Source organism: Pseudomonas sp. UBA2684, from assembly GCA_002354655.1.
Classification (GTDB): Bacteria; Pseudomonadota; Gammaproteobacteria; order Pseudomonadales; family Pseudomonadaceae; genus Aquipseudomonas.
Map to the genome: position 1 here is coordinate 1 of DELY01000051.1, position 55,849 is coordinate 55,849.

Annotated in this window: 55 protein-coding genes, 1 pseudogene and 1 riboswitch (1 of these 57 cut by a window edge); of the genes and pseudogenes, 21 read left to right on the forward strand and 35 right to left on the reverse strand. The window is 61.3% G+C overall.

Translation table 11 applies throughout. The features are described from left to right. Positions 1–107: 107 nt before the first annotated feature. The 5 genes from trbL to B3M58_RS19740 are packed head-to-tail and all read right to left on the reverse strand — an operon-like array spanning position 108 to position 3,333. On the reverse strand, positions 108–1,529 hold the full coding sequence (gene trbL, locus B3M58_RS19720) for a P-type conjugative transfer protein TrbL (RefSeq protein WP_296221715.1): 1,422 nt from the start codon (positions 1,527–1,529) through the stop codon (positions 108–110). A 4-nt stretch (positions 1,530–1,533) separates the two neighbouring features. Continuing rightward, positions 1,534–1,713, reverse strand: coding sequence for a hypothetical protein (locus B3M58_RS19725; RefSeq protein WP_296221717.1), 180 nt, complete (start codon positions 1,711–1,713; stop codon positions 1,534–1,536). Positions 1,714–1,724: 11 nt separating this feature from the next. After that, entirely contained in the window at positions 1,725–2,516 is a 792-nt protein-coding gene (gene trbJ, locus B3M58_RS19730; protein ID WP_296221720.1) for a P-type conjugative transfer protein TrbJ, read from the reverse strand. Between the two features lies 1 nt (position 2,517). Further along, positions 2,518–3,009, reverse strand: a complete 492-nt coding sequence (locus B3M58_RS19735; protein WP_296221722.1) for a plasmid mobilization protein — start codon at positions 3,007–3,009, stop codon at positions 2,518–2,520. A gap of 27 nt (positions 3,010–3,036) precedes the next feature. Next, the gene (locus B3M58_RS19740; RefSeq protein WP_296221725.1) at positions 3,037–3,333 is read right to left on the reverse strand and encodes a DNA-binding protein; all 297 of its coding nucleotides are present in this window, start codon (positions 3,331–3,333) and stop codon (positions 3,037–3,039) included. A 151-nt stretch (positions 3,334–3,484) separates the two neighbouring features. Here B3M58_RS19740 and B3M58_RS19745 point away from each other — a divergent pair, with 151 nt between their 5' ends. Then, complete coding sequence (locus tag B3M58_RS19745) at positions 3,485–4,264, forward strand: hypothetical protein (protein WP_296221726.1); 780 nt, start codon at positions 3,485–3,487, stop codon at positions 4,262–4,264. 685 nt (positions 4,265–4,949) lie between these two features. Here the strand turns inward: B3M58_RS19745 and trfA are convergent. Continuing rightward, positions 4,950–5,825: a plasmid replication initiator TrfA gene (gene trfA / locus B3M58_RS19750; protein WP_296221729.1), complete on the reverse strand. Its 876-nt coding sequence runs from the start codon at positions 5,823–5,825 to the stop codon at positions 4,950–4,952. 930 nt (positions 5,826–6,755) lie between these two features. Further along, positions 6,756–7,775, reverse strand: a complete 1,020-nt coding sequence (locus B3M58_RS19755; protein WP_296221730.1) for an AraC family transcriptional regulator — start codon at positions 7,773–7,775, stop codon at positions 6,756–6,758. A gap of 174 nt (positions 7,776–7,949) precedes the next feature. Here B3M58_RS19755 and B3M58_RS19760 point away from each other — a divergent pair, with 174 nt between their 5' ends. Both B3M58_RS19760 and B3M58_RS19765 read left to right on the forward strand, forming a co-directional pair. Then, complete coding sequence (locus B3M58_RS19760; RefSeq protein ID WP_296221731.1) at positions 7,950–8,783, forward strand: metal-dependent hydrolase; 834 nt, start codon at positions 7,950–7,952, stop codon at positions 8,781–8,783. A 213-nt stretch (positions 8,784–8,996) separates the two neighbouring features. After that, positions 8,997–9,827 (forward strand): metal-dependent hydrolase, encoded by an 831-nt coding sequence (locus B3M58_RS19765; RefSeq protein ID WP_296221753.1) that lies wholly within the window; start codon positions 8,997–8,999, stop codon positions 9,825–9,827. Between the two features lie 174 nt (positions 9,828–10,001). On the opposite strand, the gene B3M58_RS19770 is transcribed toward B3M58_RS19765, so the two are convergent. Continuing rightward, positions 10,002–10,943, reverse strand: a complete 942-nt coding sequence (locus B3M58_RS19770; protein WP_296221755.1) for an alpha/beta fold hydrolase — start codon at positions 10,941–10,943, stop codon at positions 10,002–10,004. 93 nt (positions 10,944–11,036) lie between these two features. Next, complete coding sequence (locus tag B3M58_RS19775) at positions 11,037–11,705, reverse strand: TetR/AcrR family transcriptional regulator (protein ID WP_296221758.1); 669 nt, start codon at positions 11,703–11,705, stop codon at positions 11,037–11,039. Positions 11,706–11,789: 84 nt separating this feature from the next. On the opposite strand from B3M58_RS19775, the gene B3M58_RS19780 reads away from it, so the two are divergent. Further along, entirely contained in the window at positions 11,790–12,671 is an 882-nt protein-coding gene (locus B3M58_RS19780) for a hypothetical protein (protein WP_296221759.1), read from the forward strand. On the opposite strand, the gene B3M58_RS19785 is transcribed toward B3M58_RS19780, so the two are convergent. The 4 genes from B3M58_RS19785 to B3M58_RS19800 form a co-directional block, all read right to left on the reverse strand. Continuing rightward, entirely contained in the window at positions 12,660–15,401 is a 2,742-nt protein-coding gene (locus tag B3M58_RS19785) for a LuxR C-terminal-related transcriptional regulator (RefSeq protein ID WP_296221762.1), read from the reverse strand. The genes B3M58_RS19780 and B3M58_RS19785 overlap by 12 nt on opposite strands. A 246-nt stretch (positions 15,402–15,647) precedes the next feature. Continuing rightward, a complete protein-coding gene (locus B3M58_RS19790) occupies positions 15,648–17,015 on the reverse strand; it encodes a DUF1329 domain-containing protein (RefSeq protein WP_296221764.1) in 1,368 nt (455 codons plus the stop codon). 31 nt (positions 17,016–17,046) lie between these two features. After that, positions 17,047–18,813, reverse strand: coding sequence for a DUF1302 domain-containing protein (locus B3M58_RS19795; RefSeq protein ID WP_296221766.1), 1,767 nt, complete (start codon positions 18,811–18,813; stop codon positions 17,047–17,049). A 230-nt stretch (positions 18,814–19,043) separates the two neighbouring features. Continuing rightward, a complete protein-coding gene (locus B3M58_RS19800) occupies positions 19,044–20,726 on the reverse strand; it encodes a fatty acid--CoA ligase (RefSeq protein ID WP_296221768.1) in 1,683 nt (560 codons plus the stop codon). Positions 20,727–20,924: 198 nt separating this feature from the next. Here B3M58_RS19800 and B3M58_RS19805 point away from each other — a divergent pair, with 198 nt between their 5' ends. Further along, positions 20,925–22,100 carry a thiolase family protein gene (locus B3M58_RS19805; protein ID WP_296221770.1) on the forward strand — a complete coding sequence of 392 codons (1,176 nt, stop codon included), beginning with the start codon at positions 20,925–20,927 and terminating at the stop codon, positions 22,098–22,100. Positions 22,101–22,148: 48 nt separating this feature from the next. Here B3M58_RS19805 and B3M58_RS19810 read toward each other — a convergent pair whose 3' ends face one another. Then, on the reverse strand, positions 22,149–22,778 hold the full coding sequence (locus tag B3M58_RS19810; RefSeq protein WP_296221773.1) for a LysE family translocator: 630 nt from the start codon (positions 22,776–22,778) through the stop codon (positions 22,149–22,151). Between the two features lie 80 nt (positions 22,779–22,858). Between B3M58_RS19810 and B3M58_RS19815 the strand changes: the two genes are divergently transcribed. The 4 genes from B3M58_RS19815 (at position 22,859) to B3M58_RS19830 (ending at position 26,244) form a co-directional block, all read left to right on the forward strand. After that, positions 22,859–23,824, forward strand: a complete 966-nt coding sequence (locus tag B3M58_RS19815; protein WP_296221776.1) for a 2-hydroxyacid dehydrogenase — start codon at positions 22,859–22,861, stop codon at positions 23,822–23,824. A 27-nt stretch (positions 23,825–23,851) separates the two neighbouring features. Beyond that, on the forward strand, positions 23,852–24,850 hold the full coding sequence (locus tag B3M58_RS19820) for a class I SAM-dependent methyltransferase (RefSeq protein WP_296221777.1): 999 nt from the start codon (positions 23,852–23,854) through the stop codon (positions 24,848–24,850). Between the two features lie 37 nt (positions 24,851–24,887). Further along, positions 24,888–25,018: riboswitch (yybP-ykoY riboswitch) on the forward strand. Between the two features lie 86 nt (positions 25,019–25,104). Beyond that, positions 25,105–25,689, forward strand: a complete 585-nt coding sequence (locus tag B3M58_RS19825; protein WP_296221778.1) for a TMEM165/GDT1 family protein — start codon at positions 25,105–25,107, stop codon at positions 25,687–25,689. A gap of 111 nt (positions 25,690–25,800) precedes the next feature. Continuing rightward, the gene (locus tag B3M58_RS19830) at positions 25,801–26,244 is read left to right on the forward strand and encodes a ketosteroid isomerase-related protein (RefSeq protein WP_296221780.1); all 444 of its coding nucleotides are present in this window, start codon (positions 25,801–25,803) and stop codon (positions 26,242–26,244) included. A gap of 15 nt (positions 26,245–26,259) precedes the next feature. On the opposite strand, the gene B3M58_RS19835 is transcribed toward B3M58_RS19830, so the two are convergent. Both B3M58_RS19835 and B3M58_RS19840 read right to left on the reverse strand, forming a co-directional pair. Further along, positions 26,260–27,249, reverse strand: coding sequence for an NAD-dependent epimerase/dehydratase family protein (locus B3M58_RS19835; protein ID WP_296221782.1), 990 nt, complete (start codon positions 27,247–27,249; stop codon positions 26,260–26,262). An 84-nt stretch (positions 27,250–27,333) separates the two neighbouring features. Further along, on the reverse strand, positions 27,334–28,161 hold the full coding sequence (locus B3M58_RS19840; protein WP_414704111.1) for a M48 family metallopeptidase: 828 nt from the start codon (positions 28,159–28,161) through the stop codon (positions 27,334–27,336). 1,271 nt (positions 28,162–29,432) lie between these two features. Between B3M58_RS19840 and B3M58_RS22665 the strand changes: the two are divergent. Further along, positions 29,433–29,636 (forward strand): annotated as a pseudogene (locus B3M58_RS22665) (HAMP domain-containing protein); the annotation flags it as partial. Between the two features lie 12 nt (positions 29,637–29,648). Then, on the forward strand, positions 29,649–30,491 hold the full coding sequence (locus B3M58_RS22670) for a methyl-accepting chemotaxis protein (protein WP_414704113.1): 843 nt from the start codon (positions 29,649–29,651) through the stop codon (positions 30,489–30,491). A 219-nt stretch (positions 30,492–30,710) separates the two neighbouring features. Here B3M58_RS22670 and B3M58_RS19850 read toward each other — a convergent pair whose 3' ends face one another. From B3M58_RS19850 to B3M58_RS19860, 3 genes are all read right to left on the reverse strand, one after another. Continuing rightward, positions 30,711–31,328, reverse strand: a complete 618-nt coding sequence (locus B3M58_RS19850) for an SOS response-associated peptidase (RefSeq protein ID WP_296221787.1) — start codon at positions 31,326–31,328, stop codon at positions 30,711–30,713. Between the two features lie 113 nt (positions 31,329–31,441). Beyond that, a complete protein-coding gene (locus B3M58_RS19855; RefSeq protein ID WP_296221789.1) occupies positions 31,442–31,702 on the reverse strand; it encodes a putative signal transducing protein in 261 nt (86 codons plus the stop codon). Then, on the reverse strand, positions 31,702–31,884 hold the full coding sequence (locus tag B3M58_RS19860) for a CPXCG motif-containing cysteine-rich protein (protein WP_296221792.1): 183 nt from the start codon (positions 31,882–31,884) through the stop codon (positions 31,702–31,704). Before B3M58_RS19860 ends, B3M58_RS19855 begins: the two co-directional genes overlap by 1 nt. A gap of 105 nt (positions 31,885–31,989) precedes the next feature. Between B3M58_RS19860 and B3M58_RS19865 the strand changes: the two genes are divergently transcribed. Beyond that, positions 31,990–33,156 (forward strand): 1-acyl-sn-glycerol-3-phosphate acyltransferase, encoded by a 1,167-nt coding sequence (locus B3M58_RS19865; protein WP_296221793.1) that lies wholly within the window; start codon positions 31,990–31,992, stop codon positions 33,154–33,156. A gap of 51 nt (positions 33,157–33,207) precedes the next feature. Here B3M58_RS19865 and B3M58_RS19870 read toward each other — a convergent pair whose 3' ends face one another. Then, positions 33,208–33,495, reverse strand: coding sequence for a hypothetical protein (locus B3M58_RS19870; protein WP_296221867.1), 288 nt, complete (start codon positions 33,493–33,495; stop codon positions 33,208–33,210). Between the two features lie 386 nt (positions 33,496–33,881). Here B3M58_RS19870 and B3M58_RS19875 point away from each other — a divergent pair, with 386 nt between their 5' ends. Beyond that, positions 33,882–34,088, forward strand: a complete 207-nt coding sequence (locus B3M58_RS19875) for a hypothetical protein (protein WP_296221796.1) — start codon at positions 33,882–33,884, stop codon at positions 34,086–34,088. A gap of 63 nt (positions 34,089–34,151) precedes the next feature. Here the strand turns inward: B3M58_RS19875 and B3M58_RS19880 are convergent, their stop codons facing one another. Further along, the gene (locus B3M58_RS19880; RefSeq protein WP_296221798.1) at positions 34,152–34,736 is read right to left on the reverse strand and encodes a YajG family lipoprotein; all 585 of its coding nucleotides are present in this window, start codon (positions 34,734–34,736) and stop codon (positions 34,152–34,154) included. An 869-nt stretch (positions 34,737–35,605) separates the two neighbouring features. Here B3M58_RS19880 and mqo point away from each other — a divergent pair. Beyond that, the gene (mqo, locus tag B3M58_RS19890) at positions 35,606–37,108 is read left to right on the forward strand and encodes a malate dehydrogenase (quinone) (protein WP_296221803.1); all 1,503 of its coding nucleotides are present in this window, start codon (positions 35,606–35,608) and stop codon (positions 37,106–37,108) included. A 69-nt stretch (positions 37,109–37,177) separates the two neighbouring features. Here the strand turns inward: mqo and B3M58_RS19895 are convergent, their stop codons facing one another. From B3M58_RS19895 to B3M58_RS19905, 3 genes are all read right to left on the reverse strand, one after another. Then, entirely contained in the window at positions 37,178–37,534 is a 357-nt protein-coding gene (locus B3M58_RS19895) for a PilZ domain-containing protein (protein ID WP_296221804.1), read from the reverse strand. 60 nt (positions 37,535–37,594) lie between these two features. Then, positions 37,595–38,017, reverse strand: coding sequence for a DUF4124 domain-containing protein (locus B3M58_RS19900; protein ID WP_296221808.1), 423 nt, complete (start codon positions 38,015–38,017; stop codon positions 37,595–37,597). 72 nt (positions 38,018–38,089) lie between these two features. Next, positions 38,090–38,464, reverse strand: a complete 375-nt coding sequence (locus tag B3M58_RS19905; RefSeq protein WP_296221809.1) for a tetratricopeptide repeat protein — start codon at positions 38,462–38,464, stop codon at positions 38,090–38,092. A 148-nt stretch (positions 38,465–38,612) separates the two neighbouring features. Between B3M58_RS19905 and B3M58_RS19910 the strand changes: the two genes are divergently transcribed. Together B3M58_RS19910 and pyk are read left to right on the forward strand one after the other, a co-directional pair. Then, on the forward strand, positions 38,613–39,419 hold the full coding sequence (locus tag B3M58_RS19910) for a tetratricopeptide repeat protein (protein WP_296221811.1): 807 nt from the start codon (positions 38,613–38,615) through the stop codon (positions 39,417–39,419). A gap of 149 nt (positions 39,420–39,568) precedes the next feature. Beyond that, positions 39,569–41,020, forward strand: a complete 1,452-nt coding sequence (gene pyk, locus B3M58_RS19915; protein ID WP_296221813.1) for a pyruvate kinase — start codon at positions 39,569–39,571, stop codon at positions 41,018–41,020. A 187-nt stretch (positions 41,021–41,207) separates the two neighbouring features. On the opposite strand, the gene B3M58_RS19920 is transcribed toward pyk, so the two are convergent. The 3 genes from B3M58_RS19920 to B3M58_RS19930 are packed head-to-tail and all read right to left on the reverse strand — an operon-like array spanning position 41,208 to position 44,081. After that, entirely contained in the window at positions 41,208–41,981 is a 774-nt protein-coding gene (locus tag B3M58_RS19920; RefSeq protein ID WP_296221814.1) for an enoyl-CoA hydratase, read from the reverse strand. 38 nt (positions 41,982–42,019) lie between these two features. Beyond that, positions 42,020–42,961 carry an iron-sulfur-binding ferredoxin reductase gene (locus B3M58_RS19925; protein ID WP_296221815.1) on the reverse strand — a complete coding sequence of 314 codons (942 nt, stop codon included), beginning with the start codon at positions 42,959–42,961 and terminating at the stop codon, positions 42,020–42,022. Then, the gene (locus B3M58_RS19930) at positions 42,954–44,081 is read right to left on the reverse strand and encodes a GGDEF domain-containing protein (protein WP_296221817.1); all 1,128 of its coding nucleotides are present in this window, start codon (positions 44,079–44,081) and stop codon (positions 42,954–42,956) included. Before B3M58_RS19930 ends, B3M58_RS19925 begins: the two co-directional genes overlap by 8 nt. Positions 44,082–44,400: 319 nt before the next feature. On the opposite strand from B3M58_RS19930, the gene B3M58_RS19935 reads away from it, so the two are divergent. Then, positions 44,401–45,924 (forward strand): fumarate hydratase, encoded by a 1,524-nt coding sequence (locus B3M58_RS19935; RefSeq protein WP_296221820.1) that lies wholly within the window; start codon positions 44,401–44,403, stop codon positions 45,922–45,924. 268 nt (positions 45,925–46,192) lie between these two features. On the opposite strand, the gene B3M58_RS19940 is transcribed toward B3M58_RS19935, so the two are convergent. The 7 genes from B3M58_RS19940 to B3M58_RS19970 all read right to left on the reverse strand — a co-directional run bounded on the left by B3M58_RS19940 (position 46,193) and on the right by B3M58_RS19970 (position 51,840). Continuing rightward, positions 46,193–46,804, reverse strand: coding sequence for a DUF2846 domain-containing protein (locus B3M58_RS19940; RefSeq protein WP_296221823.1), 612 nt, complete (start codon positions 46,802–46,804; stop codon positions 46,193–46,195). 89 nt (positions 46,805–46,893) lie between these two features. Continuing rightward, positions 46,894–48,051, reverse strand: coding sequence for a phospholipase D-like domain-containing protein (locus B3M58_RS19945; RefSeq protein WP_296221824.1), 1,158 nt, complete (start codon positions 48,049–48,051; stop codon positions 46,894–46,896). Further along, complete coding sequence (locus B3M58_RS19950) at positions 48,051–48,284, reverse strand: hypothetical protein (RefSeq protein WP_296221827.1); 234 nt, start codon at positions 48,282–48,284, stop codon at positions 48,051–48,053. The genes B3M58_RS19945 and B3M58_RS19950 overlap by 1 nt, the downstream gene beginning before the upstream one ends. An 82-nt stretch (positions 48,285–48,366) precedes the next feature. Then, positions 48,367–48,705 (reverse strand): amidase, encoded by a 339-nt coding sequence (locus B3M58_RS19955; protein ID WP_296221829.1) that lies wholly within the window; start codon positions 48,703–48,705, stop codon positions 48,367–48,369. Next, positions 48,702–49,823 carry a serine hydrolase domain-containing protein gene (locus B3M58_RS19960; protein WP_296221831.1) on the reverse strand — a complete coding sequence of 374 codons (1,122 nt, stop codon included), beginning with the start codon at positions 49,821–49,823 and terminating at the stop codon, positions 48,702–48,704. Before B3M58_RS19960 ends, B3M58_RS19955 begins: the two co-directional genes overlap by 4 nt. A gap of 112 nt (positions 49,824–49,935) precedes the next feature. Then, the gene (locus B3M58_RS19965) at positions 49,936–50,721 is read right to left on the reverse strand and encodes an MBL fold metallo-hydrolase (protein ID WP_296221832.1); all 786 of its coding nucleotides are present in this window, start codon (positions 50,719–50,721) and stop codon (positions 49,936–49,938) included. Between the two features lie 228 nt (positions 50,722–50,949). Then, a complete protein-coding gene (locus B3M58_RS19970) occupies positions 50,950–51,840 on the reverse strand; it encodes an acyl-CoA dehydrogenase (RefSeq protein WP_296221834.1) in 891 nt (296 codons plus the stop codon). Between the two features lie 145 nt (positions 51,841–51,985). Between B3M58_RS19970 and olsB the strand changes: the two genes are divergently transcribed. After that, positions 51,986–52,744 (forward strand): L-ornithine N(alpha)-acyltransferase, encoded by a 759-nt coding sequence (gene olsB, locus B3M58_RS19975; RefSeq protein ID WP_296221836.1) that lies wholly within the window; start codon positions 51,986–51,988, stop codon positions 52,742–52,744. Positions 52,745–52,908: 164 nt separating this feature from the next. Continuing rightward, positions 52,909–53,703 carry a lysophospholipid acyltransferase family protein gene (locus B3M58_RS19980; RefSeq protein WP_296221839.1) on the forward strand — a complete coding sequence of 265 codons (795 nt, stop codon included), beginning with the start codon at positions 52,909–52,911 and terminating at the stop codon, positions 53,701–53,703. Between the two features lie 169 nt (positions 53,704–53,872). Here B3M58_RS19980 and B3M58_RS19985 read toward each other — a convergent pair whose 3' ends face one another. Next, positions 53,873–54,454 carry an ACP phosphodiesterase gene (locus tag B3M58_RS19985; protein WP_296221841.1) on the reverse strand — a complete coding sequence of 194 codons (582 nt, stop codon included), beginning with the start codon at positions 54,452–54,454 and terminating at the stop codon, positions 53,873–53,875. A gap of 127 nt (positions 54,455–54,581) precedes the next feature. Between B3M58_RS19985 and B3M58_RS19990 the strand changes: the two genes are divergently transcribed. Both B3M58_RS19990 and B3M58_RS19995 read left to right on the forward strand, forming a co-directional pair. Next, a complete protein-coding gene (locus B3M58_RS19990) occupies positions 54,582–54,884 on the forward strand; it encodes an ArsR/SmtB family transcription factor (RefSeq protein ID WP_296221842.1) in 303 nt (100 codons plus the stop codon). A gap of 46 nt (positions 54,885–54,930) precedes the next feature. Next, positions 54,931–55,849 carry the 5' portion of an MFS transporter gene (locus B3M58_RS19995; protein ID WP_296221844.1) on the forward strand. 263 nt of this gene lie beyond the right edge of the window, so the window shows 919 of its 1,182 coding nt (coding positions 1–919); its start codon is at positions 54,931–54,933; its stop codon lies beyond the right edge, outside the window.

Consider the following 55,849-nt stretch of genomic DNA (forward strand, 5'->3'; position numbering starts at 1 on the left):
GAGTCAGCGTGGAATCCGCATCGTGACCATGAACCATCCTTTCTAGTCGTGGCATTGAAGAATTTAGCGGCTAATTTCAGATAGCTCGATTTTAGCCGCTAAAATTTTCAGATGGCCGATCCGCGATCACGATTCACGAACTCGGCTATCTCGTCGTCCATGTCGCTATCGCCCTGCCCCGCTGCTGACAGGCTGTCCCCGTCGAAAGATGGCTCTCCCCGAATAATCGATGCGAGCTGACCGCCGAGAGTTTGGCCGGCTTTCTCTTGGAATTTGATGGCGGCCTCGCTGGCTTTTTCTTTGATCAAGCTACCTGCCCCTTTGGCCAACTCGGAGGTAGTCCCTACCGCCAGGCTGGCGGCTTTCTGCATCATGCCGCCTGATTGGCTGCTCGGGTTGAGCCCCATAGCCGCGTGGAGCGCGCCAGCCCCAGTTTCTGAGCCGTGGGATGACGAGGATGCGCCGAGTGACGACATACCAGCACCGCTCTCCATCGTGCCCTGAGCCCTCTGCATAGCGGCCTTAATCGCGGATGCGCCCCCTGCGATATTCTGCGCACCGCCCATAACGGCTGAGCCAGCCATGCTTGCTGCGGCGGAAGCAGTGCCAACAGCACCGAACGCCGCGCCTGCAATCGCACCAGCCCCGAAGCTACTAACGCCTGCGCTCCCGCCGCCCCCACTGACGATGCCGGCTACCATCTTGGGCACTTGATTGGTCAGGATCAGCAGCGCCAGGCAGAAGACCAGCATCACGCCGAGCTCTTCAAAGTTGAGCGTGGCCTTACTCATCTTGCCGTAGAAACTGGTGAGCAAGTCGTTGCCAATACCAACCAGCAAGATCATTACCAGTAGTTGAACGGCTAATCCGAGAACTGTCTTGAAGTAGTTGATGGCCATGTCGGATGTCCACCTGGAACCGCCAAAGCCCAGGAAGAAGATACCGGCGTACATCAAGATCCAGCCTGAGATCAGAAGCAGCAGCATGTTCACTGCGATGATGGCGAGTACCAGCAAAATGCCCGCACTGAGAACCACCCCGACAAAACTGTCTATTGGACTCCAAGCCGATAAATTGGACACGGCCTGCTTCCAGATCATGAAGCCGATATCGACAACACCCGAGGGAGACAGGCCAGTAGTTCCCGCAGCTCTGTCACCGATCTGGCGCAAGGAGCTGATGATGGTTTCCGCAAAGTAGGGGCCGTTCTGTAGCAGCCAGTAGAAAAAACCGAAGAACAAGGTGAAGCGAATAAATTCGCTGAAGAAATCGCCAATGTCGGCTTTGCGCAGTGCCAGCATGCCCATCGTCCAGGTAAAGCTGATGGTGCCGAGCGTCCAGAAGAGCCAGGTGGCTGCGGCCATAATCACGCCTTGCCAGGCAGCCGCCCGGGTGACGAACTCCTGCACAACTTGATCCAGGACGCCCACCTGAGTGGCTGGGTCATGGAACGCTAGCTCAGCCGATGCACCAACCGAGTAGAGCGACAAAATCAGGCTCAGCAGCAGAATGCTTTTAATGGTTCTCATGGGATCACCACTTCTTCGGGTTGGCTGGCAGGGTGTCGGGGCCGCGTGGCTCCGCAGAGGCACGATGCGCACAATCCTGCCTCTGCTGCTGGCTCTGTGGGTCAGTGCAGTCCAGGGGTGATGGCTCGCAACCAGCCAGGGTTCCGGCAAGCAGCGCAATCGCGAGGGGAATGGTCTTGGTCATGGCGGTGCTCCTCACCACTTCTTCGGGTTAGCTGGAAGCGATTCCGGCCCGCGAGCGGCAGTAGATACCTCATGCGCTGCCAGCTCCTTTGCAGCCTGGTCAGCATCTGCCTGACTGCGAACAACCAGGGCATTCTGCTGGGCGAGCATCAGGCCGCGAATCTGTAAAAGTTGGTTCGATTGGTGGCTGGCCAGCTGGTTGGCATATTGAATGGCTTTGACTTGGCCATCGGCGGTGGACGCAGCCGATTGCAGGCGCTCCAACTGACGGGCGTCCGCTGCCATATTTTCCTGCTGCTGAGCGATGGCCTTGAACAAAGCATCGTTGGCCTGCTTCTGCGACGCAGAGGCCAGACGGCGATTCTCTGATATCGCTTCGCGCTCACTTGGCGTACAACCTCCACCGCTAAAGCATGACGAGCTGCGGTAGTAGGCGGCGTCCTGGTACTTGGCCAAATAGGCATCCAGGCTGCCAGCCTGGCGTTGGTAATACGCCAGCATGTCCTGCGCTTCGATCAGCTTATTGATCGTGCGGCTGGCCTGATCCCAAATGTAGGCCGCAGGCGCGGCCGTGTTCTGGAGCTGATTTTCATACTGCTGCAGCTGGGTCGAATACTGCTCCACCTGCTTGGCATATTGCTCAACCTGCTTGAGCGTCTGCGCAACACTCTCAATAGCTGTCAGCACGTTCTGGGTCAGGTTGCCCCCATCGATCACGGGAATACCTGCGTAGGCCAGCTGACCGCTTAACGAACAGAGCGCCAACGCGATGAAGCCAATTTTTTTAGCCGCTAAAATTTTCACATCACTCTCCCTGTACCTTGATTACCAGATCCAGCATTGCTTGCTGCGTCTGCTGAATCCTCGACAGAACAACCTCAATGGTTCTGCGCATCTGCACCCCGTCGAAACCGGCAAAGCGCTCATCGTTGGTCAGCCACATCTTGAGCAAGCCACCCAACCGTCCCTGATCGCCGTTAATCTTCGCCAGTTCAAGAATCATCTTGCTGTCGAGAATGCTGGGGGGCTGATGCCCCATACCCAGGCAGCGCAATAGCGACGACATGCTGTGCCCTGTCTGCTGAGCAAGCGCATCAATCTGTGCCTTCTCCTCTGGCGTAACCCACACGTTTATGGGCGTGGTTTCTTTCCTGGTTATCGCTCTCTGCTCAGTCATCAACTGCTCCTGTAGCGGCGGCAGCCGCTTGCCCCGCAGGGCAAGACACCCGTTGAGCGCGTAGCGCGAATAAGGGTGCAGTGAAGAAACTGTGCCGGCTTGCCGGTACAGGTACTTCACCTATCTTGCCCTGCATACAAAGCCGATTTATTCAGTACAAGTACCCGATTCTTTGCCGATTAAAGGCCGATCGGATATCGATTCCATGCCGTTACTACACCGATCAAAATCGCCGTTTAGCAACGCAGCAACTGCGTCCGTGGGAAAGTAAATCCTTCGACCAATACGGCGCTTTACCCGATTAAGCTCAAACATCCAGGGCTCCGTTGGTTTCTGTAACACTCCGCGAAGCCCTGAACCTTTGCGGCTCAGAACCTGAGCCAACTGCTCGATAGTGATCAGCGGGCCATATTTTTCTAACAAATGATCAGATGTAGTTTTCATGAACTTCGATATATCCAAAAAATTTAGCTTCGGTATATCGAACACACCAAAGCCAGAAGCACGAGATGAAATTTAGACATGTACAGATTAGCGATAATTGGTATAGATTCGAGCCTAACAAAATCCAATTAATCACCATTGACAAAATAAAATGGCCAGAACAGCGCGCACAGAAATACAGCAGCTTGAGGAAGCTGGACGAACCAAAGCACTACTCAAACAGATGTTATTAACTACAGAGTCAGACAGCTGGGATTTTTTATACAAAGCACTTTTAGACCAGCTTCACTTTGAGCTATTCAGCCCAACGGAGTGGCGTCATTTAATAACAGGCCAAAAAGCACTGACACCGTACAAATTGAACTGGATTGAACAGGCCTTTTCTGGAGCGCGAGATTTCTATGACGACGGCCCCTGGGGAATATGGCGGGCTCTATTTTCGCCTGAACGTGAACTGTGGGCTCTACACCACGGGGGAAATAGCTCTGTAGAACAAGCGATACATGGGTTCGAAAAAAGACTGTTAACCTCAAAGAAACAAATAGAGCCAGAAGATTTCGTCGAAGCAATAGCTCTATATCGACTACACGCCACCCTCAGGGATTTGGCACCTTTAGATGTAGACGTGAAAGGCGTTTACAGGTGTGTCCGCGTCTGCCAGCAAGACTGTAGAGTGTCTGCACTGCTTGCGCATTATGGAATTGAGTACGAAGTTATATCTATTCTAAGCGAGCAAGAGATCAACAGACTAAATAGTGACAAGCAATACAACGATGCCATTGGCATCAAGGATATTGCACACTCAGTTTTCATGAGAAACCAAATCATCACTACTGAGCAACGAGTAGCCGCCCTTAGGCAAAATGAGCAGCGGGAGCTCAGCATGACGAAGATTCGAAAGAATCCCCCAAGTGTCAACGAAGATTGGTAGCTGAACATAGGCCGGGGGTCTACCAGTGTCCCGGAGCGGGAGCAGTCCACAGAGACACGGCATGCCACCCCAACAGCGCAGCCGACTGCGTGACTGCTGAAACGAAAAAGGCAGCCGCGCTGGACTGCCTTTTAGGGTTAGATACCTGATATTCGCCCCTTCACGAGGGCTGGAGAGGTCTCACCCTACGTGAACGTGCCAGCCGTTTACGGGGTTCCTACGCCGGTTATAGCTGCCGGAAGCAACCGGTTTCGCGCTCTCAGTATCTAAACTATCAATGGCTAGATCACTAAACAAGTCAAAATTGATTCAACCCCCGTAGTAGCGGGTTTTCGGATGGGCTACGGTAGCCATGGCCTCCCGCCAGAAGGCCAACCGCTAGCCGCCCAGAGATTTAACGTACGGCTTTCCCCGAACTCCGTGTGCTCCCCGATTTGGCACGCACATTGACACTTGAGGGATCGACCAACGCTCTATTTGATTAAATAAGGATTATAAGAAGATTAGCGCCATTTAACCGAATCTCGCTATCCCTTGCAGCACTAAGCCTCCGACCATAACGAGCCTGTGGATAGCGTGCACCGTATCCCATATGCCAGTGCACCGTATCCCATTATTCAGTGCACCGAATCCCACTTCGCATGCACCGTATCCCACGGAGTAGTGCATCGTATCCCACCCTGGCTCATGCGGGAGAACGCCTACGCTTTGCAAGATGCCGCTGCTGGCTTGTGCTAGGGGTTCGCTGAACCATGACACGCTGGCCGCTTAGCTCCCATGACGTCAAGGCGCTGACTGAAACCAGGTCGTCCAGCGCTTTTATCAACTGCCTTTTGAAACTTCCGGGGTGCGAATTTGTACTGCCGCTCAGCCTCTGAATAGTTTCAATAGTCATCGGAAACGGTTCGGCATGGCTGCAAAACCATCCGTGCAGCCACTGCGCAAGAGGCTTTCGACGTAACATCTGCCTCTGAGCCCAATCAATCTGCGTCCAGCCTGTCATATAAATGGCTTCCAGCAGCGGCTCCAACTCAAGAGAGTACGTTCGACTAATACCATTCCGCTTCCCCTTTAACATTGCTCCGAATGCTTCATCTGATCCAAATTTCAGCTCAACACAGGCTGCTGCAAGCCGAATAAATGACTCTTTTAACCAGCAACGGTCACTCGACCCAGTTGATCTGCGCAGCGATTTTAAAATCTGAATTTCACTAAGCACCACGCGGTTACCAGTCCGAAACTTTCTCGCCAAATGAATCAGTGTCTCCCAAACATCCAAATCGGACTGATCAAGCTGCCGGCCAGTGAATCGAATTTCCAAGCCGTCGATAGATGCCAAAATCGCCCTATCCAGTACCTGACGATCCTTGCCTTGAATTGCAGCAAATAAAGACCCACGAACTAGAGCATTTGGAATTCCACGAGTCGACTCTGGCCATAGAGGAAGCTGTACATATAGCGCCCCAGGAACACATGCGGCTGTATCAGCGCTGTCGCCAGATATTTTTGCAACCCGAAGTGCTAGCTTACTAAGCGACGTGGACGGGACGTGGCTTGTCACTATTAAGCCTCGATAGGCCCATTGCGTTTTGACGGGCGTAACTTCTGCCGTTTGACTTGTTCTGCCTTTGTCGGTCTACCCGGTTTGGTATTCGCAGCGATGAAAGCTCCCGCCGCATTACCAGCAGAACTGACCATCACATGATCTGCCAACCAGAAGTCGACATCCTCTCTACGCCAAAGAAGACGCTTGGTGCCCGGAAGGCGGCAGATCGGAGGTAATGACTGTGGGTTGCGTGTAACGTCACTGCGAATACTTGAAACGGACTTGTGAAGGTAACTGGATAGTTCCTCAACAGTTAGCAGAACACTCATCTGACCTCCTGATCGCACGCCCTTTACGACATGCCTGTGCACTTATTGGATGCACTCAGGTTCCAGGGATCAGTGGATGGTTAGAAGGTTGAAGATTACTGATTCTTTTACCTTGACAACTGCACAACATTGATTAGAAACGCAATATATTGGGTATACGGCGCAAAGCACTGCATCACAAATGGTATGTATTGATTACTCACGAACTGCGCTCAGCCAAGGCTTACGTTGAGTTCGCTAGCCTGGCTGCGACCCAGAAGACAGGACCAACCATCGAGCGCGTCCCTTGCGGCGCGACCTACACGGCATTACTGAATGGGTAGCAGGTATTGAATACTCGGGCGTGGCCGGGAATCCAATGGCATCTGAGCATATTGATGTCGCCACAGCCTCCATGGAGAGGAACCATCGGCACAAATTTGGCACAGTAAACATGCAAAATACTGCAAACACGCGCCTCATGATGCAAACCATTGCAACGCCACAACTATCTGAAATTTAAGGACTTATTAATAAAAATCTTTAAATTTCATAAACCTAGCTCACCACCATTTATTGCAGTTGCACTGCCAAGGCCCGACCGGGAAGGTTTCGCAGATCAGGCTGGCGGGTGCGGTCAGTCCTCGGTGCGATAATCGCTGGGTAGCTTACCCGTCCATTTTTTGAATGCACGGCGAAAGTTGGACGGGTCGCTGAAACCCAGTAGGTAGGCGATCTCGTACAGCGGTAAGTGAGTGGTGGTGAGGTATTGCAGGGCCAGTTTTTTACGCACTTCGTCGAGTACCTGTTGATAGCTGGTGCCCATGCACGACAGGTGGCGGCGCAGGCTGCGGCCACTGGTATGCAGGGCCTGCGCGGCGCTGTCCAGGTCGGGAAAATCGCCGGGGCGCGCCAACAACAAACGCCGCACGCGGGTCAGCAGGCCGTCCTGCACATCCAGGCTGGCCAGCAGGGCTTCGCACTGTTGCTCGCACATCTGCACGGTCGCCGGATTGGCCAGGGCCATCGGGCGCGCCAGGTAAGAGGTGGGCATGCTCAGGCGATGGTAGGGCTGATCGAACGCCACCGGCACGCCGAAGATGCCGGCATAACGCTCGGCATAGTTCGGCGCCGCGTGAGCAAAACCGACGTCGACCTCCTGCAGGCGCTCGCCCACGAGAAAGCGTGCGATGGTGTAGAGACTGGTCAGCAGCCCCTCGGCAGCGAAACGGCTGAGGGCGCCAAGCGGCAGGGTTTCGCTGGCACGCAACTCGACGCGCTCGTGCAACTCGACCATTTCCAGCTCATAGGTCAGCCCCAGCACCCGGTAGTACTTGAGGGCAAATTGGATGGCCTTACCGAGGTTGGCACTGGACAGCACGGCATAACCGAGAATGCCATGGGTCGAGACGTTCAGGCGCTGGCCAAGCAACAAGCCCAGAGCCGGCTCGTCGCAGCGCAACAACGCGCAACTGGTCAGCTGGTTGAAGTCGAGAAACGACAGGCGCCCCTGCGGGTTGCCCAGCACCTCGGGACGGACCCGGGCCTCGGCGAACAGCTCAGCGCGCGGCACGCCGAGCTCCTCGACCAGATCCAGCAAGGCTGCGGCGTAGGCGACGGGGATCAGCTCGGCAGTGAAGTTGAGCGATGGCTTCATGGGTTTCTTGTTGTGCGTGATGGCCATATATGACCCATTTTTTAACGAACGATAACCTTGTCCGACAAAACGCAGCAAGTCCATAGTTGCACTATGGTTCTAATCGCTTGGGCCAGTTCGCGGCGCGCACACGTCGCCTTGCCGACAAGCGTCATGCATGCTCAGGGAGGCTCTATGCCCAGTACCACCCCCAAAGGTTTGGCGATCCGCCCGCGGCAGCTGGACGCTGCGCTACCCGAACAGATGCCACGCCACTGGCATGCGGGGGATGCCTTCAAGACTCACCTGTTCAATGCCATGTCGGTGCTGTTCCCCGATGGCGAACGCTTTTTCATCGACTCGGTGCGCTTGTTCCGCGAGCAGATCGACGACCCGTTGCTGCAAGAGCAGATCCGCGGCTTTATCGGCCAGGAGGGGCACCACAGCCGTGAGCATCAGCAGTACAGCCAGCGCCTGCGCGCATTGGGCTACGACGTCGATTACCTGGAGCGCGGCCTGAAACGGCGGCTCGGTATCGTGCAGAAGCACCTGTCGCCGGAGCTGCAACTGGCGGCGACCTGCGCCGTCGAGCACCTCACCGCGATCATGGCCGACGCCGTGCTCAAAGACCCGCAGTGGCTGACTGGTGCCGATCCGCAAATGGCCCGATTGTGGCGCTGGCACGCGCTTGAGGAAACCGAGCACAAAGCCGTGGCCTTCGACGTGTTCATGCAGGTCAGTGGGAGTACCTGGCTGCGCCGTCGGGCGATGCTGCAAAGCACCTTCTTCTTTACCCTCGATACGATCAAAGGGCTGGTGCACATGCTTAAACACGACGGCCTGCTGTGGAACTGGCGGGTCTGGCGCGACGGCCTGACCTGGCTCTGGGGCAAGAACGGCATCTACCGCAAACTGATACCGGTGTATTGCGACTTTTACCGCAGCGCGTTTCACCCCTGGCAGCATGACAATCTGTACCTGGTCGACCAGTATCGCCAGGAGTTCGACGCGCCAGCAGCAAGCGTTTAAACGCCGCCAGGCTTTACAGCCAGGGGGCGCTGACTCGGCTATATGCCGCGACTCATGGCGGCACCGGGCCCATGCCTGCCGTCATTCAAGGCAAGGGCACAAACGTGCAAGTGGCCGTAAATGACCGACATATTGGCTGTTGTTAACCTTTGCCACCCCGCTCCGGGAACCCATAGTGCAGGCATGCTTAAGTCACGGACTCAGGGAGTCAGCATGGTCAGCACTACCCCGGCAGGTTTGCAGATTCGCCCGCGGCACATGGATTTCGATCTGCCCAAGCCACTGCCCCGCCACTGGCACAGTGGCGACGCGTTCAAGAGCCATTTGTTCGACGCCATGTCGGTGCTGTTTCCCGACGGCGAACGCTTTTTCATCGACTCGGTACGGCAATTCCGCGATCAGATCGACGACCCGGTGCTGAAAGAACAGATCCGCGGTTTTATCGGTCAGGAAGGCCATCACAGCCGCGAACACCTGGAATACAGCAACCGCTTGCGCGACCTGGGCTACGACATCACCACCATCGAGCGGCGCGCCAAGGCGCGCATCCGCTATACCCAGAAGAAGTTCTCGCCGCAGCGCCAATTGGCCGCTACCGCAGCCCTGGAGCACATCACCGCGATCATGGCCGACGGCCTGCTCAGAGAACCGCGCCACTTGGCCGGGGCGCACCCCACCATGATCCGCCTGTGGCGCTGGCATGCGCTGGAGGAAACCGAGCACAAGGCCGTGGCCTTCGATGTTTACAACCAGGTCTGCGGCAGCCGCAAACTGCTGCGCCGGGCCATGCTCATGGGCACCTTTTTCTTTGTGCTCGACACCACGCGCGGCCTGGCGCACATGCTCAAGCGCGATGGCCTGCTGTGGAACTGGCGGGTCTGGCGCGACGGCATTCAGTGGATGTGGGGCAAGCACGGGGTATTCCGCCCACTGATCGGCACCTACCGCGACTTCTTCAAAGCGGACTTTCACCCCTGGCAGCACAACAACCTGGAGCTGCTCTACCAAACCCGGGTCGAGTTTGATCCGCCGCTAGGAGCCTGAGCCGGCGCCAGCAAAAAAGCCCAGGGCGGCTCATCGCCTTGGGCTTTTTTGCAGGTTGTGTGAGACATCGCGCGGTTATGCCGCGATGTACCCACACGGTGCACGCCTGAAACGGGCTGCGCCCATCGCACTGAACTGCCGCTGCGGACCGCTGGCAAGCGGCCCGCGAGGTCTTCAGCCCTGCAAGAAGCGCAACGCATCGGCGGCGCTTTGCTGGGGAATCTCCTCCATGGGGATATGCCCAACGCCCGGATAGGTTTGCACCCGGATACCCGGCACATCGCGCTGCCACAACGGCACATGCTTGGGTGATATCCAGCGGTCGCGCTCACCCCACAGCAACAGCACAGGGGCTTTGATCTGTGCCACTTGCGCCGGCGTACCATGCAGCTCCTGCCGATTGACCTTGAGCAGCACCCGAAAGATTTCCATCATCGCCCGGCGATTACCGGGACGGCGGCTCAGGTCGTTATAACGGTCGACCACGCCAGGCTTGATCCGTGCTGGCTCGCCATACACTTCCTTGATGCCTTGGGCAATCAAGGCGCGTGGCATCCACAGCGGCATGGCCAACGTGGCGCCTGGCAATGCCGCGGCGGCGATCATCCACGGCACCTTGTGCATGTGGTAACCGGCCGGGTCGATCAGCACCAGCTTGTCGACGCGCTGCGGCTGAGCCAGGGCAAAATTCCAGGCGATATAGCCGCCCAACGAGTTACCGGCAATCGACGCCTTACTCACCCCGAGGTAATCGAGTAGCAGGCCGAACACCTTGATCATCCGCTCGGCCGAATACACCCCGTCGCGTGCCGGACCGGTCAAGCCAAAACCCGGAACATCGAAGCGAATGACTCGGTAATGCGCGGCAAAAGCCGGCACCCAGGCGTCCCAGGTGTGCAGGGACGCGACCACACCATGGATCAGGACCAGCACCGGCTTATCGCGGCTGCCTTCGTCACGGTAATGCAGGTTGAAGCCGTCCAACTCGATGTAGCGCGAGCCGCTTTCGGCATTGCCATAACGCGCTTTCAAACGTTCGAGCGGTAAGGCCCCGAAACCAAGACGGGCAACGCCAGCCGCCAGCGGCGGCGTCAGCGGGAGACTGGAAGCGGACATGCGGGCACCTCGCGGATTGTTGTTATAGAGGGGAGCAACGGGCTGTTGCAGCGGCGTCTATCAGAGCATGCAGACGCCGGGCTGACGCCTAACCTAGGTTGAGCGAGCGCCCAGCGCGGCCACTAGCAGCTCGCCTAGCACGGTCTTGGCATGCTCGATCTCTGCGCGGCTGGCAGCGCGGCCAAGCAAATCCAGAGAGGCGGCCTCCATGGCCCAAAGCAAAGCCCGGTAAGTCAGCGGATCGCGCGGCGGCGTGGCGCCTTGCAAACGCTCGGCGAGCAGCCGGGCCATTTCCAGATGGGCGCGTTGCCGGTGCGCGGCCAGTGGCGAGTCGGCGCGCAGTGCTTCTTCCTGCATCAGGCGAATGATTGGCCCGACCGCCAGGTGATAATCGAAAAATCGTCCCACCATTGCCCCCAGCCAGGCGTCGGGGCTGCCGGCGACACACTGCATCTCGCGAAACCGCGCAAGCAACAACAGCACCGCCGTCTGGTAAATGCCTTCAAGCACCTCCATCTTGTTCTGGAAGTACTTGTAGAAGGTCCGGCGCGAAACATTGGCGGCGGCCAGCAGATCATTGACCGTTGTCTCGGCCACGCCTTTGCGGGCAAAGACCGAAATCGCCGCCAGCTGGATATTGGTGCGCTGCAGATGGCCGATCAGCGGCCCCTCGCCGACCACCCCTTGCTGTCGAGCCACCGCCCCGTAACCGCCCAAGTCCTCGAATACCGCGCGCACCGCACCCTGCTCGGCCAATTCCATCGTTCACGTCCCAACCAAGGCGCGGGTGACGCGCAGGTCCGAGCTGGTTACTCTGAGCCACGCCTTAGCCGCAGGATTATTTTTGTGCCGATCACGCTAACACGCCGTTTGCTCTGGCCGCTGGCCATCCTTTTGCTGGTTCTGCTAAGCGCGCTGCGCCCCCTCGGAGCCGCCGAACTGTTCTACCTCGGGCAGAAAATCCCGGACATCCACAAGCCCTGGAACAGCAGCGATTACCAGCAACTGCTGGGCGCACTGGCCAAGGTCGACAGCACTCAAGCCAACGCCCTGCCACGGCGCAGCGGCGAATTCACCGGGCCGATTTACCAACGCATGGTCAGCGAGGACAACTTTCGCCCGCAGCTGAATATTTATGCGCCACTGGAATTGCGGCAGAACGAGGCCCGAGAATCGCTGTTTCGCCTCAAGGAATTGATGCGCCTGTATTTCGATTTTCGCGCCGTCCAGCAGCCCTATGCCGCCGAAGCCCTTGGCCTGATGACCTATTCGCTGCGCCAGCAAGCGGTGCTCTTCACCCTCACCACCGAGTTCTGGATGACCCTCTCGCAGCGCGAGCAAAGCAACCCGGTACGCCTGCAAGGCCTGCAGGAAACCAAGGCCGCCGCTGCGATGCTGACATCCAGCGCTTTGGACTATCTCGGCCTGACCAAACAGTTCGGGCGCGACGAGTTGGTGCTCTACAGCGCCGAGTTGAGCAAGCAGTTGCCGGGGCTATTCGTGCATTTGCGCGGGGAAGTCCGTGAACAGCTGCTGGCGCGTATCGCCCAGCTCGCGGAGCAACATGCAACTGCCGAGGTGCGCAGCAATATGGCCGAGCTACTGCCGGTGCTGGTGGCGATTCAGGACGATGTGCAGGCCAAGCTGGCGCCGTCTACGGACCCGGTACACAAGGCCGCCCGCGGCCTGGACCTGTCCTTGCCGGCACCGCCAGAGTCAGCGCAATAAACCCAAGCCTTTGGCCCTGGCCACGGCCTGGGTACGCCGCTCGACGCCCAGTTTGCTGTTGATATGCCGCGCATGGGTTTTCACCGTATGCAACGAGATGAACAGGCGCTCGCTGATCTCCTGGTTCGAACAGCCCTGAGCGATCAACTGCAACACGGCCAGCTCGCGAGCGCTCAAGGCCTCCACCGCCGCACCATTGCCGATGCTCGGCACCTCCTGCTCAAGTGTCGGCAGCTCGGCCAACAGTGCCGCGCGTAACGGGCACTCAGGGCCCGCCTGCAGCTGCTCGCGCAGCCAATCAGGCTGGTGCGCCAGGAGCTCGTTAAATGGCAGCAAACCACCGCCAGCGGCCGCCTGGATACTCATATTCAGCTGTTGTTGCGCGTCACGCTCGCGCCCAGTCAAACGCAGCAACACGGTTAACTGCACCTGGGCGATCCCCCCCAGCAGTTGCCCGCCCATGGTTTGCGCCCGCAGGCTCAACGCCCGCAAGCGCCGCTCGGCTTCCGGTAACTGCCCTTGCAAACGCTCCAGCGTTGCCTGCTGCAACTCGATATGCAACGGAAGCTGTGGGTGAAACTCCGGCGCGGCAGCCGCCTGTTCACCGCTGTAGGTCTCGGCCAGACGGGCCAGCCAGGCGCTCGCCAGCTCAACCTGTCCCTGCAGCAGCCACAGCTCGCACTTGGTCAAGGTAATCATCGCCAGGTAATAGATCGGCGGAACATCCCAAATATGCATCAACCGCTCAGCTTCGGCGAGTTGCGCAAAGGCTTCGGAGAGATTACCGCCGCGGCCCTCCAAGCTGGCCAACACACAATGCCCGATCAGCACACTGATATCGCGGCAGGCACGCGCCTCGGCAATGCCGCTGCGCAGACGCTGGCGGGCCAAGTGCGGCTGCAAGCGCAGGCTGAATAAATAACCTTGGTACAACGTCAGTCGAGCGCGTACCGCGTACAAGCGTTGCTGCGGCAACCCACGCAAACGCTCGAGTCCATGATTCACCTCGTCCAGAGCGCGCAGCACTTCGCCACGCGCCTGCAATACACGGGCACGGTCGTAATGCGCCAAGGCTTCGAATAACGGATTGCCCACCCGCTGCGCCAGCTCCAACGCCTCACGATTCAGCCCGCGCGCGCGCCACAAGTCGCCATGCACGATTGCCAGGTTGGCCAAGGTCGACAGGCACATCAAGCGCTGGCCATAGCGCTCCAGCGGTAAACCGGCCAACGCCTCGCCACAGTATTGCAGCGCGCGCTGACTTTCCCCGCGACCACGGGCGATTACTCCGCTCAACGCCAACCACTGCGCCAACAACCCTTGTTGCTGATCCACCGTGGGGGCGGGTAGAAAGCGACTCAACTGCCCCACCAACTCCTCGGCCGCATCCAACTGGCAGGCCAAAGCCAAAGCCCAGCTGTACAGCACGATCAAGCGCGGCGTGCTGGCCAGCAGGCTGTCCGGCAAGTCCATCTTCCAGCGCAACAACGTGGCGACATTCTGCTCGGCCAGCAGCTGCTCTTCAGACAGGTTCTGCACCAGATTGGCCGCGACATCCGGCTGGCCCGCGCGCAATGCCTGCTCGATCGCCTCGTCCAACAGCCCCTTGCCACTGAACCAGCGACATGCCCGCAAATGCAGGCTGGCCAGCGACTGCGGCAAACCTGCCGCTGGCCGCGCGCGGAGTAAGTCGGAAAACAAATGGTGGTAGCGAAACCATTGCCCCTGTTCATCGAGCGGCACCAGAAAGACCTGATGAGCCTGCAAATGGCGAAGGATCGCCGCGCTGTCGTGGGCATCGCGCAGCGCATCACAAAGCTCGGCACAGAAGCGCTCTTGGCAGGCGGTTTCGTAGAGAAACGCCTGCACTTCGGCAGGTTGGCGCTCAATCACCTCTTCCAGCAGGTAGTCACGGATCAAACCCTCGGCACCGTGGGGTGCTTGCAACAGACCTTGGGTATCTTCAGCTTCGCTAGCCGCCAGCAACCACAGCCGCAGACCGGCAACCCAGCCCTCGCTACGTTGCAATAGATGGGTCAGCGCCTCAGCCGGCAAACGCGCCCCCTGGCTGTCCAACAACTCACTGGTTTCTTCCGGTGTCAGGCGCAAGTCCTGCTCATGCAACTCCAACAGCTGCCGGGACAGACGCAGGCGCGCCAGGTGCCAATCCGGGCGCTGCCGACTGGTCACCAACAACAACAAACCGGGCGGCAAATGGTTGAGGAAAAACTGTAAACAGCGATCCAGGACCGCGCCCTGGGCCAGGTGATAATCGTCCAACACCAGCAGCACCGGCTTTTCAGGATCGAGACGCAGGGCCAACTCATCGAGCAGCCCATCCAGCCACTCTTCGAAGGCGAAAGGCTGATGCCGTTGACGCAACTTCAATAACCCCAGCGCATCCTCTCCCAGCCGTGGAAAGAACTGCTGCAAGCCACCCAGTAAACGTTCGAGAAAGCGCCCAGGGTCACTGTCGCGGCGGCTCAGGCCAAGCCATAGACTTTGCCACTCAGCGGGCAGGCGCTCACAAAACTCGATGGCCAGAGAACTCTTGCCAAAACCGGCAGGCGCACTGACTAACAACAAACGCCCCGACAAGCCTGCGGTCAAACGCTCGCATAACCGCGGGCGCAGGACATAGCCGGAAGGCAGTGGCGGCCGAAAGAAATGCCCATCGGCCACGGGCGCAGCCGAGTAAGCGAAGCTATGAGAACGAGATAGGTCAGTCATCACCCGGTTTCTTGGAAGAGTTGGCCAGCAGGGTGTACGAATGCTCAGCAGCCTAGCCCCTTGGCCCCGGCATTTGAAGCCCTAATAACGGCCATGGATGATTCAGAATGCGTCCAGGCATGGCGCTGACCGCACACGAGCCATACAGGGAAGCGCTGGCATGCTCGTGGTGCATCGCCACAGGCATAAACCCTAGGCAAGAAAAAGCCGGCCCTAAGGCCGGCTTTTCTACAACATCACACGCTATTAGCGAACGCCCGCCTGACGCAGAGCCGCCGGGGTGTAATCGCTTTCTTTTGCCGGGTAGTCGAACTCGTAAGCACTCTTCTCTTCGTTCTTCATACCCAGAGCCAAGTAACGACCGGACAGCAGGTCATACAGGGTCTCTACGCTGTACCACGGCACTTGCTTGTCGTAGTAGTACTGAGCATGGGCTTCAGCCACACGCCACAGAGTACCGCGACCGTCGTAGTGGTCGATGGCAGCAGCTTGCCAGGTATCTTCGTCAAGGAAGAAGTCACGCTTGGCATAGATATGACGCTCGCCCGATTTCAGGGTTGCGGTCACATGCCATACGCGGTGCAGCTCGTAACGGGTCAGGTCCTGGTTGATGTGGCCAGCCTTGATGATCTCGCTGTATTTCAGCTTCGGCGAGTCCAGACGGTAGCTGTTGTACGGGATGTAGATTTCCTTCTTGCCGTTCAACTTCCACTCGTAACGGTCAGGTGCGCCGTTATACATGTCGAAGTTGTCCGAGGTGCGCAGACCATCGGCTGCGGTACCCGGACCGTCATAGGACACCTGCGGGGCACGACGCACGCGACGCTGACCGGCGTTGTACAGCCACGCCAGACGTGGCTCCTTCACCTGGTTCAAGGTCTCGTGCACCAGCAGCACGTTGCCTGCCAGACGCGACGGAGCGGTTACGCGCTGCTTGAAGTAGAACAACACGTTGCTTGGTTTGCTGGCGTCGGCATCCTTCAGCGCACCACGGAAGGTGAACTCATCCTGGAAGTAAACCAGGCTGTAGGAGCCATTCGCCTGCGGAGTCGCCTGGGTCACCAGACGCTTCACACTGCCACCACGGTAGCGAGTGATGTGGTTCCAGATCGCTTCCAGACCGTCCTTGGGAATCGGGAACGGGTTGGCCTGATCGAAGTTCTCCAGACCGTTACCGCCTTCAACCAGCTTGGTGTTCACCGCGTTGGTCTTGGTAGCCGCCAGGATTTTATCCGGCAGGCTGGCCGTACGATGCGTGGTGAAAACCGGCATGCTGTAGCTGTCCGGATAACGCTTGAACATCGCCAACTGACCTGGGGTCAGCTTGTCTTTATACTGATCGACATTCTGTGCCGTGATAGTGAACAGCGGTTGCTCGCTCGGGAACGGGTCCGAGAGGAAACCGCCGGCATCGGCAGTACCGGCATTGGCTGGCAGACCGCCAGTCCACGCCGGAATCGAACCATCGGCATTACCGGCCATCTCAGCGCCGACAGGTGTCAGGGTGGTGCCCAACTTGGCCGCTTCTTCTGGCGATACTGCCGCCATAACGCTGCAGGCCAGCAGCGAGAGGGTCAGCACGCCGGTTTGCAACAGACTTTTTGTTGTTTTCATAGTCATAGTCTTCCTCAAAATTCCTGGCCGCTTAGAAGTTCACGCCGAAGCTGAGCGCAACGAAATCGCGGTCAATTGCAGTGTTGTATTCACCACCGAAGAAATCGGTGTAAGCCAAGCTGGCGGTGTAGGTGTTCTGATAATCAGCATCCAAACCCAAACTGATGGCTTTACTGCCTTCGTTGAAGTTGGGGCCATAGCCCTCAACATCATGCGACCACGACACGTTTGGCTTCAGGTTGACTCCAGCAATTGCACTTGGGTAATCCAAGATCGCACGAGCCCTATAGCCCCAGGACGTGGTAGTAAAGAAGCCTTTGTCATTGCACTCCTGCGGATTAACTGGGTTCGCCAGCCCCTGACAGATCGCATTGGTAGGTAGTTCGCCGTTGCCGTACTCAGCGGAACGACCAAAGCGCAGCTCATTGACGTTCAAATTACTGATGTGGTTGTAGCCTACTTCGCCCACCAGAGTCAGTCGCGAAGCCCCCATTACCTGATCAAAGAACTGGGTAGCGGTGACTTGCATTTGGGTAAACGGCTTACGCACATAACCGGAGATTTCGTCACCGGCACCGGCAGTCGCATGGCCGGAGCTGAAGATCGGGCTACCCAACGAAGGTACCGGAACAACGGCAGCTAGCGTTAGATCCGTGGAGTTCAAGCTGATTGGCATATTCGGGCGGTGGCTGATCTCGCCCGCCAATGCGGTTGGGCCAAGGTTGGTCGCGAAGCTGAGGCCATAAAGACGGATATCTTCCGGATATTCTAAAAAGTAGGAAGACGTGTCGCGGCCGGTCACAGGGTTAGCACTACTGCCTTGTACGCCGCTGGCATTGATAAAGCTCGCCGATGGGGTACGGCTGTGATAGTTCATGGCATACAGGCCGAACTCAGTATTGTTCAACGCTTCGGAGAACCAACGCAGAGCCACACCGAACTGCCCGCTATCACGTGCATCCCGGTCCCCCGCACGGCCTACGTAGCGATAACCGGCAGCACCCGTCGGATTGAAATCCGACCCGGCAAAAGCCAAACGGTCGGTACAGCCATCTGCTGCCACATCGGAGGCGAAGAAGGTGCCACAGTTGTCCAGAACCGTTTGATCCCACTCAAGCTGATAGAAGAACTCAGCCGAAACATCCTGGGTCAGGCTTTGCGACACATAGAGCATATTGACCGGAATCAAGCCTTCCTTGATTTCGGCGCCCGGGCGACGGAACGCTGCAACGTCAACCGGGTTGATCGAGTTGATCGAGTTCTGAATAAAGGTACTTTCACCCCAACTTACAACTTGCTTACCAGCCCGCACGCTGCCAGGCAGATCGCCGATGGTATAGTTGTGGTAAATGAATGCATCAAGCAGTTGCACGCCGGAAGACTGAGCGGCCGTTTTACGGTTGCTGTCGTCAATGTCGTACAGCAAGCGGCTTTCATCTTTCAGTTCAAAATCGTACCAATATTTACCGCGAACAAAGACGCCGGTATCACCGTACTTCAATTCAAGGTCGTGGATGCCTTTGAAGATCTTCGAGAAGGTTTCGCCTTTCTTGAAATTCAAACGCCCATCATCACCGGTTTGGGATGAAGCTTCGCCGCCATTGCGCGAACCTACCAGGCTTGGATCCGCCCCACGCACCGACCAGCTCGCACCGACAGACAGCGAAGAGTCGAACTGGCCTTCGATTTCACCGATGTTGAAGGTCACGCCGAATGCAGGTGCGGCGAGGGTGGATGCGAGGCTGACGGCCAATGGCAGTTTTGCCAGGCGCCAGAACGATTTTGTATTTGTTGTCATCGACGCTACTCCATGTACTTTTTTGTTATGGATGGTGCGGACTATAGCCAGCGGGTTGTACTGCTTGATCCCTCGAAAGTGTGATTTGCAGCCCCCAGGCACTCTGGCTCGCAGGTTTCAACGGATGAGTCCAATCCGCGACAAGCCAAGAATGGCCTGAAAACAGCAATTAGCAAGCCAAACGCTTGTTTGACTGAGCAGTCACATTGACAGGCTACGAGCACCGGGACTTACAGCGTAGAAAGGAACGCGCTGCCAGCGGCTTGCCACTGGGCAATGTCCACGCGAATACGTTTCTTATCCAGTTTTCCGACACTGGTCTTGGGAATTTCAGTAACAAGCGCGATCTGAGTGGGAATCGCCCACTTGTTGATATGCCCTTGCTCGACGTAAGGCTTGAGGTGCTCCTTGAGCCCCTTGGCATCCAGCACTTGGCCATTGCGCAGCACCAACAAGGCAAATGGCCGCTCGCCCCACTGTGGGTCCGCCACACCGACTACGGCTACTTCACGCACGGCCGGATGACGACTGATTAAATCCTCCAACTCCAACGAAGAAATCCACTCGCCGCCGGTTTTGATTACATCTTTGATGCGGTCGCGAATTTCGATAAACCCCATACCGTCGATGGTCGCCACATCGCCGGTGTGCAACCAACCATGCTCCCAAAGCTCTTGGCCCTTTTCCGGTTCACGGAAATAACCCTGAGTGAGCCACGGCGCCCGCAGAACCAGTTCACCTTGGGACTCACCGTCGGCCGGCAATCTCTTGCCCTGGGCATCCATGATGGCGGCCTCGACCAGCGGCACCGGCACACCGGCCTTGATCCGGTAAGTGATGCGTTCGTCCTCGCTCCCCTCGCGCAACTCCTCATTAAGGTAGCCACAGGAAATCAGCGGGCAGGTTTCCGACATGCCGTAGGCCGCCGTCAGCTGGATGCCGCGGGCTTTAGCGGTGTCATACAGCGCGCGATTCAGTGCACTGCCGCCGATGATCATTTTCATACCGCCAAAATCGTGCTGTTGCGCACTGGGGGTATTGATCAGCATTTGCAGAATGGTCGGTACACAGTGGGAAAAGGTGACCTTTTCCTGCTGGATCAGCTTCATCAGCAACTCGGGTTCGTATCGCCCCGGATAGACTTGCTTGATCCCCAGCATGGTGGCTACGTAAGGCACACCCCAGGCGTGCACGTGGAACATCGGGGTGATCGGCATATAGACGTCGTCGGTGCCCAGCAGGCGAATGCTGTCCAGCGACCCAACCGTGGTAGCCATCGACAGGGTGTGCAGCACCAACTGCCGATGGGTGAAGTAGACGCCCTTGGGGTTACCGGTCGTACCGGTGGTGTAAAAGGTGGTGGCCACCGAGTTTTCATCGAAATCGGCAAAGTCATAGCTCGGGCTGGCAGCAGCCAGCAGTTGCTCGTACTCCCCAATAAAACCGGGCAACTCGACAACTTTCTCCTCGGCGTCAGTCAGCAACAGAGTCTTCTCGACCGTGGTCAGCTGAGCAGCGATGCCATTGTAGAGGGGCACGAATTCACTGTTGACCAGTACGAACTTATCTTCGGCATGACTCATGGTGTAGAGAATCTGATCCGGCGACAGGCGGATATTGATGGTGTGCAGCACCGCGCCAAGCATCGGGATGGCAAACATGCATTCAAGATAGCGATGGCTGTCCCAATCCATCACCGCCACGGTATCACCAGCCTTAACGCCCGCGCTGGATAGCACGTTGGCCAGCCGTGCGACCCGCTCGTTGAAGGTCGCGTAGCTGTAACGCACACGGTCGCGATAGACGATCTCGCGGGTCTTCTCGTAGCGACCGCCAGACAGCAGCAGACGCTTGATCAGCAACGGGTATTGATGGGCATTGGCCGCGGGCGGGATGATGCGGGTTTGCAACATAGGGAAGTACCTGTCTGCAGAAATGATGGTGTGCCGATGACCTGCACTCTAGAGCGCTTAAGCAACCCGAAAATCAGTCAAAAGAATGATTTGCCGCGTGACTCTTTAGCCACTTTTAGTCACGCGTTAGAATCGTGGAAACGGCTGATCGCGATCCGCCATACCGTCAGCACGTGCATTTCTTAAGAGGTAACTGCAATGTCCGATATAGTCATCGTCAGCGGCGCCCGCACCCCCATGGGTGGCTTCCAGGGCAGCCTGTCCAGCGTACCGGCTGTAGAGTTGGGCGCAGCCGCCATTCGTGAAGCCGTCAAGCGCGCGGGGATAGAGGCCACGGACGTGGAGGAAGTGATCATGGGCTGTGTGTTGCCCGCCGGCCTCAAGCAAGGCCCGGCGCGTCAGGCGTCGCTAAATGCCGGCCTGCCCGCCGCCACCGGCTGCACCACCATTAACAAGCTGTGCGGCTCGGGTATGAAAGCGGTGATGCTGGCCCATGACCTGCTCAAGGCCGGCAGTAATTCGGTAATGGTCGCCGGCGGTATGGAAAGTATGTCCAATGCGCCCTACGTGCTCGAAAAGGCCCGCACCGGCCTGCGCATGGGCCATGGCGAGATCAAGGACCACATGTTCCTCGACGGCCTGGAAGACGCCCATAGCGGCCGCCTGATGGGCTCTTTCGCCCAGGAGACTGCCGATAAATACGGCATCACCCGCGAAGACATGGACGCATATGCCATCGAATCGCTGAAGCGCGCCCAGATCGCGATCGCGGCCGGCTCACTGAACGCCGAGATCGTCCCGATCAGCGTCACCACCCGCAAAGGCGAAGTCGTGGTGAAGGATGACGAACAGCCGCTGACCGCCAACCTGGAGAAGATTCCCAGCCTGAAGCCGGCGTTCCGCAAGGACGGTAGCATCACCGCAGCCAACGCCAGCTCGATCTCCGACGGCGCCTCGGCACTGGTGTTGATGAGCGCCGAAGAAGCGGCCAAGCGCGGCCTCAAGCCGCTGGCGAAAATCGTTGGGCATGCCACCCAGAGCCAGGACCCGAGCGAATTCACCATCGCGCCGATCGGCGCCATGAGCAACCTGTTCAAGAAGACCGGCTGGAACAAGGACGATGTCGACCTGTTCGAGATCAACGAAGCCTTCGCCATGGTCACCATGCTGGCGATACGCGAACACGGCCTGGACCATGCCAAGGTCAACGTGTACGGCGGCGCCTGCGCTCAAGGTCACCCGGTTGGATCGACCGGTTCGCGGATCATCCTGACCTTGATCAATGCCCTGAAAAACACCGGTGGCAAACGTGGCGTTGCCGCGCTGTGCATCGGCGGCGGCGAAGCCACTGCGATGGCCATCGAATTGTTGTAAGCACCGACAACAAGCAAAAGCCCCGCCGTAGCGGGGCTTTCTTTGGGCTCAACGCAGTTCGCTGAAGGCCAGCTTGATACCCAGACCGACCAGCACCACGCCCATCAGGCGGTCAAACCAGTGACCGAGGCGCGCAAAACCGGCGCGCACCCGCTGCTGACTGAACAACAGCGCCACCAGGCAGAACCACAGTGCCGTCGCCAGCGCCAGGTACGCGCCATAACCGGCCTGTATCGAGAGCGGTGTGTGCGGATTGATCACCACGGTAAACAGCGAGAGGAAAAACAGAGTCGCCTTGGGGTTCAAGCCGTTGGTGACGAAGCCAGTGATAAAGGCCGTGCGTGGTGCGCGCACGCCAGCTTCGAGGCTCAGTTCGGCGCTGGCGGGATCGGCCGGTTTGGCACGTAGCGCCTTGATGCCGATGTACAGCAAATAGCCGGCGGCCAACCACTTCAATGCGTTGAACAGAACAATCGACTGCGACACGACCAAGCCGATGCCGAGCAGCGAATAGGCCACGTGCACGAAAATCCCGGAGCCTACACCCAGCGCCGTGAAGATTCCCGCACGCCGACCAAATGCCACGCTTTCGCGCACCACGATGGCAAAGTCGGGCCCTGGGCTGGCGACCGCGAGCAGGTGAATCAGCGCCACAGTGAAAAACTCGGTCCAGTACATGGGGGCTCCGCAGCATCCGATCAGGTCTGTTAGGCTCGTCACATTACGCCCACCCAGACACTCGAATAAAGGTACAGCTGATGAGTAACAGTAGCCGCGCAGTCTTCCTCGATCACAGCTCGCTCGACCTTGGCGACCTCAATATGGCGCCGCTCGAACAGCTCTTCGCGACGCTGCAATTGCACGGCCAAAGCACTCCGGCAGAGGTCATCGAGCGCCTGCAGGGCGCGCACGTGGCGATCAGCAACAAAGTCGCGCTCGATGCCAAAACCTTTGCCGCCTGCCCTGAGCTGAAGCTGGTCCTGGTCGCCGCCACTGGCACCAACAACATCGACCTGGCCGCAGCCCGCGAACACGGCGTGACGGTCTGCAACTGCCAGGGCTATGGCACGCCCTCGGTCGCGCAACACACCCTGATGCTGCTGCTCGCCCTGGCCACCCGCCTGCCGGACTATCAAAAGGATGTGCGCGCCGGCCAATGGCAACAGGCCCAGCAGTTCTGCTTGCTCGACCACCCGATCGTCGAACTGGAAGGCAAGACCCTGGGCATGCTTGGCCATGGCGAACTGGGCGGCGCCGTCGCCAGGCTGGCCGAAGCCTTTGGCATGCGCGTACTGCTGGGCCAATTACCCGGCCGACCGCCGCGCGAGGATCGCCTGCCGCTGGAAGAATTGCTGCCACAGGTCGATGCCCTGACCCTGCACTGCCCACTGAATGCCGATACGCTGAACCTGATCGGCGCGTACGAACTGAGCCTGATGAAACCCAGCGCGTACCTGATCAACACCGCACGCGGTGGCCTGGTCAACGAACAGGCTCTGGCCGACGCCCTGCGCCGCGGCCATCTGGGTGGCGCCGCCACCGACGTGCTGACCCAGGAACCGCCGAAGGATGGCAACCCACTGCTGGCTGCCGACATTCCACGGTTGATCGTCACGCCGCACAGCGCCTGGGGTAGCCGCGAGGCGCGACAGCGCATCGTCATTCAACTGATGGAAAATGCCCAAGCGTTTTTCAGCGGTGCGCCCCGCCGTGTAGTCAGCTAAGCTCGCGGCTTTTTTCGAGGAGCATCGATGGACCCGCGAAGCGAAGTGCTGCTGCGCCAGGCCGAGCTGTTTACCGGCCCATTGCTGCTGGCCGGCTTAGCCGCCGACGACCTGCTCGGTCTATTACCCGAAGCCCATGGCTGGAGCTGGCACGCCGGCGAGCACGCCACGCTGGAGGTACGCTTCCCCGGCCGCAGTCATTTCGGCGTCAGCCCGCCGTCGGTCGAGTTCGCCTGCGCGGTGCTGTTTCTACCGAAGTCCCGCGAACTGACCGATTACCTGCTGAGCGCGCTGGCGGCTCCGTTGGCCGGGCGCAATCTGTTTCTGGTCGGAGAAAAGCGCGCCGGCATCGAGCGCGCCGCCAAACAACTGGCCGCCTTCGGCAACGCGCGCAAGCTCGACAGCGCCCGCCATTGCCAACTCTGGCAAGTACGCGTGGAACACGCGCCCGCCACGCCGAACCTGGAAAACCTGGCGCAGCGCTACTCGCTGCCACTGAGCGACGGCCGACTGGCCGTCGTCAGTTTGCCCGGCGTCTTCAGCCACGGCCGCTTGGATATCGGCAGCGCCTTGCTTTTGCAACACCTCGACAAGCTGCCCGCAGGCCATCTGCTCGATTTCGGCTGCGGCGCTGGCGTGCTGGGCGCCGCACTCAAGCGACGCTACCCCGAAAGCCGCGTGACGCTGCTGGATGTCGACGCCTTCGCCGTCGCCAGCAGCCGCCTGACCTTGGCGGCGAACGGGCTGCACGCCGACGTCATCAGTGGCGACGGAATTGACGCGGCGCCCACCGGCCTGAGCGCGATTCTCAGCAACCCACCATTCCACCAGGGCGTACACACCCATTACCAGGCGACGGAAAATCTCCTGCGCCAGGCCGCGCAACACCTGGAGCATCAGGGACAACTGCGCCTGGTGGCCAACAGCTTCCTCAAATACCCCGCCGTCATCGAGCGCCACCTCGGCCCCTGCCACACCGTGGCCGAGGCGAACGGTTTCCGCATCTACCAGGCCAGCAAGCATTGAACTGCGACTTGCCCAATCGCCAGCGCTTGGGCAAAATGCGCCCGTCCTAGGGGAGTAGTCTCCCGCGAGCGCCAGCAGTAACGGCCGTTCGCCCGGCACGCGTCAACATACTTGGTCAACCGACCATGGCGCGTGCGACCCCAGGCCCATGCAATGGGCCGGTGGTTTGACAAGACCTATGACACGCACACCTTACCCGGGGCGGGGAGGTCGTTCGTGTCATAGCCGTGTCGACCCGCCCCTTAGGAAACCCGATGCTTGAATCCCTGTTCGTCCCCACCCTGATCGTCGCCTTGGCCGAAATCGGCGACAAGACGCAGCTGCTCGCCTTGTTGCTGGCCGCACGCTTTCGCAAACCCTGGCCAATTATCTGGGGCATCGTCGTCGCGACCCTGGCCAACCACTTCGCCGCCGGCGCCATCGGCAACTGGGTCGCCAGTTTCTTTTCTCCGGCAACGCTCAGTTGGGTTCTCGCCGCCAGCTTCGTGGCCGTCGCCCTGTGGACCTTGGTGCCCGACAAGCTGGACGACGATGAAAGCTCCAGCTTCAAACGCTATGGCCCCTTCCTCACCACCCTGATCGCATTTTTCCTCGCCGAGATGGGCGACAAGACCCAAGTCGCCACGGTGATGCTGGCCGCGCAGTACCCGCACTTCGTCCTCGTCGTGCTCGGCACTACGCTGGGCATGCTGATCGCCAACGTCCCCGTGGTGCTGGCCGGCAACTTCGCCGCCGAGCGCTTGCCGCTGACCTTGATCCGCCGCTTGGCGGCCTGTGCCTTTGCCGCGCTGGCGCTGTATGCCGGTTACCAGGCCATGGTATTCAGCGGCGCTTTATGACACGAATTTGACGTCACCCTGACGGCGTTTCGGCCAATGCATTGCCGCCCCTGACTGCTGCTAAAGTGCGCAACCTATTGCTCATCTGGCTCAGCGGTCACGGAGAAAGTTATGTCACTGGACGATAGAAAAAAGCTGGTCCGCCACCACATCGACCTGTCGTGGAACAAGGGTCGCCTGGCCCTGGCGGAGCAGCTGCACAGCAAGGACTTTCTCTACAAAAGCTCGTTCATCGGCCGCCCGCTGAGCAGCGCCGCCTTCGTGCAGATGGTGCAGGACATTCGCCACGCCATGCCGGACCTGGAAGTGGTGATCGAAGAATGCATCGCCGAAGGCAACAAGGTGGTCACTTGGAGCACGCTGATCGGCACCATCGAAAAACCGGCCCTGGGCTACCCGCCAAGCGACAAAGTGCTGAGTATCTCGGCGATGGCCTTCTGGACGCTGACCCCAAGTCATGAGATTCAGGAAATCTGCACCATATTCGACATGGAAAGCTTTCGCTCGCAACTGGGTTTGAACACCCGCCCGTTTGCAGAAAAAGCCCTGCCCTGAGCGTATCAAGCACGCTCAAGCGCCGATGTAGCCATTCTCGCGAAACCACTGAATGGCGCGCAGCAAGGTGGCATCCAGGGTCTGCTGGGCAACAAAACCCAGCTCTTCGCGCGCCTTGGCACCATCGAGAAACTGCCCGCCGGCCATCACCGCAATCGCGGTGTCGTCCAGCAACGGCAAGCGCCCAGTCAAGCGGTAACGCAGACGACCGAGCAACGCCACGCTCTTCGCCACGCTCAACGCCACCGGCAGCGGGGCGTTGACGCCTAGCTGCGCGGCAATCCGCGCCGTCAACTCAGACAGCTGAATATTCTCGCCGGTCAGCAGATAGCGTTCGCCAACCCGCCCCTTGGTCAACGCCAGCAACAGACCGCGTCCGGCCTCCGCCGCATCGATCAAATTGCGCGGCCCCGGCACATAGCGGCGCATCGCCCCGCTGGCGATGGCGGTGATCAAGCGCCCCGTGCTCGGCCCGACATCGAACTCGCCCAAGGTCATGGCCGGAATCCCGATCACCACCGGCAGGCCATTGCGCGCCTGCTCACGGGCCTGCTCGTCGAGCGCCCACTTGCACAGCAGATACGGGTTACGCCAGCGCGGCATACCTTCATAAAACAGCCCCTCATGCCCAGGCAACCCTTGCGGATGGCGCGGCAGCGCAATCGCGGCGCCGACGTAGAGGATTCGTGGCACGTCGGCAGCCTGGCAGGCGGCATAGAAATGATTGGTCTGGTTCAGCGCACTGGCCACCTCCTCCTGCCAGCGACGCGGCCGTGTCGGGTAGTGCCCGGCACAGAACATCACCCCATCGACGCCCTGCAATGCCCGGCTCAAGGCGCCATGATCAAGCAATTCGGCGGCGTGGCATTCGGCATTCAGGTAACCAAGGCGGGCGATACGCGACGACGGGCGATGGATCAGCAGTAAGTCATGGCCCGCCGCCTGAACCGCGCGGGCGGCATGATGACCGAGCAAGCCGGTGGCACCGAGTACGGCAATCTTCACAACAGCTCCTTGTGCGGGGCATAGAAAAACGCCCAGTGTTCGATGACCCACTCGAACACTGGGCGACTCAGCCTGGCGAGCAGATCAACGCAACGCCTTGGCCTGCTCGTACAGCGGCATAACTTTGGGAATCGCGGCCTGCAAGGAGGCAATCCGGCTACTCGACGATGGGTGCGTGCTCATGAACTCCGGTGGCGCCCCGTTGCTGGCCTGCGCCATTTTCTGCCACAGGCTGACCGCGGCATTCGGGTTGTAACCACCGCGGGCGGCCAGTTCCAGCCCAAGCAAGTCGGCCTCGTTCTCATTACCGCGGCTGTTCGGCAGGGTCAGGCTGTATTCCACCACCGTATCGGCCATGGCCATGGTGCCCTCGCCCAACCCCAGTAGCGCGCCCGCGCCTTGCTTGGCCAGCGCCACGCCATAGGCCTTGGACATCGCTTCGCGGCTATGTTCGCGCAGGGCATGGGCCATTTCATGGCCCATGATCGCGGCGATTTCGTCGTCGGTCAGCTTCAGCTTATCGATCAGCCCGCTGTAGAAAATGATCTTGCCGCCTGGGCCGCAGTTGGCATTCAGCTCGGGGCTGTCGATCAGGTTGACCTCCCACTGCCACTGCGCGGAGTCGGGGCGGAAAATCGGCGCCTGCTTGATCAAGCGATCGGCGATCACCCGCAAGCGCTTGGCATTGGCACTGTTCTTATCCAGCACGCCTTTGCTCGAGGCCTCGCCCAGCGTTTGCTGGTACGACTGCGCATACATCTGATTGACCTCCTGGGTCGAGAGCATGCTGAACATGTATTGCTTGCGCTCAACCCCCACCGCACCGCCACTGGTAGTGTTCACGGCTTGGCATCCTGCCAACAGCAAGGCCGCGGCCAGCGCGGTTAACGACAACGACTGATTGATGCTCATGCTGAGTCTCCATTCGAATAAGCCTCGTATGCTAGGCCGCGCACCGGGCGCGAGCAACAACCGAACTTGGCGGATGCACAACCGCCCTCTTTTATCGGCAACGCGGCATTAAGGATTTATCCGCGCCCTGCCGATAGCTATACACAGGCCTCTACCGCTTACCGTTCGCCGGAGTCTTCATGAAGCTCAAGTCCATCCAGTTTTCCGTGGCTGCTCTGGCGGGTGCCAGCGTACTCGCCGTCGTTGCCGCGCTGGTGCTGTACGCGCTGTTCGCCAGCAGCAGGAGCGAAGCCTTGGTGCAGGAGCGCACGCAACGTCTGCTGGAGCAGGTCATTGAGCAACGCCTGACGGCACTGGCGCAGGCGCAGGTGCTGCACATCCAGCGCGAACTGGACATGCCGCTGCAAGTCACCGCCGATCTGGCGCGGCTCAATGCCCTGCTTGGCATGCAGGATGCCAGTGGCAGCCCGCTGCTCGCCACCAGCCGCGAAGAGCTGAACAACCTGGTTCGCGAAACCACCGCGCAGAACCCCAAGCTGCTCGGCAGCTACATCGGCTGGGAACCGAATGCCTTCGACGGCAACGACGACATCTACGCCGGCCCCAATGACAACGGCTACGACGGCACCGGACGCTTTATTCCCTGGTGGTTTCGCAACCCCGACGGCAGCCTGGGCCTCGACTCGCTCGGCACCCTGGAAAGCGAAACCCCGCTGCCCACTGGGGTACGCGAGGGCGAGTACTACCTGTGCCCCAAGGAACGCAAGCGCCCCTGCGTCATCGACCCGGCGCCGTATGAGGTCGGCGGCAAGACGGTGATGCTCGCCTCGTTCACCTCGCCGATCCTGGTCGACGGCGAATTTCGCGGGATTGCCGGCGCCGACCTGGCGGTGAACTTCATCCAGGATCTGCTGCTCAACGCCGACCGCCAGCTCTACGATGGCGCCGGCGAACTGGCGCTGATCGCCAACAACGGGCGCCTGGTGGCCTCCACTCAGGCTCCGGACAAACTCGGCAGCCCAGCCAGCGAACTGCTCGACGCCAATGAAGTGAGCAACCTGCAAGCGCTGCAGGCGGGCCAGGTGCGATACGACATCGACGAGCAGGACGATCCGGCGAAAAACCATATCGAACTGTTCCTCAGCTTCAACATCGGCAATACCGATGCCCGCTGGATTCTCATGCTGGTACTGCCGGTCAACACGGTCATGGCGGACTTGCAGGCCATGCAAACCGAGCTGAGCGCCCAGCGCGATGCCGATACCCTGGGCATGGCCCTGGTCGGCCTGCTGATTGCAGCCCTTGGCCTGCTGGTGGTGTGGTTCGTGGGCTACGGGATTGCCCGACCGTTGAAGCAGATGGTCGCCATGCTCGACGACATCGCCCAGGGCGAAGGCGACCTGACCCGCCGCCTGAGCACTGACCGCGCCGATGAGCTGGGCTCGATCGCCAACGGCTTCAATACCTTCCTCGGCAAACTGCAAGCGATGATCAGCCAGGTGGTCAGCTCGGTGCAGAAAGTCAGCGACTCCTCGGAGCACACCGCCGACATCGCCATCCGCACCAACCAGGGCGTGCAGAAACAACTGGCCGAAATCGAACTGGTGGCCACCGCCGTGCACCAGATGACCGCCACCGCCCAGGACGTCGCGCGCAACGCCACGCATGCCGCCGAAGCGGCCAATCACGCGGACCAGGCCGCCAACCACGGCAAACAGATCGTCCAGCACACCAGCGACGCGATTGCCGCCCTCGCTGGCGAAATCGGTCGCGCGGTCGGCGTGGTGCAGAACTTGGCCAAGGACAGCGAAAACATCAACGCCATCCTGGTGGCGATTCGCGGCATTGCCGAACAAACCAACCTGCTCGCGCTCAACGCCGCCATCGAAGCGGCGCGGGCCGGCGAACAGGGCCGCGGTTTTGCCGTGGTCGCCGACGAGGTGCGCAACCTGGCGCAGAAAACCCAGCAAGCCACCGAAGAAATCCAGAGCATGATCCAGCAACTGCAGCACGGCACCCGAGAGGTGGTTAAGGTCATGGAAGACAGCCAGCACAAGACCGACATCAGCGTGCAGCAAGCCAGTGAAGCAGCGCATGCCTTGACATCGATCACCCAGGCGGTGTCGGTGATCAACGACATGAACACGCAGATCGCCAGCGCCGCCGAGCAGCAAAGTGCAGTGGCCGAGGACATCAACCGCAACGTCACCAATATCGGCCAGGTCGCCAACGAAGTCGCTCATGGCGCCGACGAAGCCAGCCAGGCCAGCGCCGAGCTGACCAAACTGGCCGAACAGCAACGCCGCCTGATCAATCAGTTCAAGGTCTGATCTGAGGAAACGAACCTACAGAGTGGGTGGTGGATATGGTGAAGCCTTGTCCACCAGCGCGGGTGGCTCGCGGCGGACAAGCCCATGGCATGTCCGCCCTACGGGGTGCGGTGTTGGTGCTGGCGTGTAGGGTGGACATGGCGAAGCCTTATCCGCCGAGCTTTGCGGCGGACAAGGAGCGCCGCCTACGGGACGGGAGCACAGATAAATGTCAGGCCACTACGCGGGCGTCAGGCACTCCGGCCCATCGAGCTGCGGATCGTTGACCAGATTGGCCAACACCCGCTCGCGCAACGGCGCCGACGGTTTAAGCAGCAGCGCCTGCACCTCGGCCAACGGCGTGTCCGCCGCCAGCCAGGCCTGCTGCGCGGCGTCATCGAGAATCAACGGGCGACGCTGGTTGGCCGCGGCCTGAGTCACCACCGCTGCGCTCAGGTACACATGTTCGCCAACCGGATACGCCTCCCATAACGCTGCGAAATACAGCGGCGTGGCCTCGCCCGTCAGCCAGTACGGACGCTTGCGCGCCGTACCCCGCCATTCGTAAAAGCCATTGGCCGGCAACAACCCACGACGCAGGCGAAACGCCTCACGGAACATCGGCTGCTCGACCAGGGTTTCTGCCCGCGCCTGGGCTGGGGTTTTCGTCAGATCGGTCAACCACGGCGGCGTCAGCCCCCAGCGCGCACGGGTCAATTGCCGTTCACCAGCGACGTTGCGCAGCAACAACACCTGAGAGTTCGGCGCGATACTCCAGTGCGGCAACTGATCGGCGGGAAAACCGGGTAACGCCGCAAACGCGGGCGTCCAACGGAACAGGGCAAAACGTCCACACATGGGCAAACTCGATAACGGCTAGGTCGGTGCGAACCAGCAGCGACAGGCTATTGATTGGAACGCATCACCCGACGACATTAGACGAGCAAGCGGCAACGCAGTCGCTTGCAACCTCAGCAGAGCAGTACGCCCTGGAAGCTTTCCGGCTCATCGCCAGGCAGCGGCTGCGCGGCATTGTACGCGGCGATCAACTGCTGCGCGCGTTCAGCCTGAGGGTTATCGACCAGCAAGCCGAGCAGGCCACACGCGGGTAACTCGCCCACCGCGCCGACCAGATGCCGGCCCGTCAGGTGCGCGTCGATGCCCTCGCTGGCGAGCATGCTCAGCAGCAACTCGCCTTCCATCATGTCTTGTGGCTCATAGATGCGCTGCATCAGTCGTTTTCCCCGCGCACGTCCAGCGTCCAGTCGATGCCGTCGGTCTGCAACTCGAAGACGATCGGCCGGCAACACACCGGACAATCCTCGATGTACTGCTGATCGCCCGCCGACAGATCGAGCAACGCGTCAACCGCTTCGCCGCAGTAGGGGCATTGATACGCCTGGGTTTCCAGCATCGAAGCCTCCGTGTGACTTACGCGTATAATCGCTGGTCTATTGCTGGCCCCGCGCACGCGGGGCCTCACATTCATTCAATCGCAGCCGACCAACAACAAGAGAGCATGATGGGCGAATTCGATGCCATCCGACCTTACGCCGACGCCGAAGTCCCTGATGTAGTGGGACGCTTGCTGGCCGACGAAGCGTTTCTCGACATCCTTACCCAGTTTCGCTTTCCACGCCTGGCCGGCACGCTGGGCTGGCTGCTTAAACCACTTATAGCCTATCGGCTGCGCCTTGAGTTCCGCGGCATCGCCTCCGTGGCGGCGCTGCAGGACAAAGTCGAGCCGTATGTCGACCGCACCATCGAGCGTGCCACCGATGGCGTGACCTATTCCGGGGTCGAGCAACTGAAGGCCGGCAGCGCCTACCTGTTTCTCGCCAACCACCGCGACATCGTCATGGACCCGGCCTTCGTCAACTACGCGGTGTACCACGCCGGCCTGCCGACCCCGCGCATCGCGATCGGCGACAACCTGCTACAAAAGCCCTTCGTCAGCGACCTGATGCGCCTGAACAAAAGCTTTATCGTGCACCGTTCGCTGAGCGGCCGCCGCGAGAAGCTGGCGGCCTACCAACTGCTGTCGGCCTACATCAGCCACTCGATCCGGCATGACTGCGAATCGATCTGGATCGCCCAAGCCGAAGGCCGCGCCAAAGACGGCGACGACCGCACCGATTCGGCAATCCTCAAGATGTTCCACATGAGCCGCAAAGACGAGCCGTTCGCCGAGGTGATTCGCTCGTTGAAACTGACCCCGGTGTCGATCAGCTATGAATACGACCCCTGCGACCAAGCCAAAGCGCGCGAATTGTTTACCCGCGCCAGCAGCGGCAGTTACGCGAAAGCACCGGGCGAAGACGACCAGAGCATCGCCCTCGGCATCACCGGCTACAAAGGCCGCGTGCATGTGCATTTCAGCCCGCCGGTGAGCGCGGGCCTGGAAGACAGCAAGCAGCTGGCACAGGAAATGGACCGGCAGATTCTCAGCGGCTACCGGCTATTCCCTGTGCACTACCTGGCCTACGCGATGTGGGCCGAGCGCGACCCGGCGCTGGCGGTGCCGGCGGCCGCCGAGCTGTTCCCGGCCGCCGAACTGGCTGCGGCGCAAGCCGAGTGGAGCAAGCGCCTGGCCAATTGCCCAGCCGAGCAGCAACCCTACCTGGTGCTGCAATACGCCAACCCGGTGCGCAATCAATACCGGGTCAAGGCCGGCCTGCCGTTGTAAACAGGCTTATGCGCGGCAAAGGCAGCCAATGGGCTGCCTGTCGCATCCCGCTCAGAGCTGCGTGCTGGCCCAGGAGAGCGCCAGTGCCAGGCCCAGGCTGGCGGAGCCGAAACGGTAGAAAAAACGATTGAGTCGCAAAGTCGGCTCATCAAGCAGGCTCGCCAACTCAACGACCTCATGCCCATCGCTATCGGCGAGCATGCGCAGCGCCGCGCGTTGTTCGCGCCACCGGGTCGCCAGCAGCAGCCAGCCGCCGGCAAGCCCGAAAAACATCGCCAGACCGTTCAGCATCGGCGCAGGCTGGGCAAGAAACAGGGACCAAAGCGCCTGCAACGACATCAGCAACCTCCAGATCAAATTGGTGCAACGGCGGACCATATGCACCAGCAAAGGGAAATGCCGGCGCACTCAGGGTGCAATGCAGCGACTGTGCGGGCGAGGCCAGGCGCAAATCCCTCAAGCGGCTATCGGCCAACGCCGATACCCTGCCTCAAACCCGTGCAGCAATCGCATTTCACACCGCCAACCGTCGACCAGGCCGTCCAAAATACGCCGCGCAGTTTACTGAAGCGCCTTCTTTATAAGTTCCGTTTCCGACGAACGATGGCGCTATCCCTAAATCGTCTGAAAATCGTCACATCTCTGGCCTAAGGTTTGAATCCTCTTCAGCTATGCACCGAGCTCATTGCTCGGGAGCGTATTCAAACTGTCCCGGAGGAACTGCCATGCTCAATCCACAACCGCTTGATCGCGACTACCTGATCGACTCGCTAGACGACGTGGAAGCCGTGATCGACGAACTGTCGTTCAACGTGCAGGATCACCACTGGTTGGTCTATTGCACCCTCGGTGGTCACGAGCACTACGACCTGCCAGACACCGACCTGCACACCGGCTTCAGCCTGCCTGAGCTGTATGCCGAAGCGGCCTGAGCCAATTCGCCACCACAAAAAAGGCCGGTCATTTGACCGGCCTTTTTTGTGGTGGCTTGCCGCTTACTGGCTGAGCATTTGCCCAATAGTTGGGTCCTTGAACGCGCGAGTCAGCGCGTCGCTCAACACATCGCTGACCAGCTTGGTATTGGTTTCCTGGTTCGGCGCCATGCCGAAACGCTGATTCAGCGATGAACCATAACGGCCACTGTAACGACGCGAGCTGTTCTGCACATCGGCGCGGAAGGTTGCAGTGATGTCCGACTCGGTAACGTACAGCCCTTCTTTCGGCGACTGATACTTCAGTTCGGCCAGGGTCAGGGTCAGCTGCGGTGCGTTATAGGCGTTCGGCGTCGGGGTGAAGCCGAGCAGGCGTACGGCAGCTTCGGCCTGGGCCTGCAACTTGGGCAGAATATCTTGGCCGGTGACGCTGATCGCACTGGTTTCCGGGTACAGGCCACCGCGCGTGCCGAGCACCGGCGACGGACGACCATCGGCAACCCGCACCACAACGGGTTGGCCCTGGCCAACGGCGGTCAGCGGACCATTGATTTTGGGTTGCGGGCTGAGTTGTTGCGGGCTGTGGGCACAGCCGACCAGGGTCAGGCTGACGACAGCGATCAGACCAAACAACAGGCGATGCAGCATGCTCATCTCTCCATGGGTAGGGCGCAAAAGTGGCCGGCAGTATAACCAGCGGCGCAGTACGCTAACAGCGTCGTGTGTATGACCCAGGGCCGGCGTGCAGGTTCCTGTCACGCCGCTGTCATGCGTGTCAGGCATAAGACTTTAGTCGTTCACCGCCGTGGATCTTTGCCATGTTTTGCCTTCGCTCGCTGCTTGCTGCTCGTCGCCCGATGCGCCTGTTCGCTCTGCTCGGTGACGATGATCGCTGTCGCGCTTTTCGCCAGTCAACCCAGGCGCCAGTAGGTGTCGGCTGGATCGAGGTCAACGAGCAACGGCTCTGCTGGCTGCAACAAACGCTGCCCGCCAGTGCGAAAGTCGCACCAGTCGTCGTGCATGCAGGTACCGAAAAAGCGTTGGCGGCCTGACCGACGGAAGAAGAAAAGTCACGCCGGACGATCAATTTTTCTGCTTTCGCCTTATAATCGCGCCCCGATTATAAGGACGCCTCCTGATCGGCCTCGCCGTACCGCTGATGCACAAGCCATCGGCACGCCCCAGAGAGTCGCCCACTTCGTGCTGCCCTTCCGGTTAGCCCGCCTTCGCCCCACCGCAGAACGCCTTGCAGCCATGCAATGGCGCGTACGCGCCGGTGAAAAGGCAGGCCCGGGCACACGAGCTTTTTTGAGGTTCACGGCTCCAAAAGAGCGTGAAAAAACGGTTTCAACAACTTCACAAGAGTGTGGCGAAAAATGAATGATCTTGCGGCTGGCAAACGCACGGTTACCCCTCCCTCCATTCACCCAGGACATCTCAGCGACTGCTGATAGGCGTGGTTTTACGCTTAGGCCTCTGGCCGTCAATTGGGTGCTGCATTTTTTGGAGAAGTGGTAATGGCGCAAAACGATTACGAAGCAGTGGATGTGGTGCTGGTTGGTGCCGGCATCATGAGTGCGACCTTGGCCGTGCTGCTGAAAGAACTCGACCCGGCGATCAAGCTGGAAGTGCTCGAGATGATGACATCCGGGGCGATTGAAAGCTCCAACCCGTGGAACAACGCGGGCACCGGCCATGCCGGCCTGTGCGAGCTGAACTACACGCCGGAATCGGCCGACGGCTCGATCGACATCAAGAAGTCGGTGACCATCAATACCCAGTTCGAGGAATCCAAGCAGTTCTGGGCCTACCTGGTCGAGAAAGGTCGCTTCGGCTCGCCCAAGTCGTTTATCAACCCGGTGCCGCACCTGAGTTTCGTCCGTGGGCAGAAAGGTATCGACTACCTGAAGAAGCGCTTTGCCGCGCTGACCGCGCACCACGCCTTCGCGGACATGGAATACACCGAAGACCGCACCACCATGGCCGAGTGGATGCCGCTGATGCTGCCGGGCCGCGACCCGAACGAGCCGATTGCCGCCACCCGCGTGATGGCTGGCACCGACGTCAACTTCGGCACCCTGACCAAGCACCTGCTCGACCACCTCGGCCAGCAGGCAGACGCCAAGGTCACTTGCAGCCAGAAGGTCACCGGCCTCAAGCGTAATGCCCAGGGCTGGCGCGTCAGCGTCAAGGATCAGCAAAGCGGCAGCAGCCGTGAAATCCAGGCCAAGTTCGTCTTCCTCGGCGCTGGCGGCGCGGCGCTGCCGCTGCTGCAGATGTCCGGCATTCCGGAAGGTAAAGGCTTCGGCGGTTTCCCGGTCAGCGGCCAGTGGCTGCGCTGCGATAACCCGGAAGTGGTCAAACAGCACCAGGCCAAGGTCTACAGCCAGGCCGCCGTCGGCTCGCCGCCGATGTCGGTGCCGCACCTGGATACCCGCGTGGTGGATGGCAAGACCTCGCTGCTGTTCGGTCCTTACGCTGGCTTCTCGACCAAGTTCCTGCGCCACGGCTCCTTCCTCGACCTGCCGCTGTCGGTACGCCCAAACAACATCGGCCCGATGCTGGCGGTGGCCCGCGACAACTTCGACCTGACCCGCTACCTGGTCAAGGAAGTGCTGCAATCGGAAGAGCAGCGCCTGGAAACCCTGCGCGGCTTCTACCCGCAAGCGAAAGCCGAAGACTGGCGTCTGGAGATGGCTGGTCAGCGTGTGCAGATCATCAAGAAAGACCCGAAGAACGGCGGCATCCTGCAGTTCGGCACCGAGCTGGTGGCCGCCGAAGACGGCTCGATTGCCGCCTTGCTCGGCGCGTCGCCAGGCGCCTCGGTCACCGTGTCGATCATGCTCGATCTGATCCAGCGCTGTTTCGGCGAGCAGGTGAAAACCGCGCAGTGGAGCAGCAAGCTCAACGAGATCTTCCCGGCCATGGGGGCCGTTCTGGCCAGCGACGCTGCGCGTTACCACGACGTGCAAGCGCGCTCGGACGCACTGCTGCAACTGAGCGAGCCAGCCATGGCCTGAGTCGATTGCCGCAGTCACTAAAAACCGCCCCTCGGGGCGGTTTTTATGTTTCTGGCAGACGGGTTCGCGCTATGCGGATGCGGCCAGGGGGTGAAAGCTGAAGTAATGGCGCAACGCATCGACCATTTCGACGTACTCGGCGGGTGGCGCGACCAGGGCGAAACCGGAATCGAAACTGCCCGGGGTGATGTCCTCGCGGGACCATTGGCAGGTGGCGGAAAAATCGACAAATCGCTGAGCATCCTGCCCCGGAATCTTCAAGCGCATGTCGAAGCGCGCGCCCACCAGCATCGGCAGCTGGCTGATCAACATCAGGCCGTCCAGCGACACATTGCCGATGTAGCCCATCGGCTTGTCGGTGATGCGATTAAACACCTTCAGGTAGTAAGGCAACTGATGGCGGTCGATTCGGCGCTGAGTCGGCATAGTGGCAAATCGCTATAGATGGCCTTTGAGTATGGCCGCACTACTGCTCTTAAACCAGTTTCAGGTACAGCGTTCAGACACTCGGTCGCGCAGCTGACGACGAGCGGCATCAAGCTGTTCGTCGCTGTAATAGCTGCGCTCGCCGTTCGCCTCGAGGCGAAAATAGCGGCGCCCTTCGGGCATCCGCGCCAGCTTGCCGCGCAGTTCGCGACACTCTTGCGCCCGCTTGGCCTGGCGCTCGGCAGACGCAGCCGCAGCCTGCGCTTGCTCATCGCGACGCGCATCATAAAACCGCTCGGTGCGCGCCTCACGCTCACGCGTTGCCGCATCGCGCTCGACCACTTGCGGTGTCACCTCGACCTGCTCGGCCCCCGGCACAGCAGGTCGCTGGCCAAAATGCACCTGGCCGTTGGCATCCGTCCAACGGTAAATCTCCGCCGCCGCCAACCCCGGCAACAGCAACAGACACAGCAACACCCGCATGATTTTCCTCCCTGAACAAAGGCCTCAGCTTACCCTCGGCACGCCATGCTACCAGTGCCTGGCGACCAATGGTCAAAGCGCTGCGGGCGAGGCCTTGGCGGCTTCCGGCGCACTGTGATGGCCAAGCTGGCGCAGGGTATCCAACCGGGCGCGGGCGCGGAACGCATATTCGCTGGCCGGGTAACGGCTGATGATGAACTGATAGGTCTGCGCCGCATCGACAAACAGGTTCTGCCGCTCCAGGCACTGACCGCGCAGCAAGGAGATCTCCGGCTGCAAATAGCTGCGCGAGCGACTTTTACGCTCGGCTTGCGACAGCTCCAGCATCACGTCTTCGCACTCCCCCTGCTCGTAAGCACGGTAGGCATTGTTCAAATGATGATCGAGCGACCACCGGGTACAACCGACGGCGCCGAGCGCCAGGACAACGATCAACAGGGTTCGCATGGGCCTCTCCTCCATTGAGCAGTGTATCGACTGCCGCGCGAAAATCTGCAGGGCATATCCTCCGATGGGAACTGCTGGCGCTGGCTTGGCTGCGCACACGGCGGCTGGCTAGACTGCCGGCATCCGGCCCAGGTGCCAAGGAGCTGCCATGTTGTCCGCCCGCCTCATTCTTCCACTCGCCTGCCTAAGCCTGCTGAGCGCCTGCTCACCGACCACGCCGCTGTTTATCGCGCAAATCACCACCAACGAGGTGGTCGAGTATAAAACCCTCAAAAGCAACCGCATGACCGCCGCGGTGGAAGAGGAAGGCGACCTTCTGACCTACAGCGCCCTGGCGATTCGCGATGCCAAGAGCGAAAAAGCCGAAACGCTCTACCTCATCGGTTACCGCGACGAGAAACTCAGTGCCGAAGTGCGCGCCATCTCGCTCTACCAGATCGGCCTGGTGTACATGAACCGCTTCAACGACCAGCGCGACGACAGTAAGGCGCTGAATTACTTCTATCAGGTGCTCAACGAGTTTCCCGCTACGCGCGCCGCCGAACGCGCCGAAGCGCGCATCGTGACGACCCGCCAGCGCGCCAACGAACCGGTGCAGAAAACCTCGCGCGAACTGCTCGCACACTGGAAGCCCAACCAGAACCTCGACCTCTATCAGGCCAGCCTCGACCCGGACATGACCCTGCTGTCGCGCCGCGCCGTGTTGAAAAACCGCGTTGCCGAGGCCGAGGAACTCTACCTGCTGGCGCTGAGCGACGCCGGCGTACCCGCCGACATCAAAGAAAAGGCCCTCTACCAACTCGGCCTGATGTACCTGGCGCCGGACAACCCCAGCGCCAACCGCGACAAGGCCATCGGCTACCTGCGTCGCCTGCTGGTGCAATACCCGGACAGCGCACTCGGCAACAAGGCCGCCCGCCACCTCGATCAAGCCTTGAATCGCGGCATGCCCTGAACCAAGCGATTTTCGAGGGCTCAGGCCCGTGCGCACAAATCGACCCGCGCGAATGCCGAAAAACCCTGGGTTAGGTAGTGCAGAGGAACAATGACTACAGGGTTTCAGCGTAGTAGCCTCGCCGACAGCTTCAACTCAGGAGTCTGCGCATGACCTTTCGCCGCACCAAAATCGTCGCCACCCTCGGCCCATCCAGCAACTCGCCCGAAGTACTCGAACAGCTGATTCTGGCTGGTCTGGATGTCGCCCGTCTGAACTTCTCCCACGGCTCGCCGGATGAACACAAAGCCCGCGCCAAGCTGGTGCGTGACCTGGCCGCCAAGCATGGCCGGCATGTCGCCCTGCTCGGCGATCTGCAAGGGCCGAAAATCCGTATCGCCAAATTCGCCGGCAAACGTATCGAGCTGAAAGTCGGTGATCGCTTCACCTTCTCCACCAGCCACCCGCTGACCGAAGGCACCCAGGACATCGTCGGCATCGACTACCCCGATCTGGTGAAAGACTGCGGCGTCGGCGACGAACTGCTGCTCGACGATGGCCGCGTGGTCATGCGTGTCGAGACCGCCACCGCCGATGCCCTGCATTGCTCGGTGCTGATCGGTGGCCCGCTGTCCGACCACAAAGGCATCAACCGCCGTGGTGGCGGCCTGACAGCGCCGGCGCTGACCGAGAAAGACAAGGCCGACATCAAGCTCGCCGCCGAGATGGAGCTGGACTACCTGGCCGTGTCCTTCCCGCGCGATGCCTCGGACATGGAATATGCACGCAAACTGCGCGACGAATCAGGCGGCACCGCCTGGCTGGTGGCGAAGATCGAACGCGCCGAAGCGGTGGCCGACGACGAAACCCTGGACGGTCTGATTCGCGCCAGTGATGCGGTGATGGTGGCCCGTGGCGACCTCGGCGTGGAAATCGGCGATGCCGAGCTGTGCGGCATCCAGAAGAAAATCATTCTGCACGCGCGCCGCCACAACAAGGCGGTGATTACGGCGACGCAGATGATGGAGTCGATGATCCAGAACCCGATGCCGACCCGTGCGGAAGTCTCCGACGTGGCCAACGCCGTGCTCGACTACACCGACGCGGTGATGCTCTCGGCGGAAAGTGCCGCCGGCGCCTATCCCCTGGAAGCGGTGCAGGCAATGGCGCGGATTTGCGTCGGCGCGGAAAAACACCCGACCAGCAAAAGCTCCAGCCACCGCATGGGCACGACCTTCGAGCGTTGCGACGAAAGCATCGCCCTGGCCGCCATGTACACGGCGAACCACTTCCCCGGCGTGAAGGCGATCATCGCCTTGACCGAAAGCGGCTACACGCCGCTGATCATGTCGCGGATTCGCTCCTCGGTGCCGATCTACGCATTCTCCCCGCACCGTGAAACCCAGGCGCGCGCGGCGATGTTCCGCGGCGTTTACACCGTGCCGTTCGATCCGGCGGCGCTGCCGGCGGAACAGGTCAGCCAGGCGGCGGTGGACGAACTGCTCAAGCGCGGCGTGGTGCAACCAGGCGACTGGGTGATCCTGACCAAGGGCGACAGCTACCACACCATCGGCGGCACCAACGGCATGAAGATCCTGCATGTCGGTGAAGCGCTGGTGTAACCACCGCGCCGCAATACAAAAGGCCGCTCAGTGAGCGGCCTTTTTTGTTGGCTACGCCTGAGGCTCAGCCCTTGTAGGAGCGGGCTTGCCCGCGAATCGACATCAATATAGAGAGACATCGCGGCCAAGGCCGCTCCTACGGGTTTCGCAGAAGCCGCCAGCACTGCTGACAACTCTGAATGAGGCATCAGGCAAACTTGCTGAAATCCGGGGCGCGCCGCTGCATAAAGGCGGTCAGCGCCTCGATGGCTTCCGGCGAGCGCAGGCGTTGGCCGAATAGCGCGCCCTCCTCTTCGATCACCCGGCGCAGCTCCTCGCGACCCGGCGCGCGCATCAGGCGTTTGCTGTCAGCCACCGCAGCCGGTGCCAGTTGCTGAAAGCGCAGGGCCATTTCGCGGGCTTTGGCCAAGGTTGCCGCGCCGCTGTCCAGCGCCTGATTGGCAATACCCCAAGTGGCAGCCTGCTCGCCGGTAAAGCTCTGCCCGAGCAGCAACAGTTCGGCAGCGCGGGCGTGACCGAGCAGGCGCGGCAGAATCAGGCTGGAACCGTATTCGGGGCACAGACCGAGGTTAACGAAGGGCATCTTCAACGTGGCATCGCGGCTGACGTACACCAGGTCGCAGTGCAGCAGCATGGTCGTGCCAATGCCCACCGCCGGGCCATTGACTGCGGCCACCACCGGTTTGCTGAAGTCGAACAGCGCCTGCATGAACTGGAACACTTCGCTGTTCAGTCCAGTCGGTGGTGCCTGGATAAAGTCGGCCACGTCATTGCCGCTGGTGAAGCAGGTCTCGCCACCGCTGATCAGTACGGCGCGCACGCTTTTATCCTGATCGGCCTGCACCAGCACTTCGGCCATGCCGCTGTACATGGCGCGGGTCAGGGCATTTTTCTTGTCGGGGCGGTGCATGCGCAGGGTCAGCAACCCTTGTTCGCGTTCAACCAGCAGGTGCTCGCTCATCATCAATCCTCGCGGCAGGCCATCCGCGAGCTAGCAGGCTAGCGCGCGTGGGGCAAAAAGACGTCAGCGAACACCTGGCTACGCGGTAAACCCGCCAGATACAGGCGGCGCGCAAAGGTTTCGACGCTGTCGGGGTGGCCGCAGAGTAAGGCCAGGGTTTGCCGCGAAACAAGGCGCAGTTCGGCCAAAGCCGCTGGCAACTCGGCCGCACTGAGTAACTCGATCTGCAACTGGGCATGGCTGGCCGCCAGCGCTGCCAGTGCATCGGCGAGGTAATGCTCGGTTCGATCATGCGCCAGGTGAATGACCCGAATGGCGCCCCGATGATCCTGACGCAGGGCTTCGCGCAGTACCGCATAGAGCGGCGCCAGCCCCGTGCCGGCGGCTAGCAGCCAGAGCGGCCGCGTTTGCCAATCGGCATCGTAGTGCAACGCTCCGCCGCGCAACTCGCCGAGGCGCACGCTGTCACCGGGTTTGAACTGGCGCGCCGCATCACTGAACGCGCCGCTCAGGCGACAATCCAGATGAAACTCCAGCCACGGATCTTCGCCAGGCAGGCTGGCCAGCGAGTATGGCCGGGCGACGCCGCTCTCGCTCCACAGCACCAGGTGCTGGCCGGCACGATAACGCAGCGCTTGCTGCGGCAGCAGACGCAGGCGCAGTACCTGCGCACTGAGCCAGGTGCAACTATCGATGCGTGCCGGTAGACCGTCACGCAATGGGTCGAACACCTCGATCTGCAAGTCGTCGACCACCCGGCACTGACACGCCAACCGCCAACCCTGCTCACGGCGCGACTCATCCAGGGCGTCAGGCTTGGCATCCAGCGGCTCGCCGCGCACGCAACGCACCAGGCAGGCGTGGCAACTGCCGGCACGGCAACTGTAGGGCACGGCAATGCCGCCGCCATGCAAAGCATCCAATAGGTTGCTAGCGGGCTCAACGACCAGGCGTCGCTCACCCACCCGGAGTTCAGGCATCGGCATCCTCCCAGGCCGCCGCGCAACGGTTACGCCCGCTGCGTTTGGCCTGGTACAGCGCCTGATCGGCGCGTTGCAGCGCCTCATCCAGATCATCGTGCATGGTCAGCAAGGTCATTCCGACAGACAAACTCAGATTATCCACCTTAACGCCCAGCGGTTCAGCCTGATTAAAGGCCTCACGCAAGCGTTCGCAGCAGGCGGTGAACTGATCGGCGTCGGTATTGGGCAGCAACAGCACGAACTCTTCGCCGCCATAACGGGCGATGGTGTCGCCGTCGCGCAGGCAGGCTCGCGCCACGGCGGCGAAGGTTTGCAACACGCGGTCGCCAGCGGCATGCCCGTGGGCATCGTTGATCCGTTTGAAATGATCCAGGTCGATCAGCGCCAGGCCGTGATGCCGACCGCTGCGCAGGTTTTCCAGCTCGCGGCTGGCCAGACGCAGGAAGTGCCGGCGGTTGCACAGGCCGGTCAACTCGTCGGTGGCAACCAGGTCTTCGAGCTGGCGCATCATTCCGCGCAACGTGTCCTGGTGTGCCTGCAAGGCAAAACGGCGCTGGCGCATGCGTTGGCGCATGGCCTGCATATAACTGGCGAACAGGCTCAGCCAGACCAGCACGAAGGCCAGCGCGCTAACCTGCAGGATCGCCAGCCCAGGATTGGCCAGTTGGTAGGTGTAGGCTTCATAGAGGTTAAGCCCGGCAAACCCGAAGAAGGCCAATGTGGTGCTGCGCACAAACACCTTGGGCGGTAGTTGAAACACGCCGAACAGCAGGATCAGCGGGTAAATCACCAACAAGGTGCCACGCCCCTCGACGAACATGGCCAGCAGTACCGTCAACCAGGCCAGGGCGACCAGCACCTGCGGCTCGGTCAGGCTGGGGTCGCGCAAACGCAGATTTTGTCCGGAGAGGAAGAGCCCGAGAAAGACCAACTGGCTCAACGCCATCAGGCCAATCAGCAACCAGGCCGAGGACAACGAGGCGCGAAACAGCTCGTTGATCACGCCGATCCAGCACAGCAGCACAGTCAAGGCATAGGTCGCCACTGCCATGCCGAAACGCTTCAGCAGCAGGCTTTGCAGAGTTCGCTGAGTGACCCGTTGGCTGCTTAGGCTCATGGGCTCCATCCCATACTGGCATCTAGCCGCCACTCTACCCTTGTGATCACAAATTGCCTAGCGCGCTCGGCAGGCACAGCGTGCCTGGAATCGCTCGCGGACCAACACCGGTGATCCGCCATGCATGCGCCTCACCGGCGCCTCCCCACGCCGCGCAATAACCGCGCAAGCCGGGCGATCAGCGACCAAGGTCGACCGTCGGCGGGTGTCCGCCCAGCCTGCTGCGCGGTATACTGCCGCGCCTTTTTTACTGCAACAGCGCGCCGGGTTCTGGTTCGGCGTCCCTCGAAGTTCCTGCCCTACAAAAGGAGCGCCAAGCATGACCGTGATCAAGCAAGACGACCTGATCCAGAGCGTCGCCGACGCCCTGCAATTCATCTCCTATTACCACCCCGTGGATTTTATCCAGGCCATGCATGAGGCCTACCTGCGCGAAGAATCGCCGGCCGCGCGCGACTCCATGGCACAGATTCTGATCAACTCGCGCATGTGCGCCACCGGCCACCGGCCGATCTGCCAGGACACCGGCATCGTTACCGTGTTCGTCCGCGTTGGCATGAACGTGCGCTGGGACGATGCCACCATGGGCGTCGACGACATGATCAACGAAGGCGTACGCCGCGCCTACAACCTGCCGGAAAACGTCCTGCGCGCCTCGATCCTGGCCGACCCAGCCGGTGCGCGGAAGAACACCAAGGACAACACTCCGGCGGTGATCCACTACTCCATCGTCCCCGGTGACAAGGTGGAAGTGGACGTCGCAGCCAAGGGCGGCGGCTCCGAGAACAAATCGAAGATGGCCATGCTCAACCCGTCCGACTCGATCGTCGACTGGGTACTCAAGACCGTGCCGGAGATGGGCGCTGGCTGGTGCCCGCCGGGCATGCTCGGCATCGGCATCGGCGGCACCGCCGAGAAGGCCGCAGTGATGGCCAAGGAAGTGCTGATGGAGCACATCGACATCCATGAGCTGAAAGCCCGCGGTGCGCAGAACAAGATCGAGGAAATGCGCCTCGAGCTGTTCGACAAGGTCAACCAGCTGGGCATCGGTGCCCAGGGCCTGGGTGGCCTGACCACCGTGCTCGACGTGAAGATCATGGATTACCCGACCCACGCGGCTTCCTTGCCGGTATGCATGATCCCCAACTGCGCCGCCACCCGTCACGCGCACTTCGTGCTCGACGGTTCCGGCCCTGCCGAACTGGAAGCGCCGGACCTGTCCGCCTACCCGGAAATCGTCTGGGAAGCCGGCCCGAGTGCGCGCCGCGTCGACCTCGACACCCTGACCCCAGAAGACGTGCAGAGCTGGAAGCCGGGCGAGACCGTGCTACTCAACGGCAAGATGCTCACCGGCCGCGACGCGGCGCACAAACGCATGGTCGACATGCTCAACAAGGGCGAGCAACTGCCGTTCGACCTCAAGGGCCGCTTTATCTATTACGTCGGCCCGGTCGATCCGGTGCGTGAAGAAGTGGTAGGCCCAGCTGGCCCGACCACCGCCACGCGGATGGACAAGTTCACCCGGCAGATCCTCGAAAGCACCGGCCTGCTGGGCATGATCGGCAAGTCCGAGCGCGGCCCGATTGCCATCGAAGCGATCAAGGACAACAAGGCCGTGTACCTGATGGCCGTCGGCGGCGCTGCCTACCTGGTCGCCCAGGCGATCAAGAAGTCGCGCGTGGTGGCCTTTGCCGAACTGGGCATGGAAGCCATCTACGAGTTCGACGTGAAGGACATGCCGGTCACCGTGGCCGTCGACACCAAGGGCGAGTCGGTGCATATCACCGGCCCAGCGATCTGGAAAAGCAAGATCGCCGAAAGCCTGGCGGTCGAGATCAAGTAACCGCTGCTCTACACACAACAAACCCGGCCGAGTGCCGGGTTTGTCGTTTTCAGCCCCCAGGCTGGATTGAGCGCAGCGATACCCAGCATGTCACTCAGACCAGGCTCGGCGTGCAACCCGGCAAGCCGGGATCGCTGCGTTATTCACCGCAACTGGCGCAGCACGCGCTCTTACAAGGTGATCTGGATGCCGGATTCTCTTCGCCGCCATGAGCGCACTCAAGGCAAAGGTCGGGGATTCGCCAGCGTTGTGGCCAACAGCTAATAACCTAGATCCCGATCGTATCCAGCGCCTGCCCTACTGCGCGCCAGAAACCACGCTGCGGGCGCTCGCGCTCGCCACTCGCGACAATCCGCTCGAACGGCTGCACTTCATGGGTCGCGCCGATTTCTGCCTGGGCCAGGCGGGCCGAAACCAACTGCAACGGGCCGTCGCCTTCGTTGGCGGCGCCATCGCTGCCGGGTGGTGGGTTGAGTTCGTCGTAACGCAGGTAATACACCCCACCGGCTTCGGCATCCAGGGCGAAACTGGCGATGCGGGTAAAGTCCAGCGGGCCGTCGGCCAGCAGAGTCCAGTAACTGCCGAACAGCGGCCGACGCATTTCCAACTGATAACTGGCGATATCGAACTCCAGCACCAGATAACCGTTACTCGGCAGGTTGCCGATCAACTGGTTATTGAGGAACAGGCCGGGCGCTTCCAGCTCCTGGTCGGCCCAGTCGCTTTGCGGACGGTAGAGATAGACCAACGCATGGTTATCGTCACTCAGGCGATGTTCGCGAAATACCTCGCCCTGTGTCGCACCGAAGAAGGCGCCCGCGGTGGAGCAACCGCTCAAGACAACCGACAGCAACAGGGCGAACAGCGGAAGGCAGCGCATCGGGGTGATCCTTTATTCGAGGGATGCGCCGAGCATAATCCCGCCAACGGAACCCGGCACCCGACAAAAGTGCGGGCAAGCAACAGACCCTAGCGACGGCGGTCGAGCAGGTTGACCACCACGCGATCCAGCCAGCCCCACACGCGTTGCTGCACGCGCCGCCACCAGGGCCGGGCGCGCCAGCTTTCGAGGCTGACTTCGTGGCTCTCGGCAAAGTCCGTCTGGAAGCTGGCCAACACCGCCGCGGTCAGCGTTGGGTCGAGCGCCTCCAGATTGGCATCCAGGTTGAAGCGCAGGTTCCAGTGATCGAAGTTGCAAGAGCCGACACTGACCCAGTCGTCGACCAGCACCATTTTCAAATGCAGGAAACGCGGCTGGTACTCGAAAATCTGCACACCGGCCTTGAGCAGACGAGGGTAATAGCGCTGACCGGCGAAGCGCACCGGCGGATTGTCGGTGTGCCGGCCGCTGAGCAGCAGGCGCACATCGACACCACGTGCCGCAGCTTTGCGCAGCGCGCGGCGGACTTTCCAGGTCGGCAGGAAATACGGCGTGGCCAGCCAAATACGCTGCTTGGCGCCGCGCAGGGCACGCACCAGCGATTGCAGAATATCGCGGTGCTGCTGGGCGTCGGCGTACGCCACCCGGCCCAGCCCCTGGCCCATCGGCGGCGCGCCAGGCAGGCGCTTGAGGCCTGGCGCAGGGCGCGGCCGCCAGGCAAAACGCGCATGGCAGATCTGCCACTGGCGATCGAACAACTGCTGCCAATCCGCAACCAGCGGCCCGGCGATTTCCACCATCACTTCGCGCCACGCACTTGGCGCGGCACCCGGCGTCCAGAATTCGTCGGTGGCACCGGTACCGCCGACAAATGCCAGTTGACCATCGACCAGCAGCAGCTTGCGGTGATCGCGGTAAAAATTACGCGCACCACGGCGCCAGCGCAGCGGGTTGTACCAGCGCAGGTGGACCCCGGCGTCCTGCAGGCGCAACCGATCGACCGGCAACAACGCCTGGCAACCGAAATCGTCGAACAGGCAGCGCACCTCGACGCCGCGCTGCGCGGCCGCACACAACGCACGCAGCAGCACCTCAACGCAGGCGCCACTTTCCACCAGGTACAACTCCAGCTCGACCTGCCGCTGCGCCGCGTCGATGGCCGCGAGCATGCGCGGGAAAAACACCGGCCCATCGTTGAGCAAGGCAAATTGATTGCCGTTGCGCCAAGGGAAAATCGTGCCGGGCATCAGCGCGCGGCGAACATAAGTACGGCGCCGACCGGCATCGACAAGCCGTCACCGACCGGCGCCAGAGCAACGCGCAGGCGCACCTTGCCCGGGTGGAAACACTGCACGTGCGCGTCGTTGGCGGTATGGGTGGCGATCAACGCCCGGCGTGAAGATTGGTTGTCGAGGGACCCGCTGGCCTGGGCTGGCAACGCCACGCCGGTGGCAAGAAACAGGGCATGGAGCCTGCGCATAAATCCTCGGGGGGCAACCCATTCAGGCGCCACGATAGCGACCCGCAGCGGTCTTGCAAAGCCTGCGCGGCGCGGCTGGGGCTCAGGCGTCAGGCAGCGCTATCGCCTGCGCCAGCAACTGGCAACCCTGGCGCACGCCCAGCCATTGCGCCGTCTGCGTGCGGCCCAGGCCGCGCGCGGTCACGCGCTTGTTGGCCGGGTCGTCGAAAAAGCCGCTGAGCGGCACCAAATGCTCGATATACGCCGCGCAGTAGGCGGCCGGATGCTTCACGACATAGCGGCAGGAACAGTACTCCTTGGCCGAATAGGCGCCGATGATTCCTGGAAAGGCTTGCAGGTGGCTGCGGTTCTGCCAGGCCAGGGCGGCGAGCAACAAACCAATCAGCAGCAACAGGGTGCTGAACGGGCGACGGCGAATCATGGTTGCACCTCGTCGGCAAAGGCGGCGGTGACGTGCTTGAGTAATTCGTTGTGCGAGGTACTGCCGTCGCGGTCATCGGCGTAGCGCACGATCACCAGCTTCTGCGTCGGCAGCACGTACAGGCCCTGGCCCCAGTGGCCTAATGCGGCGAAAGCATCGCCCGGCACATCCGGCCAGGGCTTGGCCGCCCCAGGCATATCGGCGTTGAGCCACCACTGGCCGCCCGGCACGGCCTCCCCCGGCAGCGCTGTCTGCGGCGGGTAATTGGCGAACGCTGTGCGATTGAAATCGACCCAGGCCTTGGGCAGCAACTGGCGCTCGCGCCAGCGCCCGTCGCGCTGCATCAGCAGGCCGACCCGCGCCAGATCGCGAGCCGTCAGGTAAGCATAGGAAGAGCCGACGAAGGTGCCGGCGGCATCGCGCTCCCACACCGCCGAGGTGATGCCCAGCGGCTCAAACAGCGCGGTCCACGGGTAGTCGGCATAGGCCTCGGCGCCGAGCATGCCCTTGAGCGCCGCCGCCAGCACGTTGCTGTCGCCACTGGAATAACGAAAGCGCGTACCCGGCAAGGCATCGGCGTCATGCGCGGCGGCGAAGGCGGCCATGTCGGCGCGGCCCCGGGTGTAGAGCATGGCCACCACCGAGGACTGCAGCGGCGCGTATTCGTAATCCTCTTGCCAGGCGAGTCCCGAGGCCCAGTTGAGTAGGTGGCCGATCTTGATCCCCGGGTGCTTGGCGAACGGCGGGTAATACTGCGCCACCGGCGCGTCGAGCGTGAAGCGCCCTTCGCCATAGGCCACGCCGAGCAGCGTGGCGAGCAGGCTCTTGCTCACCGACCAGACCAGATGCGGCGTGTCGGCCTGGGTCGGTCCGGCGTAGCGCTCGTACACCAGCACGCCATCGCGGATCACCAGCAGCGCATCCGTGCGCACCCCGCGGCGCGTGGCATCGTCGCGCGCCGGGAAGGCGTAGGCGTCCAGCGCCTTGATCGCCGGGCTACTCGCTACTGTGCTGCGCGGCCATTCGGCATCGGGCCAGGCTTCTGCGCCCAGGAGCAGATGCGGAAAAAGCGCCAGGGCGAGCATCAGTGCCAGCCGGCGCGGCAGGGAAACGGGCATGGGAACGCCTCTCGCGATGACAGAAGCGGCACCCTAGCACGGCTGAAATGACAGTAAAAAGTGCTGAACATGCCGGTTCAACGGGCGATTCGGCGCGTAACGTCAGGGCCGTTCACTTAGGCAGGCGGTAATCCTCCGGCCCCATCAGGTCGAGCCCGCATTCGAGGTTTTCGATCCAGTAGAGGAATGCGCTGATCATCGCCTGGCCGACGAAGGGCCGACCGTGCTGCGGCACGATCATCGCCACATCCATCTCGCGCACCATCGCCGCCCACAACCGGCAGACCTTGTTGCTGGCCATATAACGGCGGTGGAAACCTTCCATGTGCGGCACATGGTTGATGAAGTCGCGTACCGGGCTGGCGTCGTCGACCAGGGAGGCGCCCATGTCGCCGGAGAAGAGGATCTTGCTCAGCGGGTCGTACAGCTGGAAGTTGCCCACCGAATGCAGAAAGTGCGCGGGCACCGCCTTCAGCGTGCACTGGCCGAGGGCGAAGGACTGGCCACGGTCCGGCAAGGCGATGATGCGATCGTAGGTGGAAATACCGTGGTTGATCGCCAGGTAGTTGGCCGTCAGGTGCGGCAAAAAGCGCGCCCACAGCTTGGAGCAGATCACCCGTGCGCGGGTGTGCAGCAGCCACTTGTCCAGCGAAGCGATGATGTCCGGGTCCTGGTGCGAGGCGAAGATATAGGTCAGCTCCTGCACCGGAATGAACCGCGACAAGCCCAACGACAGCGGCGTGTAGGTCAGGTCGCCGCCCGGATCGAGCAGCAGGTACTGGCCGTGGTCGGTGATCAGGAACTGATTGGACTGCACGCCCTCGCCGCTGACCAGGTCATCGAACATCAGGCATTGGTGACTGCCGTTATCGAACAGCACGATAGGCTCGCGTCGCATGAAATGCTCTCCCCCAAACGGCGCGACCTTAGCGGGGTTGCACGAGCGGCTTACTGATCTGGATCAACGACACACCCTAGGGTGGGCACGCCATGGGCTTGTCAGCCGCCGAGCCACCCGCGCTGGTGGTGGACAAGGCTTCGCCATGTCCACCCTACACGCCAGCAGCAACACCGCACCCCGTAGGGCGGACATGCCGCAGGCTTGTCCGCCGATCAGTCTTGAGGCTTACAGGGTTACGCCCAGCGCGGCCTTGGCCTTTTCCAGGCGTTTGCTACGCGCCGTGCTGGCAATCGACAACAGGCCTTTGTCGCGCTGCCACAATCTCGCCCACTCGGCCGGGCCGGCGGCAAGCGCGGCGTCCAGCTCGGGGCCAAGCAGCGTGAACTGGGCAAACAGCCCCGCCAGCAGCAGGTGCGTGCTGGGCAGCGCCGGACACTGGCGCGCCACTTCGGCGCAACCGCTGAGCAGGCCGAGCAGGCGCAACTGCAACGCCTGCGGCCAGGCCGAATCCTGGCCGACGCCATATAACCAGGCGCTGAGCGCGGTCAGCACGTGCAGGTCCTCGATGCTGCGAAAGGGTTTCACGTATGCATCCCAGCCATCGCCGGCCAGCCGTTCGCACTGGGCCTGCTCGAGATGCAGCCGGCCATGGCTGACATCCGGCATCAAGGGCAATGCCGGCAGCACCTCGATGCGGACACCCGGCGCGCCATTGCGCACCACACCAAGCGCCAGTTGCGGCGGCAACCCTGGTGGCTCTTCGCGCGCGGCGACCAGCAACCAATCCGCCGAATCCGCAGCCGTAACGAAATCCTTGCGCCCGCTCAGCGCCAAGCCAGTTAGCCGCGTAAGCATATCCGCCGGGCGCACACTCTTGTTCTCGGTGACGCACAACGCGCCCAGCGACCATGGCGCCGAGGGCCACAGCACGCGCAAAGCGCCCTGGTAACCGGCAAGAAACGCCAGCCCCGGGGTTGCCGCCAAGCGCCCACCGAGCACGGCCAGCTCGAACGGCGACGGGCGCCCGAGCTGTTGCAGCAGCAAGGCATACCACTCCTCCAGATTGGCAGCGGCGGGCAGGCGGTCATGGGGTTGCAACAGGCGTTGCCAGGGCATACGCAGCTCCTCGCTTTGGTCATGGGTCACTGTCACACAAGCATCACCAAAACTTCACAGTGGTGACACCGGCTCTACCTAGCCTGAGCTTGCCCAACAAGATCGACCGGCCGCAAGGCAAAAAGCCGGCTAATGGAGGCTAGGCATGACCCAGATCGCTCTCACCCGCGACCGCACCACCCCAGCACGTCGCTTGCAGGCCGAACGTTTAATCGGTCCTGCGGCCCTGCGTGAGGCCCAAGCCCTGCGCTTTCGCGTATTCAGCGCGGAGTTCGATGCCAAGCTCAACGGCGCCGAGTTGGGCCTGGACATGGACGATTACGATGCTCACTGCGCGCACATCGGCGTGCGTGACCTCAACAGCGGTGAGCTGGTCGCCACCACCCGCCTGCTCGACCATCGCGCCGCCGCAGGGCTGGGGCGCTTCTACAGCGAAGAAGAGTTCAGCCTGGATGGCCTCAGCCATCTCGAAGGGCCGCTGCTGGAAATCGGCCGCACCTGCGTCGACGTCGCCTACCGCAACGGCGCGACTATCGCCGTGCTCTGGGGCGAGTTGGCCGAAGTACTCAACGAGGGCGGCTACCGCTACCTGATGGGCTGCGCCAGCATCCCCATGCAGGACGGCGGCATTCAGGCCCAGGCGATCATGCAGCGCCTGCGCGAGCGTTACCTGTGCACCGAGCACTTGCGCGCCGAGCCGAAGAACCCATTGCCGAGCCTGGACGTGCCAAGCAACGTGATCGCCGAGATGCCACCGCTGCTCAAGGCCTACATGCGCCTGGGCGCGAAGATCTGCGGCGAGCCGTGCTGGGACCCGGATTTCCAGGTCGCCGACGTGTTTATCCTGCTCAAGCGTGACGAGTTGTGCCCGCGCTATGCCCGGCATTTCAAGGCCGCTGTTTAATGACGATGGCCGTAGGTTGGCGCTGAGGAACGACGCTCAACGGGCTTTCCTGTTGGGCTTCGGCGCTACGCACCTCAACCCAACCCACACACTGATCTGGGTTGCACAAGCCGCCGGCACGCTGTAGACAGTGCCGGCTTTTGTGTTTTGCTGTGGAGTGGCCGATGAAGAAAGTGCGTTTATACCTGCGCCTGGCGCGCCTGCTGGCGGTGATCAGCCTCGGCACCCTGCTGGCGGCGGGCATCACCCTGCTGGAACGCCTGGTGCGGCATGACCTGATGCCGACCCGCCAGCGCCTGACCCGCTGGTTTCTCGCGCGCCTGGCCGCCGCCTTGCCATTTCGCCTGCAGGTACAGGGCGAGCTGCCGCGCCAGCCGATGCTGTGGGTCAGCAATCACGTGTCCTGGACCGATATTCCGCTGCTCGGCATGCTCACCCCGCTGTCCTTTCTGTCCAAGGCCGAGGTGCGTACCTGGCCGGTGGCGGGTTGGCTGGCGCACAAGGCCGGCACCCTGTTTATCCGCCGCGGCTCGGGCGACAGCAACTTGCTCAACCAGCAACTCGGCCGGCATTTGCAGCGCGGGCGCAACCTGCTGATCTTCCCCGAAGGCACCACCACCGACGGTCTCGGCCTGCGCACCTTTCACGGCCGCCTGCTGAGCAGCGCGATCGATAGCAGGGTATCTGTGCAACCGGTGGCCATCCGCTACCTGCGCAAGGGTCAGCCGTGCAGCGTGGCGCCGTTTATCGGCGATGACGACATGCTCTCGCACCTGCTGCGACTGCTCGGCAGCGAGCTGAGTGAAGTGCAGATCCAGCTGCTGACGCCGATTGCCAGCAGCGAACTGAATCGCAATGCCCTGGCCCGCGCGGCACAGCAGGCGATCAGCCTGGCGTTGTTTGGTGCAGCAGACGCAACTGAAACACAGAGGACCGAAACAGAAAGCCAGGCCGCCTAGAGCTGTCGAACAGGCCGTTGAAAAACGTAGGCGAGGCCGCCGAGACAAGGCAAAAACGGCCGAAGAAGCGCAGTTTACTGGCTGTAAATGAGCATTCTGACGGGGGCGCCTAGCCTGGGCTCGCATACGAGGCCGTTTTTAACGCCGTATCGGCAACGTAGGTAGTTTCTCAACGGCCTGCGTGTTCACGGGCGACATACGCCTGCAGCTCGGGATAGAACTGGCGAAAATCCTCCAGCAGCGGCTGATACAGTCGCTCCAGCTCATCCAGGCCGCCCGCCAGCAACCCCGGCCGCGACAGACGCCGGTCGATCCCCGCGACCACCTGCTCCAGCACGGCGAATTCGCGGTAACTGCCCAGCCAATCCTGCGCGGCCATGCGCGGGGCGATCAGCGCCAGGCGCTCGGGCAAACGCGGCTCGGCGGCCAACACCTGGTAGACCCGGCCGGTAAAGTGCGGCAATGGCTCGCTGGCGTAGTCGGCCCAGTGCCGCGCCAGGCAATGGTCGAAGAAGATATCCAGCAGGATGCCGCTGTAACGCCGGCGCTCGGCGGCAAAGCGCGCCCGCGCTTGCATTTGCAGCGGATGGCTGTCGGTAAACACATCGATACGCCGATGCAGGCGGATCGCCGCCTCGATCTCCGCCGGCCACTGCCCAGCCAGCGGCCCTTTGACGAAATCGCCATACAGGCTGCCCAGCAGTTGCGCCGGTGCGTCGCCGCCCAGGTGTAGATGCGCGAGGTAGTTCATCGCCACAGCTTACACATCAGCACGCGTGATGATGACTATCGGCACAAACGATCTGTATATCGCCAATCACCGATATAAAGTTCGCCCCATCGCGATATGGCGTGACAGCAGCCCTTGGAGCCCGACGATGGCCATCGATATCGATGAAGTAATCAAAGCCCTGGCCCACCCGGTACGGCGCGACATCCTGCACTGGTTGAAAGACCCGCAGGCGTATTTCGCCGACCAGGATCACCCGCTGGAAATCGGCGTGTGTGCCGGCAAGATCGACCAGCGCACCGGCCTGTCGCAGTCGACCGTCTCCGCGCACCTGGCGACCCTGCAGCGCGCCGGCCTGATCAGCAGCAAGAAGGTCGGCCAATGGCACTTCTTCAAGCGTAACGAGGACACCATTCAGGCCTTCCTGCGCCATATCAGTCACGAGCTGTAACCCGACCCACCTCTCTGCTCACCCTCTTACTTCAGGAGCTGGCGGCATGCCCACAGCGCTTCTCGTTCTCGCTTTGTCCGCGTTTGCCATCGGCACCACGGAGTTCGTCATCATGGGCCTGCTGCCGGAGGTTGCCGCTGATCTCGGCGTGTCGATTCCGGGCGCCGGCTGGCTGATCACCGGTTACGCCCTCGGTGTGGCCATCGGCGCGCCGTTCATGGCCCTGGCCACGTCCAGTTGGCCGCGCAAAGCCGCGCTGCTGACGCTGATGGGCATCTTTATCGGCGGCAATCTGTTCTGCGCATTGGCCAGCGACTACCAGATGCTGATGCTCGCCCGGGTGATCACCGCCCTCTGCCACGGTGCGTTCTTCGGTATCGGTTCGGTGGTCGCCGCCAGCCTGGTGCCCGCCAACCGCCGCGCCTCGGCGGTCGCCCTGATGTTCACCGGCCTGACCCTGGCCAACGTGCTCGGCGTACCGCTGGGCACGGCGCTGGGGCAATACGCCGGCTGGCGCTCGACCTTCTGGGCGGTGACGTTGATCGGGGTGATCGCCCTGATCGGCCTGTGGCGCGTGCTGCCGAACCACACCGAGGAAGTCAAAGCCGACCTTGCCAGCGAAGTGCGCGCCCTGCGCGGCACCGGGCTGTGGTTGGCGCTGAGCACCACGGTGCTGTTCTCCGCCTCGATGTTCGCCCTGTTCACCTACATCGCCCCATTGCTCGGCGAAGTCACCGGTATCTCGCCCAGCGGCATTACCTGGACGCTGCTGCTGATCGGCCTCGGCCTGACGCTGGGCAATGTGCTCGGCGGCCGCCTGGCCGACCGCAACCTGAAAGCCACCCTGCTCGGCGTATTCGTCGCCATGGCGCTGGTCTCCAGCGTCTTCAGCTGGACCAGCCAGGCGCTGATTCCCGCCGAGATCACCCTGTTTCTCTGGGCCACCGCCGCCTTTGCCGCAGTGC

Bases quoted from the DNA above. Each gene is read 5' to 3' on its own strand.
- B3M58_RS19950 (WP_296221827.1), bottom strand. From the start codon at position 48,284: ATGCGCAGGCTCCATGCCCTGTTTCTTGCCACCGGCGTGGCGTTGCCA.
- B3M58_RS19900 (WP_296221808.1), bottom strand. From the start codon at position 38,017: ATGCGGGTGTTGCTGTGTCTGTTGCTGTTGCCGGGGTTGGCGGCGGCG.
- B3M58_RS19770 (WP_296221755.1), bottom strand. From the start codon at position 10,943: ATGTCCGCTTCCAGTCTCCCGCTGACGCCGCCGCTGGCGGCTGGCGTT.
- B3M58_RS19930 (WP_296221817.1), bottom strand. From the start codon at position 44,081: ATGAGCCTAAGCAGCCAACGGGTCACTCAGCGAACTCTGCAAAGCCTG.
- B3M58_RS19925 (WP_296221815.1), bottom strand. From the start codon at position 42,961: ATGCCTGAACTCCGGGTGGGTGAGCGACGCCTGGTCGTTGAGCCCGCT.
- B3M58_RS19745 (WP_296221726.1), top strand. From the start codon at position 3,485: ATGGCCAGAACAGCGCGCACAGAAATACAGCAGCTTGAGGAAGCTGGA.
- B3M58_RS19955 (WP_296221829.1), bottom strand. From the start codon at position 48,705: ATGATTCGCCGTCGCCCGTTCAGCACCCTGTTGCTGCTGATTGGTTTG.
- pyk (WP_296221813.1), top strand. From the start codon at position 39,569: ATGACCTTTCGCCGCACCAAAATCGTCGCCACCCTCGGCCCATCCAGC.
- B3M58_RS19920 (WP_296221814.1), bottom strand. From the start codon at position 41,981: ATGAGCGAGCACCTGCTGGTTGAACGCGAACAAGGGTTGCTGACCCTG.
- B3M58_RS19815 (WP_296221776.1), top strand. From the start codon at position 22,859: ATGAGTAACAGTAGCCGCGCAGTCTTCCTCGATCACAGCTCGCTCGAC.
- B3M58_RS19765 (WP_296221753.1), top strand. From the start codon at position 8,997: ATGGTCAGCACTACCCCGGCAGGTTTGCAGATTCGCCCGCGGCACATG.
- B3M58_RS19820 (WP_296221777.1), top strand. From the start codon at position 23,852: ATGGACCCGCGAAGCGAAGTGCTGCTGCGCCAGGCCGAGCTGTTTACC.
- B3M58_RS19880 (WP_296221798.1), bottom strand. From the start codon at position 34,736: ATGCTGCATCGCCTGTTGTTTGGTCTGATCGCTGTCGTCAGCCTGACC.
- B3M58_RS19760 (WP_296221731.1), top strand. From the start codon at position 7,950: ATGCCCAGTACCACCCCCAAAGGTTTGGCGATCCGCCCGCGGCAGCTG.
- B3M58_RS19945 (WP_296221824.1), bottom strand. From the start codon at position 48,051: ATGCCCGGCACGATTTTCCCTTGGCGCAACGGCAATCAATTTGCCTTG.
- olsB (WP_296221836.1), top strand. From the start codon at position 51,986: ATGACCCAGATCGCTCTCACCCGCGACCGCACCACCCCAGCACGTCGC.
- B3M58_RS19850 (WP_296221787.1), bottom strand. From the start codon at position 31,328: ATGTGTGGACGTTTTGCCCTGTTCCGTTGGACGCCCGCGTTTGCGGCG.
- B3M58_RS19740 (WP_296221725.1), bottom strand. From the start codon at position 3,333: ATGAAAACTACATCTGATCATTTGTTAGAAAAATATGGCCCGCTGATC.
- B3M58_RS19790 (WP_296221764.1), bottom strand. From the start codon at position 17,015: ATGAAAACAACAAAAAGTCTGTTGCAAACCGGCGTGCTGACCCTCTCG.
- trbL (WP_296221715.1), bottom strand. From the start codon at position 1,529: ATGAGAACCATTAAAAGCATTCTGCTGCTGAGCCTGATTTTGTCGCTC.
- B3M58_RS19895 (WP_296221804.1), bottom strand. From the start codon at position 37,534: ATGCCGACTCAGCGCCGAATCGACCGCCATCAGTTGCCTTACTACCTG.
- B3M58_RS19980 (WP_296221839.1), top strand. From the start codon at position 52,909: ATGAAGAAAGTGCGTTTATACCTGCGCCTGGCGCGCCTGCTGGCGGTG.
- B3M58_RS19830 (WP_296221780.1), top strand. From the start codon at position 25,801: ATGTCACTGGACGATAGAAAAAAGCTGGTCCGCCACCACATCGACCTG.
- B3M58_RS19870 (WP_296221867.1), bottom strand. From the start codon at position 33,495: ATGTCGTTGCAGGCGCTTTGGTCCCTGTTTCTTGCCCAGCCTGCGCCG.
- B3M58_RS19775 (WP_296221758.1), bottom strand. From the start codon at position 11,705: ATGGAATTGGCCGAGCAGGGTGCGGTGCGCGCGGTATTCGAGGACTTG.
- mqo (WP_296221803.1), top strand. From the start codon at position 35,606: ATGGCGCAAAACGATTACGAAGCAGTGGATGTGGTGCTGGTTGGTGCC.
- B3M58_RS19905 (WP_296221809.1), bottom strand. From the start codon at position 38,464: ATGCGAACCCTGTTGATCGTTGTCCTGGCGCTCGGCGCCGTCGGTTGT.
- B3M58_RS19855 (WP_296221789.1), bottom strand. From the start codon at position 31,702: ATGCAGCGCATCTATGAGCCACAAGACATGATGGAAGGCGAGTTGCTG.
- B3M58_RS19810 (WP_296221773.1), bottom strand. From the start codon at position 22,778: ATGTACTGGACCGAGTTTTTCACTGTGGCGCTGATTCACCTGCTCGCG.
- B3M58_RS19965 (WP_296221832.1), bottom strand. From the start codon at position 50,721: ATGCGACGCGAGCCTATCGTGCTGTTCGATAACGGCAGTCACCAATGC.
- B3M58_RS19865 (WP_296221793.1), top strand. From the start codon at position 31,990: ATGATGGGCGAATTCGATGCCATCCGACCTTACGCCGACGCCGAAGTC.
- B3M58_RS19755 (WP_296221730.1), bottom strand. From the start codon at position 7,775: ATGAAGCCATCGCTCAACTTCACTGCCGAGCTGATCCCCGTCGCCTAC.
- B3M58_RS19825 (WP_296221778.1), top strand. From the start codon at position 25,105: ATGCTTGAATCCCTGTTCGTCCCCACCCTGATCGTCGCCTTGGCCGAA.
- B3M58_RS22670 (WP_414704113.1), top strand. From the start codon at position 29,649: ATGATCAGCCAGGTGGTCAGCTCGGTGCAGAAAGTCAGCGACTCCTCG.
- B3M58_RS19985 (WP_296221841.1), bottom strand. From the start codon at position 54,454: ATGAACTACCTCGCGCATCTACACCTGGGCGGCGACGCACCGGCGCAA.
- B3M58_RS19940 (WP_296221823.1), bottom strand. From the start codon at position 46,804: ATGCGCTGCCTTCCGCTGTTCGCCCTGTTGCTGTCGGTTGTCTTGAGC.
- B3M58_RS19725 (WP_296221717.1), bottom strand. From the start codon at position 1,713: ATGACCAAGACCATTCCCCTCGCGATTGCGCTGCTTGCCGGAACCCTG.
- B3M58_RS19960 (WP_296221831.1), bottom strand. From the start codon at position 49,823: ATGCCCGTTTCCCTGCCGCGCCGGCTGGCACTGATGCTCGCCCTGGCG.
- B3M58_RS19990 (WP_296221842.1), top strand. From the start codon at position 54,582: ATGGCCATCGATATCGATGAAGTAATCAAAGCCCTGGCCCACCCGGTA.
- B3M58_RS19785 (WP_296221762.1), bottom strand. From the start codon at position 15,401: ATGACTGACCTATCTCGTTCTCATAGCTTCGCTTACTCGGCTGCGCCC.
- B3M58_RS19840 (WP_414704111.1), bottom strand. From the start codon at position 28,161: ATGAGCATCAATCAGTCGTTGTCGTTAACCGCGCTGGCCGCGGCCTTG.
- B3M58_RS19800 (WP_296221768.1), bottom strand. From the start codon at position 20,726: ATGTTGCAAACCCGCATCATCCCGCCCGCGGCCAATGCCCATCAATAC.
- B3M58_RS19970 (WP_296221834.1), bottom strand. From the start codon at position 51,840: ATGCCCTGGCAACGCCTGTTGCAACCCCATGACCGCCTGCCCGCCGCT.
- B3M58_RS19875 (WP_296221796.1), top strand. From the start codon at position 33,882: ATGCTCAATCCACAACCGCTTGATCGCGACTACCTGATCGACTCGCTA.
- B3M58_RS19805 (WP_296221770.1), top strand. From the start codon at position 20,925: ATGTCCGATATAGTCATCGTCAGCGGCGCCCGCACCCCCATGGGTGGC.
- B3M58_RS19860 (WP_296221792.1), bottom strand. From the start codon at position 31,884: ATGCTGGAAACCCAGGCGTATCAATGCCCCTACTGCGGCGAAGCGGTT.
- B3M58_RS19795 (WP_296221766.1), bottom strand. From the start codon at position 18,813: ATGACAACAAATACAAAATCGTTCTGGCGCCTGGCAAAACTGCCATTG.
- B3M58_RS19910 (WP_296221811.1), top strand. From the start codon at position 38,613: ATGTTGTCCGCCCGCCTCATTCTTCCACTCGCCTGCCTAAGCCTGCTG.
- B3M58_RS19935 (WP_296221820.1), top strand. From the start codon at position 44,401: ATGACCGTGATCAAGCAAGACGACCTGATCCAGAGCGTCGCCGACGCC.